The 41,095-nt window shown below is 35.4% G+C and carries 34 protein-coding genes and 4 pseudogenes; 7 read left to right on the top strand and 31 right to left on the bottom strand.

Annotation, left to right across the window (positions count from 1 at the left end):
- From AC2CGN_RS22325 to AC2CGN_RS22315, 3 genes and pseudogenes are all read right to left on the bottom strand, one after another.
- Positions 1-206, bottom strand: a pseudogene (locus AC2CGN_RS22325) (hypothetical protein); the annotation flags it as partial.
- Between the two features lie 88 nt (positions 207-294).
- Complete coding sequence (locus AC2CGN_RS22320; protein ID WP_484516314.1) at positions 295-1,452, bottom strand: iron-containing alcohol dehydrogenase; 1,158 nt, start codon at positions 1,450-1,452, stop codon at positions 295-297.
- Positions 1,439-2,890 carry an alanine/glycine:cation symporter family protein gene (locus tag AC2CGN_RS22315; protein WP_484516307.1) on the bottom strand — a complete coding sequence of 484 codons (1,452 nt, stop codon included), beginning with the start codon at positions 2,888-2,890 and terminating at the stop codon, positions 1,439-1,441. The genes AC2CGN_RS22320 and AC2CGN_RS22315 overlap by 14 nt, the downstream gene beginning before the upstream one ends.
- Before the next feature lie 135 nt (positions 2,891-3,025).
- Here AC2CGN_RS22315 and AC2CGN_RS22310 point away from each other — a divergent pair, with 135 nt between their 5' ends.
- The gene (locus AC2CGN_RS22310) at positions 3,026-3,919 is read left to right on the top strand and encodes a LysR family transcriptional regulator (RefSeq protein ID WP_484516305.1); all 894 of its coding nucleotides are present in this window, start codon (positions 3,026-3,028) and stop codon (positions 3,917-3,919) included.
- A 408-nt stretch (positions 3,920-4,327) separates the two neighbouring features.
- Here AC2CGN_RS22310 and AC2CGN_RS22305 read toward each other — a convergent pair whose 3' ends face one another.
- From AC2CGN_RS22305 to AC2CGN_RS22295, 3 genes are all read right to left on the bottom strand, one after another.
- Complete coding sequence (locus AC2CGN_RS22305) at positions 4,328-4,819, bottom strand: DinB family protein (protein ID WP_429981826.1); 492 nt, start codon at positions 4,817-4,819, stop codon at positions 4,328-4,330.
- An 86-nt stretch (positions 4,820-4,905) separates the two neighbouring features.
- Complete coding sequence (locus AC2CGN_RS22300; RefSeq protein ID WP_484516312.1) at positions 4,906-5,889, bottom strand: ornithine cyclodeaminase family protein; 984 nt, start codon at positions 5,887-5,889, stop codon at positions 4,906-4,908.
- 30 nt (positions 5,890-5,919) lie between these two features.
- Entirely contained in the window at positions 5,920-7,260 is a 1,341-nt protein-coding gene (locus AC2CGN_RS22295) for an MFS transporter (RefSeq protein ID WP_484516303.1), read from the bottom strand.
- 165 nt (positions 7,261-7,425) lie between these two features.
- Here AC2CGN_RS22295 and AC2CGN_RS22290 point away from each other — a divergent pair, with 165 nt between their 5' ends.
- From AC2CGN_RS22290 to AC2CGN_RS22280, 3 genes and pseudogenes are all read left to right on the top strand, one after another.
- The gene (locus tag AC2CGN_RS22290) at positions 7,426-7,932 is read left to right on the top strand and encodes a helix-turn-helix domain-containing protein (RefSeq protein WP_484516301.1); all 507 of its coding nucleotides are present in this window, start codon (positions 7,426-7,428) and stop codon (positions 7,930-7,932) included.
- A 247-nt stretch (positions 7,933-8,179) separates the two neighbouring features.
- Positions 8,180-8,434 (top strand): annotated as a pseudogene (locus AC2CGN_RS22285) (transposase); the annotation flags it as partial.
- Between the two features lie 432 nt (positions 8,435-8,866).
- A complete protein-coding gene (locus AC2CGN_RS22280; RefSeq protein WP_286923496.1) occupies positions 8,867-9,202 on the top strand; it encodes a 2Fe-2S iron-sulfur cluster-binding protein in 336 nt (111 codons plus the stop codon).
- Between the two features lie 60 nt (positions 9,203-9,262).
- Here the strand turns inward: AC2CGN_RS22280 and AC2CGN_RS22275 are convergent.
- The 7 genes and pseudogenes from AC2CGN_RS22275 to AC2CGN_RS22245 all read right to left on the bottom strand — a co-directional run.
- A pseudogene (locus AC2CGN_RS22275) lies at positions 9,263-9,469 on the bottom strand (isochorismate family cysteine hydrolase YcaC); the annotation flags it as partial.
- Positions 9,470-9,637: 168 nt separating this feature from the next.
- A complete protein-coding gene (gene gdh, locus AC2CGN_RS22270) occupies positions 9,638-10,423 on the bottom strand; it encodes a glucose 1-dehydrogenase (protein ID WP_429981822.1) in 786 nt (261 codons plus the stop codon).
- Positions 10,424-10,438: 15 nt separating this feature from the next.
- Positions 10,439-11,296 (bottom strand): RhaT/GlcU family sugar-proton symporter, encoded by an 858-nt coding sequence (locus tag AC2CGN_RS22265; protein ID WP_429981821.1) that lies wholly within the window; start codon positions 11,294-11,296, stop codon positions 10,439-10,441.
- A gap of 454 nt (positions 11,297-11,750) precedes the next feature.
- A complete protein-coding gene (locus tag AC2CGN_RS22260; RefSeq protein WP_484516299.1) occupies positions 11,751-13,184 on the bottom strand; it encodes an anti-sigma factor in 1,434 nt (477 codons plus the stop codon).
- Positions 13,150-13,707: an RNA polymerase sigma factor gene (locus tag AC2CGN_RS22255; RefSeq protein ID WP_484516297.1), complete on the bottom strand. Its 558-nt coding sequence runs from the start codon at positions 13,705-13,707 to the stop codon at positions 13,150-13,152. Before AC2CGN_RS22255 ends, AC2CGN_RS22260 begins: the two co-directional genes overlap by 35 nt.
- Positions 13,708-14,115: 408 nt before the next feature.
- A complete protein-coding gene (locus tag AC2CGN_RS22250; RefSeq protein ID WP_484516295.1) occupies positions 14,116-15,447 on the bottom strand; it encodes an alpha/beta hydrolase family protein in 1,332 nt (443 codons plus the stop codon).
- Positions 15,448-16,093: 646 nt separating this feature from the next.
- The gene (locus AC2CGN_RS22245; RefSeq protein ID WP_484516293.1) at positions 16,094-19,288 is read right to left on the bottom strand and encodes a bifunctional cytochrome P450/NADPH--P450 reductase; all 3,195 of its coding nucleotides are present in this window, start codon (positions 19,286-19,288) and stop codon (positions 16,094-16,096) included.
- Positions 19,289-19,585: 297 nt separating this feature from the next.
- Here AC2CGN_RS22245 and AC2CGN_RS22240 point away from each other — a divergent pair, with 297 nt between their 5' ends.
- A complete protein-coding gene (locus AC2CGN_RS22240) occupies positions 19,586-20,740 on the top strand; it encodes a DUF418 domain-containing protein (RefSeq protein ID WP_286923505.1) in 1,155 nt (384 codons plus the stop codon).
- Positions 20,741-20,867: 127 nt separating this feature from the next.
- Here AC2CGN_RS22240 and AC2CGN_RS22235 read toward each other — a convergent pair whose 3' ends face one another.
- From AC2CGN_RS22235 to AC2CGN_RS22190, 10 genes are all read right to left on the bottom strand, one after another.
- Positions 20,868-21,467, bottom strand: coding sequence for a nitroreductase family protein (locus AC2CGN_RS22235; protein WP_484516291.1), 600 nt, complete (start codon positions 21,465-21,467; stop codon positions 20,868-20,870).
- Between the two features lie 337 nt (positions 21,468-21,804).
- A complete protein-coding gene (locus AC2CGN_RS22230; protein ID WP_429983975.1) occupies positions 21,805-22,449 on the bottom strand; it encodes an N-acetylmuramoyl-L-alanine amidase family protein in 645 nt (214 codons plus the stop codon).
- 155 nt (positions 22,450-22,604) lie between these two features.
- Positions 22,605-24,386: a sensor histidine kinase gene (locus AC2CGN_RS22225; protein ID WP_484516289.1), complete on the bottom strand. Its 1,782-nt coding sequence runs from the start codon at positions 24,384-24,386 to the stop codon at positions 22,605-22,607.
- Complete coding sequence (locus AC2CGN_RS22220) at positions 24,383-25,069, bottom strand: response regulator transcription factor (protein WP_429981812.1); 687 nt, start codon at positions 25,067-25,069, stop codon at positions 24,383-24,385. The genes AC2CGN_RS22225 and AC2CGN_RS22220 overlap by 4 nt, the downstream gene beginning before the upstream one ends.
- 288 nt (positions 25,070-25,357) lie before the next feature.
- Positions 25,358-26,152 (bottom strand): SDR family NAD(P)-dependent oxidoreductase, encoded by a 795-nt coding sequence (locus tag AC2CGN_RS22215; protein ID WP_429985351.1) that lies wholly within the window; start codon positions 26,150-26,152, stop codon positions 25,358-25,360.
- 329 nt (positions 26,153-26,481) lie between these two features.
- Positions 26,482-27,048, bottom strand: coding sequence for a DUF4256 domain-containing protein (locus AC2CGN_RS22210; RefSeq protein WP_429981810.1), 567 nt, complete (start codon positions 27,046-27,048; stop codon positions 26,482-26,484).
- A gap of 446 nt (positions 27,049-27,494) precedes the next feature.
- Positions 27,495-28,310, bottom strand: coding sequence for an arsenite methyltransferase (locus AC2CGN_RS22205; protein ID WP_429981809.1), 816 nt, complete (start codon positions 28,308-28,310; stop codon positions 27,495-27,497).
- A gap of 13 nt (positions 28,311-28,323) precedes the next feature.
- Positions 28,324-29,373 (bottom strand): ACR3 family arsenite efflux transporter, encoded by a 1,050-nt coding sequence (gene arsB, locus AC2CGN_RS22200; RefSeq protein ID WP_429987326.1) that lies wholly within the window; start codon positions 29,371-29,373, stop codon positions 28,324-28,326.
- Positions 29,374-29,691 (bottom strand): ArsR/SmtB family transcription factor, encoded by a 318-nt coding sequence (locus AC2CGN_RS22195; protein ID WP_484516285.1) that lies wholly within the window; start codon positions 29,689-29,691, stop codon positions 29,374-29,376.
- Positions 29,692-30,247: 556 nt separating this feature from the next.
- A complete protein-coding gene (locus tag AC2CGN_RS22190) occupies positions 30,248-31,666 on the bottom strand; it encodes an aminotransferase-like domain-containing protein (RefSeq protein WP_484516284.1) in 1,419 nt (472 codons plus the stop codon).
- Between the two features lie 113 nt (positions 31,667-31,779).
- Here AC2CGN_RS22190 and AC2CGN_RS22185 point away from each other — a divergent pair, with 113 nt between their 5' ends.
- On the top strand, positions 31,780-32,703 hold the full coding sequence (locus AC2CGN_RS22185; RefSeq protein ID WP_429990201.1) for a DMT family transporter: 924 nt from the start codon (positions 31,780-31,782) through the stop codon (positions 32,701-32,703).
- A 256-nt stretch (positions 32,704-32,959) separates the two neighbouring features.
- Here the strand turns inward: AC2CGN_RS22185 and AC2CGN_RS22180 are convergent.
- Positions 32,960-33,387: pseudogene (locus AC2CGN_RS22180) on the bottom strand (DUF2935 domain-containing protein).
- Positions 33,388-33,839: 452 nt separating this feature from the next.
- Here AC2CGN_RS22180 and AC2CGN_RS22175 point away from each other — a divergent pair.
- Positions 33,840-34,754, top strand: a complete 915-nt coding sequence (locus AC2CGN_RS22175; protein ID WP_286924401.1) for a C40 family peptidase — start codon at positions 33,840-33,842, stop codon at positions 34,752-34,754.
- Positions 34,755-34,936: 182 nt separating this feature from the next.
- Here the strand turns inward: AC2CGN_RS22175 and AC2CGN_RS22170 are convergent, their stop codons facing one another.
- From AC2CGN_RS22170 to AC2CGN_RS22140, 7 genes are all read right to left on the bottom strand, one after another.
- On the bottom strand, positions 34,937-35,644 hold the full coding sequence (locus AC2CGN_RS22170) for a DNA alkylation repair protein (RefSeq protein ID WP_484516281.1): 708 nt from the start codon (positions 35,642-35,644) through the stop codon (positions 34,937-34,939).
- 70 nt (positions 35,645-35,714) lie between these two features.
- Positions 35,715-35,930: a hypothetical protein gene (locus tag AC2CGN_RS22165; RefSeq protein ID WP_484516280.1), complete on the bottom strand. Its 216-nt coding sequence runs from the start codon at positions 35,928-35,930 to the stop codon at positions 35,715-35,717.
- Between the two features lie 183 nt (positions 35,931-36,113).
- On the bottom strand, positions 36,114-36,326 hold the full coding sequence (locus AC2CGN_RS22160; RefSeq protein ID WP_484516278.1) for a hypothetical protein: 213 nt from the start codon (positions 36,324-36,326) through the stop codon (positions 36,114-36,116).
- 106 nt (positions 36,327-36,432) lie between these two features.
- Complete coding sequence (locus AC2CGN_RS22155; protein ID WP_484516309.1) at positions 36,433-36,822, bottom strand: GNAT family N-acetyltransferase; 390 nt, start codon at positions 36,820-36,822, stop codon at positions 36,433-36,435.
- A 95-nt stretch (positions 36,823-36,917) separates the two neighbouring features.
- Positions 36,918-38,441 (bottom strand): DHA2 family efflux MFS transporter permease subunit, encoded by a 1,524-nt coding sequence (locus AC2CGN_RS22150; RefSeq protein ID WP_484516276.1) that lies wholly within the window; start codon positions 38,439-38,441, stop codon positions 36,918-36,920.
- Between the two features lie 358 nt (positions 38,442-38,799).
- Positions 38,800-39,837, bottom strand: coding sequence for an ATP-binding cassette domain-containing protein (locus tag AC2CGN_RS22145; protein WP_484516274.1), 1,038 nt, complete (start codon positions 39,835-39,837; stop codon positions 38,800-38,802).
- A gap of 311 nt (positions 39,838-40,148) precedes the next feature.
- A complete protein-coding gene (locus AC2CGN_RS22140) occupies positions 40,149-40,310 on the bottom strand; it encodes a hypothetical protein (protein WP_484516272.1) in 162 nt (53 codons plus the stop codon).
- Between the last annotated feature and the right edge of the window lie 785 nt (positions 40,311-41,095).

The following is a 41,095-nucleotide window of genomic DNA, read 5'->3' as shown; positions in this document are numbered from 1 at the left end:
CCAATCACTTCTGTTTTCTTTGCAGGGTTATATGAAACGATTTTATCTTCTGTTGTAATGCGTTCGCCACCGATAATTAGTGGATAGTCTTGGCCTAAGTAGCCTTCAACTTTATTTAAAGCCTCTACATAAGCATTTTAGTTTCCCTCTTGTGAAAAATCTGTGAATGGTTCGTGTTTGTACTTTCTATTAGTAAAGTTATTCATAGTCACATTGTTCTCCTCTTCTTTTGTATTTATTTAGTGGCAAGTGATTAATTTATCTAACCCTTAAGAAAATGTGCTCATATTTCCTCTAAAAGGCTGCTTTTAAGATTTCTAAGTAGTCATCCTTCGTAATAGTACGTACATTACTTGGAGTAGAGTTGTTTTGTTCAGCTAGTTCTGCCATCTTATCGAAATCTGCCTCTTTCACATAAGATAATTCTTTTAAAGTTGGAATTCCAAGTCTTTTTGTAAAGTCATATAAATGATTGACTAATTTATTGATGGCTTCCTCATCGGTATCGTTCTTTTCTGCGAAATTCATGATTCTCGCTAATCTGGCATGCAACGGTTTATTTTCAGAAGAATTGAATTGAATAACATATGGTAAAAATACAGCATTAGCGATACCGTGTGGAGTGTCATAAAGACTTCCTAAAGCTTCCGCCAAACAATGTACTGCTGCAACATCAGCTGATCCAAAGCACAAACCAGCCAGTAAACTGCCTTCCTGCATCTTGTATCTCGCATCTAAATCTTCTCCATTATCGTATGCTTTAGGAAGGTATTCTACAATGGTTGCCATTGCACTTGCTCCCATAGCTTGGGAAATTGGATTAGTTACTTTACATGTAAAGCCTTCAATGGCATGTACCAACGCATCGACTCCTGTTGCAGCTGTTATACCCTTTGGAACTGTAGTCGTAAGGACAGGATCTAATATTGCAACTGTTGGTCTAAGTAATGCATGCTTTAAAGTGATTTTTTTATGCGATGAAGCTAGAGTAATTACTGATGAACGAGTAACTTCTGAACCTGTTCCAGCTGTTGTTGGGATACAAATCACTGGTGCAACATTTGTATACGCTTTCTTTCCTTCGACATAGTCTTCAGGTGTTCCTCCATTTGGTCCTAGTAATGAAATCGCTTTTGCTGTATCCATAGGACTTCCTCCCCCAACAGCAATCAAGCATTCTACTTGTTCTTTTCTAAATATCTCTGCGCCAATTAAACATTCATTATCTCGTGGATTTTGAGACACTTGATCAAATATGATAACGCTATACCCTGATTCTGTAAGATGTTTTTCAATTGGAGCGATTAATCCTGCCTTAATTACTCCTTGATCGCTGACAATCATAATTTTTGAATGTGGTTCAATGATATCCGTTAAAATATTGCTTATTTCTTTTGATTTACCAGCACCCATTATCATTTTTGTATTGCAATAATATTCAAAGTTCATTATTTTTCTCTCCTTCTTTATGTTTTGTTGATATAGAAGATTGTTTGTCTGATTCCCAGCACTCAATGCCTTTCAATCCTTGGATGCTAGAAGCATAAAATATAGGATTTATTCCTAATTTGCGTTGCTGCATATAATCATTTAAAGCAGCAAATGAAAATTTACCCAAAAACGCAATAGCGATCAGATTTATAACAGCCATAATGGCCATGGATAAGTCAGCTAAATTCCAAACAATTTGAAGATGGGCTAAAGCACCAAACATAATCATGATTAACACCGCAATTCGATAAATTAACAATGCTAATGAACTATTATGTATAAAGCTGAGATTTGCTTCACCATAGTAATATCCACCTACAATGGAACTAAAGGCAAAAGTAAATATTGCAAAAGCTAGAAAAATACTTGCCCATGAGCCAAAATGTTGTGTCATAGCTGCTTGTGTAATTTCAATACCAGATAGTTCACCTGTTGTCTCAACATTTGAAAGCATGATAATAAATGCTGTACAGCTACAAACAATTAAAGTATCAAAAAATACACCTAACAATTGAACAAATCCTTGTTTAACAGGGTGAGAAACATTAGCGGTTGCAGCTGCATTTGGAGCACTTCCCATACCTGCTTCATTCGAAAATAGACCTCGCTTTACCCCGTTCATAATGGCTACCCCAATTCCACCACCAGCAATTTGTTCTAAGCCAAAGGCACTTTTGAAGATATTTACAAAAGCGGCAGGAACGTCAGAAATATTGGTACCAATAATATAAAGTGCTAGACTGATATAAAATATCGACATGATAGGTACAATAATTTGCGTAAAATTAGCAATTCTCTTCACACCACCAAATATAATCAAAGCAGTAAGGATTGTTATAAATACGCCCATTAAAGCGGGACTTAAACCAAAAGAGTAATGAAAAGCACTTGTAATTGTATTCGTTTGTACGGCATTAAAGATTAGTCCAAAACTAAGAATAATCATAAATGCAAAAATCACACTTGGCCATTTAAGTCCGGATTGCTTTTGAATATAATAGCCTGGCCCTCCTTTAAAGCCCTCATCAGTTTTAACTTTATAAATTTGAGCTAATGTACTTTCTACAAATGCAGATGCACCACCTAACACAGCTGCAAACCACATCCAAAAAATTGCACCCGGCCCACCGACTGTTATGGCGATGGCTACCCCTGCCATATTCCCAGTGCCAATTCTTGTTGCTGCCCCTATGAAAAAAGCCTGCATTGAGGAAATTTCATTACTTCCATCTTTTGCTTTAGGTGCTTTTTCAAAAATGGAACGAACAATCTCTTTTAAATAGAGTATTTGCATAAATTTCATTTTCACAGTAAAGTAAATCCCCAAGCCTATTAGCATTACCACTAAAATATATGTCCACAAGAAATTATTTACTGTATTTATTATGTTTTCAATCAAAGCCCTTCCCCCTCTGAATATTTCAAATTATTTGTCTTTCGGGCGCCTGCATAAATCATATAAAAAATGTTATAATCAATCTATAGAGATTTTTTGATTACATCAATCGGCTGAGCCGATTTAGGGGGTTGGAAATTGGAAATTAAACAATTAATTATGTTTCAAACAGCATCAAAATTATTAAATTTCACAAAAACAGCTCAAATTCTTGGGTATGCCCAATCTAGTATCACTGCGAATATAATAGCTTTAGAAGAAGAACTGGGAACGCCTCTCTTCGAAAGACTTGGAAAAAGAGTCATTTTAACAGAAGCTGGGGTATTTCTTCAGGACTATGCAGACAAAATTTTAGGATTAACAGAAGAAGCCTTAGATGTGGTTGGTGGAATTAATGAACCAAGTGGTATCTTGAGAATATGCGCCTCAGAAACACAATGTACTTACCGACTACCTAATATCTTAAATGACTTCCAAACAAAGTATCCTAAGGTTGAACTGATCTTTCGCCCTGGAATATCTGAAAAGGATTTTTTAAATTTATTAATGGAAGGTCAAATTGATGTCGCGTTACTATCTATGAATCCTGTAACATCTTCACATTTAATAGTGAAAGAATTAAAAGAAGAACCAATGGCTATTGTTTGTTGTCCAACCAACCCACTTAGTGAGAAACAAGAGGTAAAACCAATTGATTTAGATAACCAAAGATTATTGTTAACAGTAGAATGTGACTACCGTTGTGCTTTCGAAAATTCTTTGATTCAGGTAGGTGCAAAGCCACGAAGTAAATTGGAGTTAGCTGATGTTGAGGCAATAAAGAAATGTGTAATAGCGGGTTTGGGAATCGCCATACTACCGGAGATCTCTGTAAAAAGGGAAATAACAGAAGGTAGTATTCGAAAAGTAAACTGGGGAGGACCAGATTTTACTACCAAAATACAATTATTTTGGCATAAAAATAAATGGATGTCCCCTGCTTTAAAAGCCTTTGTTGATTTAACAGAGAATTATATATTAACAAATGAGTAATCTGTCCTTTAAAAAAATCAGAAATGCTGAGTGAAAATCATATCCTCCAGTGGGAAGATAGATAAAAAAGAGTGTCCCAAACACTTCTTTTTAATAAATTTTCAGTAAAGAATACTTCTCTAAGCCATCATTATTGTTGCTGTGGAACAAATTTATCTTGTCTCCACACAAGGTGGATAGGCGAAAAAATAATATTTTATTATTTTATCGCTATAAATATCTATCTTTATAAAATGTTAATTTTTGTAAATTTTTCTGAAATTTCCTATATGTATCTTAAGAAAAAACTGTCTCACATTTATTGTGTCACCACTAAAGATTAATGAGGCTAGGTTACATATTATTGTTTTTAGCTATAAAAAATGGGAACAACCGATTTGGATGTTCCCATTTTTTATATAAGATTCTTTAAAAGCTACGCTTCTTTGGCCAAGCTCCTTGCATTTTACTTAGGAATACAATTTGCCCAATATGATAGGCGTCATGCATTACTAAGCTCTTCAGTTCAATCACTAATGATCGTTCCTCAGGGAGTTCTTTGTACAATTCTTCATATTCTGGTTTTGCCAGTATTTTTTCTAGTTCCCGATGGACATACAAATATTCCTGTTTGGTTTCCTCCCAATTTTGCCATGTCACAGTCGGTAATTGAAACGTAGCGTCATTATTTTCTGCCTGTGGTTCATTTGCTATATCACCAAGAATTCTCATGAGAAATCTCTTTTTATAGAAAAGTAGATGACAAACTATTTCCCAAATGGAATTCGTTGCCCCCTCAGATGGCTTCCAAATGGCCTGTTCTAAAGTAATATCCTCTAGCACTTTTTCAAGTGGTGGGAACCAGTCTTCTTCATCTAAGCAGCTTGTCCATTGTCGTAATAGCAGTGTTTTGGCAACCATTTTCAATTCCTCCTATTTGAACCTGTCTCCTTTGTAGATAAAACAGGCCTGTATTCCATCTGCTAATGATCGTTTTGTTATTAGTATTATACATCAATTTCTATACCAATTCCTAGTTCCTTTGCCTTTTGATATACTCCTTTTGCGACTGCTAAATCATAGTAAGCTGCACCTACCGATTTAAAAATGGTGATCTCCTGTTCGTCCTCTCTACCATTCTTAGTCTTTGTGACTAGTTTACCAAGTTCACAATATATCTCGTCGAATGACCAGATCCCTTTTTTGGCTGCATGAATAAATTCACCAGCTTCATTTTTTACGCCATTATTATCATCTACTACGATTTTATTTGCCTTCAAAATAGTGGTTTCATCAATTTCTCGCATAGTTGGTAAATAAGAACCTATACCATTAATATGAGTTCCTGGCTTTAAATATTCTCCATCTAAAACGGCACTAGTTGATCTTGTAGCACAGCAAATAATATCTGCTTGCTTGACTGCCTCAGACACTTCATCTATGACTTCAAAAGGGATTTTCACCCCATATTCTTTTAATTTATCACCAAAACGGTGTGCTTTAGAGGTTGTTTTATTAACGAGTAGAATTTTTGTGATACTTCTTACAGCTAGTACGCCTAGTACTTGCTCAAAAGCCATCCCACCTGTACCAATTACTGTTAGAATTGTCGCATCTTTTTTTGATAAATAATCGGTAGCAATCCCACTTAAAGCCCCAGTTCTAAGTCTAGTTAGATAAGAGGCATTCATCATTGCCACATGTGAACCATTCTCTGCATCTGTAAGTAACAGTACTCCTTGTGTTGTTTGCATTCCTTTTGGAGAATTTTTAGGGAAAATGGTCACCACTTTTACAGCAGCAACTTCACTCACTAAATCTGCACTTGGCATATAGAGTGCAGATGCATCATGGTCTGGAAAATCTATGACAGTACGATGCACATCGACTATCTTATTTTCTTCTTTTGCTTTTAATACTTTCCTAACATCCTCTATCGCATTTTTCATATTGTAGCTTTTCATAATCTGTTCTTCGTTTACTATTAACATCATCAATATCCTCCATTAAATCATCTGTCATCACGACTTCATAGTCCCAATTGGGATTTTTTTCGTTTCACTTAATTTCGAGACTTTATGAATTTCACTGTCTAAATTCTCTTGACTACGATCTTTAACAGCCCAAATGGCGATTAATGAAACGATTGCTGTAAAAATAATATATAACGCAATCGGTACATAGGAATTATCAAATTGAACTAATAAAGCGGTTACTACTAAAGGAGCCGTTCCTCCTGCTACAGCTGCACCAATTTGGTAACCAAGTGTAATCCCTGTGTAACGAATTTTTGCATCAAAAATTTCTGAAAACATTGTCCCTAGTACGGCCGTAATTGGCGACCAAATAATGCCTAGACCGATGATCGTAGCTACTACAAGTAATATCGCGGATTGTTGCTGTAACATCCAGAAATAAGGAAATGCAAAGAGTATCATACCAACAGTTCCTATAATATATAACTTTTTGCGACCATATTTATCAGACAAGCTCCCCATTATAGGAATTAAAATGGTCGTAATAATTGTGGCAATCATGACGGCATTTAGAGTGACAGTTCTTGAAAAACCTAAATTTGATGTTGCATAGGATACAACAAATGTTCCAAAAATATAGAAAGGTGCTGTTTCAACAACCTTAGCTCCAATGGCAATTAATACTTCACGCCAATAGTTTTTTAAAGTTTCTAAAATAGGTAGTTTAGGAATTTCTCCTGATTCTTGCACCTTTTTAAATGAGGGCGTCTCATCAATCCCTTTACGAATCCATAAACCAAATAAAACTAAAAATGCACTTATTAAAAATGGTATACGCCATCCCCATGACATAAAGGCCCCTTCAGGAAGTAATGTCATTATAGACAATGCAACAGTTCCTAACACCATACCAATCGTTACACCCATTTGCGGTATAGCCCCATATAATCCTCTCTTTTCCTTTGGTGCATATTCGACAGCAAGTAAAAGAGCTCCTCCCCATTCTCCACCAATACCTAAACCTTGTACTAATCGTAAAGTAATCAACAATATGGGAGCCCAGATGCCAATAGCTTGATATGTAGGAAGTAATCCCATTCCAAAGGTAGCAATCCCCATCAAACTCAGCGTTAATACGAGTGTTTTTTTACGGCCAATCTTATCTCCAATATGGCTGAAAATGACTCCACCAAACGGTCTAATAAAGAATGATAAAGCAAAGGATGCGTAAGCAAGTAACAAACCTACTGTCGGATCATCATTGACAAAAAACACTTGGTTAAAAACGAGTGCGGCAACTGTGCCATACAAAAAGTAATCAAACCATTCAATGGAACTCCCTACCAAACTAGCAATCCAAATCTTTCTCATTTGTTTTCCATCCATCTATTTTCCCCCTTTGTTCAAAATTGAAGTGGCACTTCAATTTCTTCTTGTTATTACTTTACAATTACCCGAATTCTCTGTCAATAATGGGGGTTATTTTTTTATTATGACTTTCTATTAAAACGTGTATAGAATAAAGTATAATCAATAAAGGGGTTTGATATCATGACATCAGATTTTCTAGGGGAGACATTGAAAAGAATACGCAAAGAAAGACAATATACATTAAAAATGCTTGCCTCTCAAACAGGAGTTTCTATTAGCTTCTTATCGCAGGTGGAAAGAGGAAAATCTAATGTTACATTAGAATCCTTGAAGAAAATTTCAGATGCTTTAGGTGTAAATCCAAGTATTTTTTTCCCTACTAACAATGAAGATTTAAATGAAATACGTTCCCAATTCCATTATTTAGACTTATCAGATGGGCATATAGATGCTTCCTATCTCCCCATGCTTGTGACATTAAAAGCTGGAGAAAATGAAGGGAACGCTCTTTCCCATGACGGTCATGAATTTATCTATGTTGTAGAAGGTGAACTGACAGTTATTATTGAGGAACAAAAATTTGTTTTACAAGAAAACGAATCCAAAATGTTCGATGCCCGAAAAACGCATTACTGGTACAACTACCAAAAAAAACCTGTCAAGTTTCTACTTGTTTCTGCACAATAAAAAAGACTTATTAAAATGAAGAGCCATGCTCATGTAATGTGTAGCATAGCGCTCATTGTGTTGAAAAACAAAATCGTCTATAGACAAAATGTGAACATTCCGATAAAATCCTCTCATTAATGAAATAAGTGAAGTGAGTGGATTTTTTATGTACGTTACATACTCCAGAAGAGAGATTGAAGAGAATTGAAAGTTCTATGAGATAATGTACGCCCCTTCGCATCTTTAGTGAAATTTTGTATCGAAACAGTTGGAAGTTTTCTATCCATACAGCATTGGCCGTCCAACAAAAGATCCGATCATGTTGATGAAAATCTTATTGATTCAGTATTTAGAAGGCTTTCGTTCAGTTCGCTTTACATGTAAGCAAGTGAAGCAACACGCAATGTATCGCTGGTTTTTAGGCATTTCTCCTACAGAAAAAATTCCAGATCACTCAACAATTTCAAAGTTTCTTTCGCAACGTCTACAGGGTGTGGCGTTTTGGGAGAAGTTTTTTTAACATTGTCTTCTTTTCATTCACCATGAAGGATTTATTGCGAATGAAACATGGGTGGCAGATGAAACGGAATTAAAAGCGAATGCCAATAAACGGGTGCGTGATCCCCTTACTAAGTAGGCTGATTGCGGAAAACCAGGTCCTAGCTCCATGCCCCTAGCAATCCAATAGAAAGAATGTTTTTCCCAGGGTTTGGTTTTGATGGCTATCCCCCATTTGGGTCCCCTCCCTATGGCTACCCATCTTATGGTTATCCGCCATTTGGCTATCCACCCTTTGGATACCCACCAAACAGTCCTCGCTAGGTAAAATCTTTAAGCTTTTAGACAATGAATGATTTTTCTGTATGAGAATAGCCGGAACAATACAAACTGATAATAACACTAACTTCGTTACCCCCATCCATTAGGAAATTTATGAAGGGAGTATTATTAGATGCCACTTATCAACGTATTTGGAGGAAAAACATTTGAAGTAGAGGAAGGAAAAAAATTAGTTTTAGCACTTGAAGATAATGGTATAGAAATATTTCATCTATGTGGTGGAAAAGCAAAATGTACTACTTGTAGAGTAGAGGTTTTAGCTGGGGAATATAAGGATATTTCGAAAATAGAAAAAACCGCCTTTGCTATTAAAAATATTGATGAGAATTTATTTGAGGACTGCTTACGACTATCTTGTCAAATCCGTGTCATAGGAGACATTACCGTTCGGCCCATTTTAACTTCTGAAAATACACAGGGCGCTAGAGGCCCAAGACCAGCAGATTAACCTTACTAAGACGCGGAGTTAAAATGAAATCCGCGTTTTTTTAATTCCTTTATGTTATTTTTACTGCTTATTAAAATCTTTTTGAGCACCTTCATAGCTTGCCGTAACGTTTTGATAGCCAGGAAGTTGGCTTGCAAATAATGCGCCGAAGCCTGCAATGTCGTTTCGCTAATCACGTTGTAATTCACTAGCAATACTAAACCAGTTCATCAACTGTACGCCACTATGAGCCATACGCATTAAAGTCTTTGCAACTTGTTTACTGAAAGGCCAATTCCCCATCTACTAATTCTTCGTTCGTAATGGGCGGTTTTTTCTTATAGATTAAAAAAAGGCATTGGAGAGGTTAAATTCCAATGCCAATTTTTATTTGTGTTATTAATGATATACTGCTCTGATAAGGAAACTAATTATCTTGTCGTTGTAGATATTTACTTACCCACGACCTGCTTGGAAAGAAGGGTATAATGTCATTCCACCATCAGCAAATAGGGTAATCCCTGTTACATAACTAGCTTGTGATGAAGCAAGCCATACTGCTACTGCAGCAATTTCTTCTGGTTTTCCGATATACCCCATCGGAACCATGCTTTCTACATCTGCCCGTTTTGCTGGATCTGCAAATTTTTCAGCATTTATAGGCGTGTTGATCGCTCCAGGTCCGATGTTATTGACACGAATTCCTTTTGGAGCATATTCTAACGCTAAAGTTTCAGTCATTAATTTTATGCCCCCTTTACTAGCCGCATAATGCACGAACAAAGGCCAAGGAATTTGCTCATGAACACTGGACATATTGATAACAGAACCTTTAATATTATTCTCCACGAAGTATTTAATCGCTTCTCTACTTCCTAAAAATGCCCCTGTTAAATTCGTATTAATTACTTTATTCCAATCATCGAGTGGCATTTCATGTGAGGGTACAGGATTTTCTATACCAGCATTATTAATCATCACATCGAGGGTTCCAAACTTATTTACAGCAGTCTGGACGAGGTTGATGACATCCCCTTCAACTGACACATCTCCTTCTACGGCAATGGCTTCCCCACCTGCTTTTTTCACTTCTTCAACAACCGCATTTGCCTCTTTCTCATTTGAACGAAAATTAACGATAACCTTTGCTTTCTCCTCGCCAAAGCGTAATGCCATTGCTTTTCCTAATCCTGTTGAAGCACCTGTAATAACAATAACTTTTCCTTCTAAATCTGGATACATATAAAATCTTCCTCCTTATGCTTTCGCCATCCCTAGCATAATTCCAGCAGCGACTATAAAGATAATCCCAATGAAAATTGCTATAAGTTGTCGTTTGGTTTTTTTCTCACCTATAATAAAAATTCCGCCTAAAGTTGAAATCACGATCCCCATTTGGGAAAGGGAAAAACTTGTGGCAACTCCTACACGTGGCTGAGAGATAAATAAAAACATATTCCCTGCAGCCCAAACTAAACCTGGAATAATATTACGAATCGCATATTTATTGAATGGTTTGTGTTTAAATGTTAATAAAATACCACCTATGACCATTCCGATTGCTTGCGGTAATAGAGCGGACCATCCATTTACATCAAATAAGCGGATAACCACCACATAGACTAAATAACCAAAAGTAGAAACGAGTAAAATTAAAATTCCTTTTCTTAAATTTTTTCCTTGCTCTTCTTTTTTTTCCGCTGGATTTGGCAGCGATGTGAGAACGATACCAATCAAAATACTGATCAATGCAAGGATACCTAAGATTACGGATATTGTAGTCGACCATTCATGAAAGACAATGACTCCAAATAATGTTGTTGCGACCAATTGTAGACCTGTTGAAATGGGCATTGTTTTAGAAACGCCCATTAAATCGATGCTTTTTAATTGATTTGCTTGCCCTAATGCCCAAAAAAGGCCTGATACAATTCCGACACCCAAAACTACAGGTGTCAACACAGGTTTAACAACAAAATAAACGCCTATAGAGAAGAGAAGTGCTCCAATTGTTGTTCCAAGCACTTGACTATAGGGACCACCACCAAGCTTGACATTAAAGAGCACAATACTTCCCCAAAAAAGAGCTGGTAAAATCGCTAGGAAGATATCCATCTTTTGCTCCCCTATCTATAGTAAATTTTTTCTCTGTAACCGAGTGGAAACACTGAAAATAATAGCATCAACACATTCTGTTACTTTACGAACATCTTTCGTTGCTTCAACATGTAATTCCACTCGCGCTTTTAATAATAGCTGCTAATTTACACTTTCCAATAATTTCACTTTATTAGATGAATTTTTTAGATATAAATCTCATCACCCATCAAATAGTAGAAGAAATATTAGACAAGTGTATTACTTTTACTAATTCTTCTCTCATATATCAGAAGAGCAACATAATTAATATGGAACGAAACAAAACTTTTATACCATTGATATAAGAAACTTCTTAAATTAAAAAAGAATCCATTTGAACATTTGTTCAAAATGAATTCCTCTTACTTTTGTTTAAAAATTTCCTTCAGAAAAACTGCACATAATAGACTGCTTATTTCTATCATTTTTCCTATTTACGAATATCAATCCACCAACGATCTTTTGCATTCATGTTTTCAGATCCATTAAAACTACTGTAATCTCCGAAAACATCAAGGAAGATAGAATCTAGCTTATCCTCGTCTACAAAATAACCTAAGTTCATGTTAATTGTTTGTCCGGGTTGGATATTTCCTATATTGTAAAAAGCTTTTCCCTTTCCATGAGGTGCTAGATAATCAACCTCACCCGTCATAATACTTTTTTCGTCAATTCCATCTTCTCCAGCATAGTGCCATGCATTATTTTTATTTTTAAGCACTTGTATAGTTGGACGCATATAGATTTCTTCTGTTGCCTCTTTACCAATGTTTTTCACTGTTGTAGTTAGGTAGACAAATTTAGGAGCCACTAATTTTGACTCTACTAATTCATAAATTGAATCTTTACCATTACCTACTTTATATATATCCCGTCTATACGGTAACAATATCTTTTTCTGATCTAAAGCTTTATACCTACTTAAGCTTCTTAGGCCAACTCCATTAAAGTTATTTTGTTTAAAATCTGTGATTGAATCAAAGATTTCAACTTTTTCGATAACAAATTCAAGATTGTCTAATCTACTTATTTGATCTATGGTTACTGGAACCTTTTCTCCTACACTAAATAGTTGTGTGCTGTCTTTTTTCAAAGGAATAACGCTAAATTCGATTGGTTCATCCTCTTCACTATAAAGAGGATTATCGAAATCTGCTATAAATGATGCCATTTCTTTTGACGTGGGCTCAAGTGAAATGTTCTCCATGACCTTTATCATAAGTTCTTCACTTACATCATTGCCAATTTCAGCGTCTATCATAATCCCCTCTTCTTCAAATAAAAGATAGACCTTTCTATCAAATACTAAACTTTTGTTTCCGGTATCTTTTTTGACAATCACTGCTTTCTTACCATTTATCTCTTTTTCTTCATAGCTTTGTGAGTACAGAGTGTGGAAATTGGTATTTTTACCAACTCTCCAAAGATAGAATGAAAACCCGCCCATTTCGTAGTTATCTTTAAATGAATATTTCATAGGAGCATTTTTGTTTTCTACCATATTTTCCGGTAAATAATTTACTTTTAGTTTATACCAACTGTCCTTCTTTTTTGAGGTATGATCTGACACTGAGACATTTACTTCGTAATTTTGTTTTTGAACAATCATATCGTAGACTTTTACTGCACCAAAAGCAGTTGTTGGTATACCAAACATTAAGCAGGCAGCGGCGATTAAAATGCGATTCTTTTTACGTTTTCGCAGTGACTGTTTATTTTTCAACTTAATTTCCTCCATAAACAATTTCTTTTTGTGCATGTAGGTATCTGAAAATTTATGTTGTTCATTTTGATGATCAAAATCGTCTAAAGCGATTTTCTCAGCAATGTCATACATATTTTTGGAGTTCTTTGAATTCGTCATTTTCTATACCTCCTATCATATTCTGGACTCGTTTTCGAGCTCGTTCAAATTGCTTGCGGGCATTGACTTCAGTGATCCCCATTATCTTTGAAATTTCCTGATAAGTTAAGTTATAGAAGACTTTGTACTTAAAAATCTGTTTGTAAGAGTCATTTAACTCTGTTAGCAATGTATCAATTTGTACCTCACATATTGAACGCTGCTCCCACTCATCAATATTTTCATCTGCTACTTCTGGCGACTCTCTTTGATATTCATCTAAAAACATTACATGTCGTTTATTTTTCCGATAGCCATCAATTGATTTGTTTTTCGCAATTCTCAATATGTAACGTTTGAGCTCTTCAGTGTTTAAGCTGTAGATTTTCTCTAGATTCTGATAGAGAGTAATAAACGTCTCTTGAACTATATCTTCAGCTTGCTGAATATTATTTAAAATGGAATAAGCTACATAATAAATTTTTTGTTCATACAACTCGTATAGTTCTACCATTTTTTCATAATCCTTATTTCTAGCTTTCATGTAATCCCTCCTCTCACTCTATTTAACGATTGGATGACATACTTTGTGACACTTTCTCCTATTAGAAAGCCAAGTTGTATCCGACAAGAGCTTAATCATTCATAGCTATAGATATGAATGTGGAAAGCCGTTGGTAGATTGATAAAAAAAACAGTATAATTTATATCTCCAAAATATTAGTTCAATTATGCTGGAGCATAACTGCCTATTGTTGCAGGTTTTAATAAATAATGCAAAATAAACAGAAAACCCGAACTATACGAAACACTAAATTAGAGTTTCACGGAATAGTTCGGGTTTATTAAAATTCTTTTGTCTTACAAAGTCTATCAAATCCTTATCCTTCATTTTGAACAAGAACTTCTGAATCACTTTACATGTTAAGAAATACGATTGTTTGATTCTTGATTATTTATTTTTAGTCAATTGAATTTTTGGATAACGATCAGCTATTTTTTTCATCGAAGCTGCTGCATCATCTTTCACGTATTGATTGAAGAATTCAAGACTAACCTCATTAATGATTTGATGAACATCTTGCGCATCTTCTCCTTTTGATTGTAAAAGTTTTGAGAATAAAGAAGTATCCGTAAAGCTGGCATGGTTTGTGTTTGGAATGGTCAATGAATAGCCTCCACCCTTTAAAGCAAGCGTTTGACGTCTATCAAACTCTTTAAAGAGGGTTGTTGCTAGATCATTTTTCTCTGAATTCTTTGCCTCCGTCATATATTTCTCCATTTCATCGGCATTCATCATTAAAAAAGGTTTGTCTACCCCTTGCTTTGGTGCATCGTCTCCAAATAAACCTCCATCCATATTAATACTAGCTTTTACTCGATCATCATGCAGCAACATTTGCATAGCAGTAGCTCCACCATAAGAGTGACCAAACATGCCGATTTTCTTCATATCCATAGAATGATATAATTCTTCGTTCTTTGTTTGGTTAAACTTTTCAAGCTGGTCTAGTACGAAGGTTACATCATCTGTCCATACTGCTATATGTTTATCGAGAGCAGGGATACCGTCATCTAATTGAGGTGAATTTAGAACTGTGCGTCCATCAGGAAATACAGTAGCTGCAGCATCATATGTATGATCTATCCCGACAACGATATAGCCATGGCTCACTAATTCTTCTACTTGAAAGGTATTTTGATATCGATATAAATTCATCCCATGTGAAAACAGTAATACTGGCCAACCAGATTCATTCTTGACTAATTGCGCATCTTGATAGGAATGTGTTTGAATTTTATTCAAATGCTGTAGAGCAAACTGTGGTAAAGGTAAAGCTGTTTGTAGACCAGCCGCTAGCTCTTTCGAATGAGTAGTATAAGGAGCTGTTAACTCATTCTTGTTAACTTCAGCAGGATACCAAATTTGAATCATTAATTCCCTATGATCATCCGGTTCCTTTGTGTATTCTTCAAGCCTTTTTTCATCAACAAGATGGAGGCTGGTTGTTCCGATTTTATATGGTCCTGTCGGCTCTGGAAACGAAAACATTGGGGCAATGATAGGTAATTCAAATACTACATATAACCAAAGGATATAGAAGAATCCCTTTACTACTCGTGTTAGCCAAGATGTAGAGATGTTATTTTTCCAAAAAAAGAGAAATTGAATGCATGGCAGTAAGAGCAGTAAATATGCAGGTAGTATTTGCCATCTATAGCCCTCTATAAGCATGTGAAGTCCAGTTATCATCCCAGCACAAATTAATAAGATAATATTCAATCTATCCCTAGATTTACTAAAAAATAGGAACCTCCCCAGGAGAATGGAGTTTATGCTGATTACAAGTAAATCGAAAAAATTCATAATGTTTCCCCTTTTCCCTATGACATTGATTAAGTATTGTTAGTAGTCTAGCACTTTAACCTTAAAATCCCCTGTTAATTACCTTACTATTTTATTAATTTACAACGCATTCACCTATAGCTGAAAATTTAGAAGCTAGCAAATGATGTTACAAGAAACATACATTGTACATTTACAAGCCTTTCGTTATGCAAGTGCAATATTTCTTTTAGGCATTTCCTCATATTAAAGCAACAGCTGTCGCTGCGTTAGCACTACGCTATCGCACAAAAAGCATCTGTTGACCCAAAGCCACCTGTGGATGTCACGGAATCGAAAAGGAGTTAATAAAGGATACTAGCCTATAATCATTGCATTCATGCGATAACGGCTAACTGACCTGCATCACGAAGGTCTAAGGGCAAAGTCGAATCCTTATCAATAATGCCTCGGCATAATTGATAAGGAATTTTTCATGCGGTTTGCAACTAATCCTTGCCATCATAATCAAAATCCCGTATTCATTAGAAAATACGGGATTTTGATAAATCAGTTTATTAAAGTAACATCTAGTTAGAAACATTTAGATACCAGCCCAAACATCTTTTCCATATCTCCCCTCAAGCTGTAAAAGATCCAACCAATTTCTTGCCTCTTGGTCACTGACCCCGTGAATATCTTGATATACGTGACAAAGAGTATTTTCAACATCTGGAGTCATTCGACTGCCATCACCACATATATAAAGGTGGGCACCGTTCTCTAATAACGAAATTAACTGAGCTCCATCTTGTTGCATTAAATGCTGTACATATGTTTTGGGGTGACCTTCCAAGCGGGAAAAAGCTGTATGCAAAGATAGTAAGCCGTCTTTTTCTTCTTTTTCTAATTCTGTACGATAGAGATAATCCATTTCTGGATGACGACAACCGAAATATAGATGAGCTTCCCCTAAGTGAACACCTTTTTGCTGTTGGACACGTCGGGCTTGTAAAAATCCACGGAATGGTGCAATGCCAGTGCCTGGTCCAACCATGATAATGGGTGTTTCTGGATTCTCAGGTAACTGAAAATTTGCTTGTGGCGTTCGAATAAAGCAGGTAATTTCATCATCATTGTGACGCTGAGCTAAATAATTAGAAGCGACTCCTTTATATTCCCCTTGACCACTCCATGCAGGTCCACTAACAACACCGACTGTAATACTTAGACGATCTGGTGTAACAAGAGGAGAGCTTGAAATAGAATAGTAACGCGGTTTAAGTGCCGGAAGAAGTTCTAAAAAACGTTCAAAACGGATTTCACATGCTTCATATTTTTCGAGAAGATCCAACATTGAAATGCGTTTCTTTAGTATTTGTTCATGATAAACTCCCTCTTCCAATAATGCTTCCAATTCATATTTATGGGGAGGGCAAGCCGTAGATGTCGCCAATTCGCGTATTTGTGCTCGAGTTGCGGCTTCCTGAACTTCTACACTATAGCTAAGAAGGTCAAATAAACGAACAGGACGGTCCAAAGGAAGGTGAGTTACACTACGTCCACTTGCACTCAGCACCACTTGTTCTTTCCCGTTTAAGCCAAAGCGTTTTAAAATTCGGCTGACATTCTCCTTGCTGTTTCCTGGCAGTACTCCAAGATGGTCTCCTTCTTGATAAGTAACCCCTTCTGGTAAGGCTATCTCGATATGCCGAGTACTTCGATCACTGCCAGTTGCTTGGAGCTCATGATTTTCTACTACAGATGCGTGAACTGCTTCATATGTCCGGGCCAGTGGAGACCCTCCCAGACTACTGACAAACTGCAAACTTAAAGTACTACGCTCTTTCTCCACATTTTTATTGAGCTCCAATCCAAAGGTTTTCATTGCATCAGACCACATGCTTCGTTTCCATTGATCGAGCTGTTCCTCAAAATCACCACTTACATCTCCTTCTCCGCGTTTAGAGAATCTTGTTCCTCCTTTTTGGGCCATTTGCTCATCAATAAATCTTGGTACCTGCTGATAGGTACTAGCCCAGTTATGATCTCCACAACCGAAAACGGCATATTGAACGTCGTTTAATTCATCCGGTTTTAGTTCCTCCAGCCACTGAACAAACTGACCTGCATTACTTGGCGGTTTTCCGTTATAAGAGGAAGTCACAATCAGAACGGCACCTTCTTTTGGCATGCTTCCAATTCGATCATTAAGCGCAGCTACTTCCGTTTGAACACCATGTAAACTAGCTGTGTCCGCAAGTTCTCTGGCAACACCTTCTGCTACCCCTGTATCAGAGCCGTAAAGAACCAGCAGAGGAAGATTATTGATCCCAATAAGTGATGGTATATTCTGAACATTTTGTTCAATTTTATCATCCTTTCGTGTCTCCTCTTTGGGTGGAGGAACGGCAGGATGGATGGCATCTTGATTTCGGGATTGAATCTTAATCTTAAAATCATTTGGCTTTAGCGTTAATGTTTGCTTAACATCCAACTGATAGTTTTGATAATCAATCAATTCAAAATGTTGGAGAAGCATGCCTAGTACAAGAGTTGCCTCGTGGAGAGCAAACTGCATACCGATACATGCCCGCTGACCATTTCCAAATGGCTTATAAGCATGATGTGGAACTTTATCCGGATCCTCGAATCGTTCAGGCTGGAACTCTTCCGTATTTTCTCCCCATGCGTCTTTATCCCGATGCAGCTGTGGAATAAGAACGGAAATACGATCTTCTTTCTTAATTAGGTATTTCCCGCCAATCACCGTATCTTCTTTTGGATAAAGGCTAAATGCTGGAGCGGTAGGCCATAGACGTAGCGATTCATTTAAAATCATCCGTATATATTTAAGTTGCAGAACCTGTTGATATGTCGGAGTGTGACCTGTTAATACCTGATCTACTTCTTCATAGGCTTTTCTCAATTTGTCCGGATTTTTCAATAAGAAATAAATCGCAAAGGATAATAATCCACTTGTTGTCTCATGCCCGGCTATTAAAAAGGTAATGATTTGGAAACGAATATTTTCATCATCCAGTTTTTCGCCTGTTTCTGGATCCTTCACATTTAACATACGAGAAAGTAAATCATTTTCTTCCTGGCTTTCTTTTGCTTTACGTTCAGCAATAATATTATCCACTAAAGAAAACATAGTTTGGATGTCATACTGAAATTGACGTTTCGTTCGCAACATGAGTTTGTCCTCTATATCTAGTCGCTGTAATTGATGCATCGCTTCATCTAGAGCACGAGTCATACTAGTGATAAAAGGATGTGGGGTCTCACGATAATAACTATTAAATCGGTAATTAAAGCCACATAAACCAATCGTGTCTAATGTTAGACGGGTCATATCCTCTGGGACATTCACCACTTCATTCGGATTAAGTCTTGCCCATTTTTGAACAAGCTGTACAGCAATATCAACCATCATGTGATGGTAATCCTTCATGGCTCGTTGACTGAAGGTAGGCATCAGTATATTATGAGCTTTTTTCCAGTTCGGCTCGTAAGTCCAGCTTGTAAATAAACCGTCTCCAGCAAAGGATCGAACCTTTGCTAAAGCACCCTCTGCACTTTTATCGAAGCGTGACTGATCACAAACCTCTTCTACTAGTTCATGTCCAGAAATGACAATGATGCTGTCTCTTAAAGTTTGAAGCCGAAAAATGGGACCATACTCTCCCGCTAGTTTGATAAACGATAGGGTCGGTTTATCTTTATCGATTAATGGGATATTCCCCAGCGGTCCATATGTTTTCGGTTGAGGAATAGTAGACGCTTTTTTTTCCATTAAAAACACACCCTTTCAAAAAAGTATGAAACACAATTTCATACAGAAAGTAAACACCACTATAGTGCACCTAAAGTCCATTATACCCTTCAAGATGAGGGTTATTCGGTGAGCCTAAAAAGAGTCCAACCTTAATGTGTCCCAAATGATTAAGAAAAAATAAGAGGAGAAAAAAGTTTTTAATAATCACTTTTTAATCCTTTTATTTGTTTAAGCTTTTTTTAAGGTATCGATTATTTTGCTATAAGGTTATTCCAATATACTTACAATATAGTTAATGAATAGTGAGGTTTTCTAATGGAAATAAAACGAGTTTCTTTTATTGATTGTATGCGAGGATTTAGTTTATTTGGGATATTGCTCGCGAATTTACTGATTTTTCAATTTGGAATGCAAGGAAAGGAAAATCTAAAGGGCTTATCGCTGCTCGATCAAGGTGCATATTATTTCTTGAAGGTTGTTGTTGAAAGCTCATTTATGCCAATCTTTACATTACTTTTCGGCTTTTCACTGATGAAGCTAGTGGAATCTGCACGCCGAAAAGGGAGAAAAAGTAGATGGGTCATTCTTCGTCGAAGCATCGGGCTTATTGTATTAGGATGGTTACACCACTTATTCATTTGGGAGGGTGATATTTTACTATTTTATGGTTTAATGATTCCTATATTAGTTCTTTTTATCAATCGAAAAGCCAAAACTGCATTTATTTGGGCAGGGATATTGTTTGTTATTACTATCGCACTGTCATATGGTCAAAGTGAGGTTTCAAAGAAAGAACAGCAAGAGAAGGATACGTATGCTGCAAAAGAAAGTCATATGTATGCGAATGGTACTTATGCAGAAATATTTGATTTCCGTCTCAATCCAGAGCCATCAGAAACGGAAAAGCCTGCAGAAATCGCTCTTATGATATTGATGGCACCAATTCTTCTTTTACCATTATTTTTAGTAGGCATGGGTCTTGCCAAGGTACGTGCATTTGAGAATATAGAGCAGGAGAAAAAATGGTATATGTTAGGAGCACTTCTTGTACCAATTGGGCTGTTATGCAAGTCTTTAAGTTTAATGGAAAACAATTTTTCTGTAATGCTTTCGATGGGCGGTGCTCAGTTATTATCGTTAGGCTATGTATGTTTAGCTGCCTTACTGTATAAATTTTGGCATACCTCTATTATTTCTCAGGCCTTTGAATGTGTCGGTAAGCTATCATTAACAAATTATTTAATGCAATCGATTATTTGTACGACTGTCTTTTATGGCTATGGTTTAGGGCTGTTTGGAAAAATTGGCGTCTTTAATGGCATATTGTTCGGGCTTATTGTCTATAGTTTCCAATGTGTTATGAGCTTTTTATACTTGAAAAAATGGAAGCGCGGTCCATTCGAACAAATTTTACGTATGTGGACGAATTGGTCATTAAGGGGCCGTTTAAAGCAAAAAGAACAAGTTTAAAATGAATTAAACAGGGGTTGGGACATAACAAAAACAGTGAGAAATCAATTTTATAAATGTTGATTTCTCGCGGTTTTTTGAAGAGTTTAAAACCAATTCCGCTAAGTACAGGCTTCGTATACATTAATTACTTGTAGAATTTTATTCGATTTTCAAGTGGTTGGAATTCTTTTTCGCCTGGTGTTACCGTCGGATTGCCAAATGGCATTTGAGCAATTAGCTTCCAATTATCAGGGATATTCCATTCTTTTTTCACTTCATTGTCAATTAATGGATTATAATGTTGTAATGAAGCTCCTAATCCCTCTGCTTCCAATGCTGCCCATACAACTAGCTGGTGCATACCTGATGCTTGATTTGACCAAATTGGAAAGTTCTCAGCATATGCAGCAAATTGCTCTTGAAGCGATTTAACTACAGCTTCATCTTCTAAGAATAAAACTGTCCCATAACCTGCTTTAAAGGAATCCATTTTTTGTTGAGTACCTGAAAAATCACTATCTCCAACTACTTTTCTTAATGTTTCAGTTGTGATGTCCCACAATTTATTATGTGCCTCACCTGATAATACAACAATACGTGCAGTTTGAGAGTTGAATGCTGATGGAGTATATTTCACAGCGAATTCTATAATTTCTTTAATTCTTTCATCCGATATTTTTACCTCTTTATTAATTCCGTAGTAAGTACGTCTTTCTTTAAGTGTAGTGTAGAAATCTTTTGTCATAATTTTCTTCCTCCCAATTTACTAAATTTCTTTTTACACACATTGCATCTGTCACTTAGGGATTTTTACTTACCAAATCATTTAGAATCTTCAAATGGCTGTTTTATTTTTTAAAACCTCGCCTACACCTGTAAGTCAAGGCCATCAATAGCACTGCTATTTTTTAATTCTTTTGGCAAATTTCCCTATTTATACTATTTTAAGTATTATGCTCCAGGTACATATTTAGTGTTCAAAAAATATGGTATCCAAACAGACAATAGAGTATACAAATGTCGGTGGATTTAATAGGTGCAGGCTAAGCACTTGAGAAGTATGATTTATGAAATTGATTCAACTAATTAAAATACTCAATAATGCCATCTACAATTCCCTGTTGTGTTTTTGCTTGAAATTTTGCTGAATTCATTCTTTTTTCGTCATCTTCGTTAGATGTAAATCCTAATTCAATCAATATAGCTGGTGAGGAATTTTCTTTTAGTACATAGAAATCACTTCCTTGTATACCTCGATTTCGAGTAGTTATTTTTTGATTAAAAATCGATTTTTGAACAATTTCAGCTAATTTCTTATCATGTTTTTTATTCGCTCCATAATGTGTTGTTATTCCTTTCACATTAGTATCCTCAAAAGCATCGTGGTGAATGCTAATAAATAAATCAGCGTAATAATCGCTAGCTACCTTAACACGGGCTCGTAATTCTTCCTTTTGATTCGTTTCAGAAAGTAAACTGGTATCATTCTCACGTGTTAAGATAACTTTTGCATTTGTCCTATTTTCTATCTCTTTTTTCAAATTTTGAGCTACTTTTAAATTAAGATCTTTTTCAATTGTACCTAGTACCTCCCCTGTCGCCCCTCGATCTCTTCCACCATGCCCCGGATCAATTACAATTATTTTATCGCTCAAATGGTAACCATCTTTTGGAACATTTTTTTTCGCTTTCATATGTAGCAAACAAAATCCAGTAATTATTAACATAATACATCCGAGCAAAATAATTATTTTTTTCATACAAAAAACTCCTTATCAGTTTCAATACATTGTCTAAAGAAATAGTAATGAAGACTAATAAAGATTAAATGCAGATTAGATCGATTTTGTTTAAAATATAAAAAACGTGTAGAAATGAAACTCTACACGTTTTTATTTAAATAGAAATAAAATAATACGCCATTTTTAGTATTCGATACACCATATGGCATACCATGTAACTCTAAAATATTTTTGGAAATAGCTAGCCCCAATCCCGTACCACTATTGGTGCGTTTACGAGAGGTGTCTCCCCTGTAAAAACGATCCCATATTTTCTCTAAATGTTCTGGAGCAATATGTGTGCCTTTGTTCTCTATACATATTTTTACACGATCTTCTTCTTCCATCGTTGAAATGATAATATTTTCGTTTTCAGGCGTATATCGAATAGCATTGCTAATAAAGTTCGTAATCACCTGTTCAATTCTATTTTGATTTGCAGCTACTTTAATTTTGGAAAGAGATTTACGAACGTGTAGTTGCCTTTTTGAAATATCTAAAGCTAGTTGATCGGTTATATACTCTATTACCTCATCAATAAAGAAAACATCCATTTCCAACTTATACGTTCCAGACTCAAATTTTGCTAGCTCTAGCATATCAATAATTAGCATATCCATTCGATCTATTTCCTTTGCCATTGCTTGAAAGTAATGTTCCTTTTTATTACTAGCAACACCATCTTCTAAAATAGAAATACAGCTTTTCATTATACTTAAAGGTGTCTTTAATTCATGTGAAACACCGGCAATAAATTCTTTACGTGTATTTTCTAATTGTTTTTCTTTCTCTATATCTTGCTGTAATTGGACTATATATGAATGTAAAGTTGTCGAAAGTGTATTAATATTTTTTGATAGATCACCGATTTCATCTTTAGTAGTAACGGGAATCATTTCAGAAAAATCCAAATCCGCGATTTTTTTTGTTGTATGATTTATTTGTAACAAAGGTTTAGCGATTTTTTTAGAGTAATAGAACGATACTAAGACAATTAGAAGCAATACAAAAATAATTAAGTATACATAGTAATCTTTTATCATCTGAACAGCCTCATCAACCGGTTGTAGGGAGGTCAAAGCAAAAATATAATTTGTTTCCCCCATTGAATCTTTTGTCGGTTTAATGATGACTTTATAGGTAACACCATTTTCCTTATAATCCATTATTTCTGTGGAATCTAAATAATGTTGCTTGTCATTCGTTATTAAATCCACCTGAAATTGTTTTATTCTATTAATTAACACACGATTGGCATAAATAAAGTTTGCCCCTACAGTTTTCTGTGGTAATTGTAAGTTCGTGATATTTCCAACCAAGTAAATTTGTGAATCTGAAGTTGGAGAAGTTTGTTTTCCGTAGATTTTCTCTGAAAGTTGCCGATTCTCTAAAACAATATCCCCATTTTCAACTGTTAATATAGTAGGAAGTAATGTATCTCCTTGTTTTACGCCATCAATAAAGATCCGACTTCCTTGCTCTAGCAGGAACGTTATTCTATCCATATCCTCAAAATCGATAAAACTATACAAGGGGATATGGATTAAACGATTCGAAAATTCTTTATGCTGAGAAGAATCTAATTGTACTTCTAATGAAAAATCATTTGCGGTTTTAATATTTCCAGAACTATCTAACGTTGTAACCCATGATGAATTATCTAGATAAAAATTCTCCTCCATCTTTCGGGTTGTTTGCGTATTATATTCAGCTTTTTTAGATAATTTTTCATAGGTTTCAATACTTTTTTGAACATCATCAACTTTTCTACTAGCATAATATTCCTTAAAAAAAAGGGTTTGACCAATAAAAATAGTAACTAAAATTAGTGTACATAATGCTGTTGTCAGCACAAATAATTTTAATACGATTCCTTTTTTCATAAATTCCCCTCAAATTTATAACCACTTCGGACAACTGTTACAATACAAGTAGCTTTGTGTCCTAGTTTATGACGTAAATTACGGATATGACTATTGACGGTTCGATCGTCACCTGCAAATTCATACCCCCAAATCTTAATAATTAATTGTTCTCTCGTCAAAATAATTCCTTGATTTTGCATTAAATACGTTAAAATTTCAAATTCGGTATATGTCAGGTTGATAATTTCTCCGTCAACAGTTACTGTTCGTGAGGGAATATGTACATGAATGCCATTACTAGATAAAATATCTTCTGTTGATACTTTACCAGCAGAACTATAACGACTCTCTATTAATCGCTTCACTCTTGCTAATAAAATGGGTGGACTATAAGGTTTTGTCACATAGTCATCTGCCCCCAGCTCAAAACCAAGTAATGTATCATCTTCATCGGCACGTGCCGTTAACATAATGATAGGTACATTGGATGTTTTCCGAACCCTTCGACAAATTGACCATCCATCTAATTCTGGTAACATGATATCTAATATCATTAAATGAACTTCGTGATTTTCAAAAATAGTTAAAGCTTCTTTTCCATCTGCTGCTTCTAATACTCCAAAACCTTCATTTAATAAATAATCTTTAACTATTTCACGTAAAATATCCTCGTCTTCTACAAGTAAAATCGTCTTCTGCATAACTTCTCCAAATTTTCTATAATAATTTTTTGTGTTTAAACTTGTCTGTAAACACATTGTATCAGAATGAAATAGATATCATATCAAAAATAAATAATTTTAACTCTTTCTAAATTCATATCCTTTTAACACGGGTATACTTCCTCTTTCACGGCATTACTTTTTTCTGTATTCCTTCAAAATTACTGGTAATATACGGAAAATAAAAAAAGGCAAAGGAATAGGTTCCAATGCCATTTTGCTTGATTAATTTGAGATTTCTAGGAGGATAGAAGAATTTAAACTATCCTAAAATACACTACGTACTAATCCCCCATCGATTCTCAACGCAGAACCATTAATAGCGGAAGAAAGTGGGCTACTTAAAAATGTCACAAAATGCGCAATTTCTTCTGGGCGAATGAGTCTCTGAATTATAGAGGTTGGCCGATTTTCCTTCATAAAGCGCACCTCAGCTTCTTCCAACGTCAAATCTTCATTAGGATATAGGGTATTTAGCATAGTTTCCACGCCCTCTGTAAAAGTAGAACCTGGCATAATTGAGTTGACGGTTACCTTTGTTTCTTTAGTCAGCTCAGCTAAACTACGAGAAAGTGAGAGCTGCATTGTCTTCGTTGCGCTATAATGAGCCATTTCTTGTGATGGCATAATAGCTGCCTCACTCGCAATAAAGATAACCCTTCCTTCCTTTTTTTGAATCATTTGATTGAGATACCAGCGAGTAAGCCGAACACCACTCATAATATTGACCTCAAACATCTTAAACCAATCCTCATCAGAGATATCAAAATATTCTTTTGGCTCAAAAATCCCTAGGTTATTTATTAGAATATCTACTTTTGAGAATTTGTCTATAGCCATTTGACAACCCTCTTCGGTTCCTAAATCAGAGACTAATGATTGAAGGTTAGCTTGAGGATACTGTACTTGAATTTCTTTTATTGTTTGATGAACCTTTTCTTCATGGCGTCCATTAATAATGACAGTAACACCTTCTGCTACTAATGATTTTGCAATGGCTTTCCCAATTCCTGCAGTAGATCCCGTAACTAGCGCTGTTTTCCCTTTCAAATTTAGAAACATATTAAACCCCTCTCAATTACCTTTATAAGATTGCTTTATGGTTAAAGTATGGGTTTCTTCCCTTCTTTTAAACAAAAAACAATTTAAGAAGGAGCGGGTATACAACACCCTCCTCATTAAAATGAGATGACATGTACAAATATGGAAATACAAATAACTTGTTTTTTGGGAAACCTTAGGTAAAAAATTCTACAATGGAATATTGAAAAAGTTGGGATTGACTAGAATTAGTAGGGCATTCAATATCGCACCTAGAAATGCTTAAGCACATAATTATTCATAGTACTGATCTGACCAGCATATCCTCTCCAATATTGGAGTACCTTATGTTAGACCCTTAGCGAGCCACGGAAGCCCCTAGCCGCATAGTAGGAATCTGCTCCATTATGGTACACAAAAACAGTGTCGTAACGATAGTCACAAAAGAGGGCCCCACCGAGTTTTCTAATATTTACAGGTGTTTGGACCCAGCTTGATGTTTTCAAATCGAAATTTTCAAGTTTCTGCAACTCGCGGTATTGCTCTTCCGTTAAAAGTTCAATGCCCATTGCAGTTGCCATATCAATAGCATTATTTTCTGGTTTGTGTTTTTTTCTTGACTCCAACGCTTCACGATCATAACAAATACTTCTGCGACCTTTAGGACTTTCTGCTGAACAATCATAAAAAATGTATTCGTCCGTCTTATTATCATGGCCAACTACATCTGGTTCACCGCCAGTTACTTCCATTTCATTAAGTGACCACAGTTTTTCAGTATTTGCTTCGAGCCTAGCTTGTACTTTAGCCCAGTCAAGATCTTTATGGCGATTCATATTTTTCTCAAAACGTGCTTTCAAAGTGCTAAGTAGTTCCTCCCGTTGTTCTAGTGATAATTCCATATTACTCTTAGTCATATTATTTCCCCTTTATTGTTTTTAATAAGTTCTTAATTAAACATTAATACCAGTGGCTAAAACTCTAAATGTCAAAATATCCGTGTACATTTTGCTAGTCTAAGTATGTACACTTTCGCTGATTAACTTACCTTCTATACAAGTTCGTAAATAATCACAACTTGACACGGAGTCTTTCCTCTCATGATTCGATAGCCTAGAATCTAGCTATACCAAGGGCTTCTAACCGGCTTAAGGCTATCTTGCCCACCACTTCTTATAATTACTTCTCTTAATTTTACATTATTTTTTTTGAGATTTATTGTTTTTTCTAAAAACAATAAATTTCTATAATAAAGGAATATGAGAAACTAAAAATCGTTATGGACTTAGGAATCTTAGCTTCGCCCTTGACTCCTATAAAATTTACTTGGATTATAATTAATTCATTTTTTAAATATTCATTATCAATAGTTCCCCTTTTTAACAGCTTGAATAATAGCTGAGACAATGTAATTTTCTAAATCATGATGGGGTTCCCATTCACGGATAAATTCTTTCGACTCATCTTTTGGTATGATTGAGATATTTATAAAGCCTGCATCTTTTAAAAGTGCTTTGTATTCTTCAATCGAAATGGCACCAGAAACGCAACCAGAATATAGATTCATATCTAATAAATAACTCTCTGGTAAGGCTGTCGTTAACACAACATCTGAAATTGCTAAACGACCAGCTTTTTTTAAAATACGATAGGCTTCTTTAAATACCTGTCGTTTGTTTGGCGATAGATTAATCACACAATTTGAAATGATAATATCAGCAGTATCATCCGCAACCGGCATATGTTCTATTTCACCTAAACGAAATTCTACTTGTTCATATCCAGGTTTTTCTGCATTACGACGTGCCTTAGTTATCATTTCAGGTGTCATATCAATGCCAATTACCCGTCCTTTTTTCCCTACCTTTGGTGCAGCCAAGAAGCAATCGAAGCCACCACCTGAGCCTAAATCGACAACAATTTCTCCAGGCTTCAAGTTCGCAATAGTTTGTGGGTTGCCACAGCTAAGCCCCATATTAGCTCCGTTGGGGATAGAAGCTAGTTCCTCTTTTGTATAGCCCATTTTCTGAGAGATCTCTTCAATGGAAACATTTTGATTATCTTTTGGATTACAGCAGCTAGGAGCTAACGTACTGCATCCCTGTGTATTTTCTAATTTCAAAGCAACTTTCGCATAGCTTTCACGTACATTTGTACGAATATCATCTTCTCTTCTCATTTAAAATCCTCCCTTAATGGTTAAAATATTTTTTCTGCCAGCGTAACGCAACCCATACAAGTCCTATTAGTACTGGTACTTCAACGAGTGGTCCGATTACAGCAGCAAAGGCCACTCCACTATGAAGCCCAAAAATACCTACAGCTACAGCAATGGCTAATTCAAAATTGTTACTAGCTGCTGTAAATGAAAGGGCTGCGGTGACCGGATAAGATGCCCCTGCTTTGTGTGAAGAGAAGAATGAAACAACAAACATGACTACAAAGTAAATAAATAATGGAATCGCAATTCGCACTACATCGAGTGGTAGTTCCACTAATTTCTCACCCTTTAAAGCAAACATCATGACAATCGTGAAAAGAAGAGCTATTAAAGTAAGTGGTGAAAGTTTGGGTAGAAACTTTTCCTCATACCACTGTTTCCCTTTACTCTTTAAACTTATCCATCGTGTTAGGAAACCAGCAGCAAATGGTATGCCTAAATAGATAAGGACGCTTTTAGTAATCTCCAACATTGAAATAGATACATTGAAATTATCTAAACCAAACCAACCAGGTAATATATTTAAGAAAAAGAAAGCAAAAACTGAATATGTCATGATTTGAAAAATGGAGTTAAAAGCAACTAAACCAGCAACATATTCACGGTCTCCACGTGCCAGATCATTCCATACTATCACCATTGCAATACATCGAGCTAAGCCAATCATAATGAGTCCAGCCATGTACTCTGGATAATCACGTAAGAAGATGATTGCTAAAAAGAACATTAAGAATGGTCCAAGCAACCAGTTTTGAAATAGTGATAGTAAAAGCACCTTCCAATCCTTAAACACCCGCCACATTTCCTCATATTTCACTTTCGCTAATGGTGGATACATCATGACAATTAGCCCTAAAGCAATTGGTATGGACGTTGTGCCAATAGACATGAACTCTAGTACTTCACCAATACTGGGCATTGTGACACTAATTAAAACACCTACCCCCATTGCTACAAATATCCAAAGAGTAAGATAACGATCTAGAAAAGATAGCTGTTTAGTTAAGGATTCATTATTCATTTATTCCTCTCCTTCATGGCAACAGTCTGAGACCCAATTACACCTATTTAAAGGCTGAATTTGTTCTAAAATACCCTGCATAAGAGGCGTTTGATCTTCCACCAATCGATAATGCTTCCAAGTCCCTACTTTTCGTTCAATGATAATGTCTGCCTCCTTTAATTTTCGTAAATGCTGACTAACTGCTGGTTGTGAAATCCCTAGAACATCCACAAAATCACATACACATACCTCCCCGTTTTTCATACATGCAAGTAATTTAATGCGATTAAAGTCAGCTGCTGCCTTTAATTGTTTTTCAATGTGTGTATTGTCCATGTTTTTGCCTCCTTTTATATAACCATTTACTTATATATAACTTAGAAAAATAGAAAACCATCACCAAGTATTGTTCATTAAATTTGTATATAACTATATACTTATATTATGGGTTGGAAATCAAAATTACAATAGGAAATTATTTATTTTAATGATACATACATAATATCTACATTATGTCAGACTCCCTACCAGTCAGCACATCAGATTAAATACTTCATTGATAGCTATTCAAAATCATCTAACAAAAGTTTTACGGTATGATTTATCCCCTACTCTTGAGCAAGAATTATGAAGAAACTCCAACAAACGGTTCAGTTCAAGAAGATCCCATTTAGTTCCAGTTACTTTTTCAAAAAGGATACGTTGGAAGATATGTGCCCTTCAGCCAACTTTATGATAGTAATATGCCAACTCACCTTTCCGATTCAAAGGGAGTTTCTTTGTTTTTACATTTTTTTAAAGAGGTTAATTTTATGAACCCAACTTTCGCACAGCAAAATAGGAAGACAGGCCTTGATATAGTTATGCAAACCTTTAATCAAAGCCTCTCCCCTCACATAGAAAGAGATTGTGCTACTGCCACAAACCCTTTTACCCCTTCACGTAGCTGTATTTCATTTACGTATGAATAGCTTAAACGTATCCAGGATGATAGTTGTTTTAATGGATCACAAACTTGACCTGGCACAAAGGATATAGATTGCTCAATACTTTTGCTTAATAATAATTCAGTTGGAAGTGTATCTGGAAGCTGCACCCATAAATTAAGACCACCTTTTGGACTGATCCATTTCCAATCTGTTACTGCTAGCTCTTCCTCCATAATTTCCTTTCGGATCTGAAGGGCAATCCGTATTTTCTCTAGGTGCTGCTGCAATCTTAGTGATGAAAAGTAATGGAGAAAAATTTTTTGATTGAGAAGCGGTGAGCCATTATCAGCTAATGATTTTACTGTTAGTAGTGCATTCATTAAGGATGAGGGACAGATAACAGCCGCGATTCTCAAACCAGGTGAGATATATTTACAGAAGCTTCGGATATAAATGACGGTCCCAGCTGCATCATAAGTGTAAATTGGTGGTGGCGGGGCATGATCAAAATAGATGTCGTGATAGGCATCGTCCTCAATGATTAAAAAACGATATTGTTCAGCTAATTCTACTAATTTTTTGCGCTGCTCGATGGAAACAGTATAACCAGTCGGGTTATGGAATGTTGGGTTAAGATAAAATAGCAGTGGTTTATATTGTTTAATATAGTATTCAACTTGCTCTAAATCGTACCCGTCTGGATGGATATCAACCGTTACAATCTGTGCTCCCTGCGCTCTAAAAATATCAATTGCAGCACTGTAGCTTGGACGTTCAAATAAAACGACGTCTCCTGGCTTAATAAAAGTTTGCGCGATTAAGTGTATCGCTTGCTGTGAGCCTGAGGTGATTAACAGATTATCTGCATGGATGTGAGTTTTATATTGATTGATAAAATATTGAGCAAGTGTTTCACGTAACTCCAAATCACCTTGCACCGTAGAGTAGGTTGCAAGTACTTTTGGATAAAGGTCAAACACGTTCTTCACATATTCTGAAAAATAATGATTCGGCAAAAGATTGGGATCAATTAATGCCTGAGAAAACTGATAGGAAACAGGAGTTTGATGGATTTCAGATAAATGATTTTTTTGTACATAGGCAGAAACAATTGGATTGTCTAGGTTTAGGTACTCAAGATTTTTCTTCCCATTTGATTGTACAAAATAGCCTGCTTTATCTTTTACATAAACTTTGTCATGCTGTTTCAGTAATTGATATGCCTTTAAGATGGTTAATCGATGAACATTCATTTCACATGCTAATTGCCGTACGGAGGGAATCTTTTCATGCTCTTTCCATTCTTTTCGTTCTATTCTGTGAAGTACATAATCGTATACTTTCTTAAAAAGATAGTCCTCATTTCTAATTGCTTTCCTCACATCGATTCCTCCTTTTCAAAACGATTGTACCACGTCCCAAGCTAATCTGTTCTATCTTTTTCAATCTGTTCTATCCTCTGTCTTTTATGATAGAAAAAGAGGAGGAGTTTTATATGGTTATTATTAATTATTTCTTTATGTGTTTGATTTTTGGAACGACATTTTTAGCGATAAAAATTGGTGTTGATGCAGGCGTGCCTCCATTTTTATCAGCTGGACTTCGTTTTTTCATTGCTGGTTTGCTGCTATTTAGTTTTATGGTGTGGAGAAAGAAAACAACAATAAGGTTATTATTTCGGAAAGAGATGTTTTTTACAGGAGTAGGTTTAACCTTCGGGACGTTTGCCACATTATACTGGGCAGAACAGTATGTAACATCAGGGATTGCAGCGGTCTTATCTGCTACAGGTCCAATGATGATCATCATTATTCAGACATTCATCTTGAAGCAAAAAGGAAATCGGAATTCATTCATTGGTTGTATCGTGGGAGTCATTGGTGTCACGCTCTTGATCTTACCTAGCTTTTCAATTGAGATTAGCCCCTTCTGGATGATTGGTTGTTTCGCTATTATACTGGGTGAAGCTTTTTATGCATCTGGAACGATTTATACGAAGCATGTCATTCGAAAATTTGAAGCGACATCACCGATAGCTTTAAATGCAGCCCAAATGATGCATGGTGGGATTCTATTAATCATTTTGTCATTTTTTACCGAGAACATTCAGCTTGATTATCTTTTAAGTCCAGCTTCCATTGGCTCTTTTCTTTATTTAACGATTGTTGGTTCAATGATCGGCCATAGTATTTATTATTGGCTCGTCTCACGGACAAATCCTGTTTTTCCTTCTACATGGCTGTATATTTCACCTTTAATTGCTGTTATGCTAGGGGTTGCATTCTATCATGAATATATTTCTTGGCTAACTGGTATAGGAACTTTGACGATTATTGTAGGAACGGTTTTAGTCAATTACGAAACATTACGGAAGCTACATTGGAGGAAGGGTACTATTCTTCAGGATGTCAAAAATTAACCTGCTAGATTTTCATAAACTTTAATCAAATTATCGTATCCTAAAGATACATTTAGGAAATCTTGAATCTACTGTCAAATGACATAGATATAACAAAAGGGAATGTATTTACCCCCATCCACAACAGGATGGGGGTATTCGTTTTGGAGGTATTTATCGATATTGCGGATAGTGTTAATTTCGCTGGTATCCCTTGATTTAACTATTTAATAGTATATCTTGTTGAATGACCATAGCCATATTAATTGGATTATTTTTACATTTGTTGATATAAAATTGTTTGAGCAATCCCAATAAAATACTCTGATTCAACAATTATATGATTTAAAACAACTTTAGCTGTTGAATTGGTGCTAATCGGCTTACTTTCATCTATAAGGGAACGACAGAAATTAATAAATTGTTCACTCTGTTGAAGGCAAAAAGAAGTAAGCTGAAAAATATTCTGGAAAAGAGTTTGAGAAACCTGCCCCTGAGAACGATTAACGGTCTCAATATATCTAACTACTTGCTGATGTGTCTGGGCAAATGCTTTTTCCCACTCCTTTAATGCCTCGACATATTCTTGCTCTAGATCTTTTACAAGTTCTCTGATAACAACAGTATGTTCTTCTTCTTGGTGTTTCCAAAATTCGGCTTCATCAAGAACACGTAATGGCATCTGATTTCATAATAAAACTGCATGAATAGTCCTCCATTCTACTAATCTTTTATATGTATACACAATAGAGGCAGAAATAGAACTTTGGAATGGATTTTCCCCCCATGAATGAGACTTCCCAATATACAGATTAAAGCTCAAACCCCTTTTTAATTTCTTCTACATCTCTTTTTGAGTAGGCTTCTCCCCCATGACCACTTCTCAAAAATAATTGTAAAGATATATACGAAACTTATAGATTCAAAGTTGGAGAAAATATAAAAATAAGACATATATCCCTGCATATCTAATTATTTCATATATTATTAGTAAGTTTACCCATGTTTATTGCAGATATTTTACACAGATAAAATTAAGGTTTCAATTTTACTGAGAATAAATAATTAGTAATATTAATGAAAAATCACGCTTATATTTTTCATGCTATTCTTACTCTAGTCAAAGGCGAAAGCTATTTGAAAGGAGTAAGTTTAAATTGAAGAAAAAATGGTTACTACCAATTTTTGCATCCTTTGCACTCTTCACAGGAATGGGTATAAATGATGCTAAAGCAGCGACAATAACAGATTTATCAAATACAGCAAAATCATATATTGGCATCCCGTATAAATATGGAGGTACAGATATTAAGACAGGCGTTGATTGCTCGGCATATACACAATTAGTTTTTGCTAAGTTAGGAATTTCATTAGAGCGTACTTCAAAAGCTCAGTATCAACAAGGTTCTTCTATATCTAAAGACCATTTACAGACGGGTGATCTTGTATTTTTTAATACATCAGGAGACGGTGTTTCACATGTTGGAATATACATAGGTGATAGCAATTTTATTTCTGCTACTACTAGCTCTGGGGTTAAAATAGATAAAATTAATGACCCATACTACTGGGGATCTCGTTACATAGGGGCAAAACGTATTGCAAACTTCTCTGAAAATGAAATTGGCGAAGTTAAAAACGCAGAAATAGATTTTAGCATTTATGCGTCACGTGGAGAGGTTGCTCTTCGACTTGCTGAGATATTACATTTAGATACAAGTGATACAAACTCAAGTTTCCCTGATGTTAAACCATCATCTAAATATGCAGGTGCTGCTGGGGCATTAAAGAAAATTGGTGTCTTTACTGGTGATGAAAATGGAAAATTCAATCCAGGCTCATCTATTACACGCGGTCAATTGTCAAAAGTTTTAGTGGAAGCATTTAAATTAAAACAACAAGGAAATGCACAGGAATTCGCAGATGTTCTCAGTACACATTGGGCATCTAATTATGTAGCCATTCTCTCCTCAAATAAAATTACGGTAGGTAAGGGAGACGGGACATTTGGAGTAAACGATAATGTAACATTGGTTCAATTAGATACCTTTATCGAGCGACTAACTAAATAACTTTTTAAAATGGCGACTCCTGTATGATGGAGACGCCATTTTCTTTAGTACTCGATTCAGGAAAATTTCTTTTAAAGGTTTTATCTCTTTATGATATATAAGTTGATCTATTAAATGGTAAATTTAGGTTATTTAATATTCAACGAATCCCACTAAGAGTGAAAAAATGGAGATTTCATTATTCAACATCTTACATATTTACGTTTGAAACCTAACCTCCCTTTTTCTACTTCTTTCTGGATACTTTCGTATGCGTGTAAAATAGTGCTCTTTTTCTTGTCTCGTTTGAGCTCGACTGGCCCTACTTCTTTCGCAATTTCGAGTGCCATACCATGTAGTGGCACATATGAAATCCCAACAGTGTATAGAAAATTATTCATAGCTGATTTCGTTCGCTCCGGAGCTTGGTGAATCGTATTTTTTACCATTTCAAGCATGTTGGCAATTTTACTTTCTGAAAATTCAACATCAGCTCGATTTCCTAAAAGCCAACAGTAGCAGCTCCAACCAGCCGACATTTTTAACTCTTCCCCACTAGTAATCCATTGATCTGCAACTTCTTGTGCAATATCTGCTTCCGCTAAAGTAACGGCTACCACGTAATCCGATAGCATATAAAAATATGCAGCATCTATCCAACGATTATAATCTGTCAGAGTCATAGCATTTGAATCTGCAATAATACCCGCGAGGTACATGGCATCGTAGTTGCCTGTCGCATAAAGTTCTTCTGCTAATGCTTGATCAATTTTTATTTCCTTTGCAATCGGCTTCATAGCGCCTGTTGCTACGCCAAAAAGTGGTTCATGTGCCCCATTGGACATGTATATTTTTTTAGTTCGTTCCTTACCTAGGGCTTCAAGCTCCTGCATAATCATTGCTACATTCATCTTTTAGCACTTCCTTTTTTATGATTATCCTTAGCGCCTTATTCTTATTTTAATAAGGGTGAGGATAAACTTATTCCTTGTCCCCAATATTCCTTGCCAATCCAATAGCTAACTTCTGGATGACCAAACTGCTCAAAACAAGGAATATACCAACTACCTTATTTTTGACAATAATCGTTTGCTTAATAATATCCTTATCATTAAGTATTTTGTTCCAGTGTGTAGAGAAGCCAAGCCAGTCATTAGGATCTTTACTCGCAAATTCAGCCATATCAACCCAAAACATATTTCGAATCCTTCACCTTTGTCTTTTTCTATTTTAACGAACATGCATTCTGATTTCAATGGATTTGTAAAATACTAAATTTGTTTTCTTATCAAACCCTATAAATTTACTGCATAATGGCTAGATTGACTAATCGCATTGAACCATTGGTTACTTGGCATTTCGATCTCAGTAGAATAATAATTACACCATATTGATATTTACTGTTTCATCTTTTTTAGATGGAACGAATAGTGTTAAAACAAATGCGATAATCGCTAAGATGGTCATGAAATAATAGGCATCACTTGAACCTAAAATGGAGGCGATTGTTCGAATAGCTTCAACCGTAGCATTTGGTGTTTCTACTAGCAATGTTTTCGCATTTGTATGTGGTGGCTCAAAGATGGGATTCATTTATGTATAATCATTCATCTACTCAAAAAAACGTTCATCATTTTTAGATGAACGTTTTTTACGTATGTCTTACGTTATACTATTGGTATTAAAGAACTCGAATACATTATTTGGAGGAAATCCATTCATATTGTATATCAGGTAAATTCTCTTCATTTTTATGTCCTTTACCTATGACTTTAAAACCATGTTTTTCATAAAATCGTTGAGCATTTTCATTTACCTCAAATGTATATAAGGTTAATCTACCGCATGATTGTGTCTTTACTTTATCTAATAATATTTGACCTATACCGATTCCTTGATAATCTATATGAATATACAGTTGGTTTATTTCCCTTCTATTATAAACAATTACGCCGACTACCTTTTCATCCATTAACGCTAAATCTATTTGAAACTGTTCAGGTAATAGATGATTTAAAAAGTAAACGTGATTTTCAAAACTGTGAATTTCTTTTTGTCCAATAGCCTGTTCCTTACTATTTTGCCACATAGCTACCGTTTGTTCAGCGTATTTAGGTTTATACGGAGTAATGCGGACTTTGTATTGGTTTACTACAATCTCCCCTTTGTGGATTGACAAATTATCTATTCCCCCCGAACATCCCTCTGAATCTCCATATCTATCACTTGATTAGGTTTGACTCTTTTAATAAAGAAAGCGAGAATAAGAGCAATCACCGTAATCAATGTTGAAATAAAGAAGGTGAAATTAATACCATGTAGCATGGCTTCATTCATAATTTGTTGTTGTACTTCAGCTGTAGCCTGTGCGGATGATTGAGCAGCATTGGCACTCATATTGTTCATTGCTTTAGCAGCTAATTCCTCTGCTTTTACAGTAGTTATATTGTTCATAACGGTAATTAATACTGCAGAACCTATAGCACCAGATACCTGCTGCAATGTATTGTTCATCGCTGTTCCATGTGGATTATTATGGGCTGGTAACTGATTTAAACCGTTTGTCATTACTGGCATCATAACCATTGACATCCCAAACATACGTAAAGTGTAGAGCACTACAAGAGTAGAATAAGCAGTATGCAAACCGATTTTGCTAAAGTAATAAGTTGTGACAATGGTAATGATCAATCCAATGACAGCCAAAGTTCTTGCACCGTATTTATCAAAGAGTTTACCTGTAATTGGCGACATAATCCCCATGACAATAGCGCCAGGAAGCATTAACAGGCCAGAATCCATTGGTGAAATCCCACGAATAGTTTGCACATAAATCGGCATTAAGATCATGGCTGAGAACATTGCAACCGAAATTACGATTGAAATGGTTGTGGATAAGGCGAACATCGGATATTTGAAAATACGAAACTCAAGCATAGGCTCATCCATTCGTAGCTGACGAAGGATAAAGGTAATTAAAGCAAGTGTACCAATAATAATCGTACCGTAGACAAGTACATTATCCCACCCTTTTTCCCCTGCAGAGCTAAAGCCATAAAGCAAGCCACCAAACCCGATACTGGATAAAATAAGAGATAGTACATCCAGCTTAATAGCACGTTGTGGTGTAACATTCTTTAATTTAAAGGCTGCAAAAATTAAGGTTAAAATGGCAATTGGCAATACCAAATCAAATAACATTCTCCAGCTATAATGCTCGATTAACCATCCAGAAAGTGTTGGTCCAATCGCAGGAGCTGTAATCATTACCAGCCCAAACATCCCCATTGCTGCCCCTCGTTTTTCGACTGGAAATGCAGTTAACATAACATTCATTAATAATGGCATCATAATTGCAGATCCGGCAGCTTGAATCATACGAGCCCCTAATAATACGCCAAATGCGGGTGCAATACTAGCTAAAAATGTTCCCAAAGTAAACAAGGCCATTGCAATTATAAATAACCTTTTATCCGTGAAGCGTTGAATAAAGAACGCACTTGCGGGTATTAAAATCCCGTTAATTAGCATATAGCCTGTTGAAAGCCATTGTACCGCAGTGGCATTGACCTCAAATTCTTCCATAATAGCTGGAAGAGCAATATTTAGTAGTGTTTCATTCAAAATGGCAACAAATGCCCCAATAAATAAAATGGCGATCATGCCGTATGGCGGTTTTGTCTGAACAGATATTGTTTTCTCTGACATGTAGTATCAGTCCTACTTTCTTTCTCTTTTTCATTTACAAACTCTCATCTTAATGAAGCTTCTTAAAAGTCTTATTTCTTCGTCAATGAGTTTAGTAGTTTTTTCCTCCAATCCATTGTAGTGCCCCTTCTGATTTCATAGCTACCACCCCTTTAAAAACCAATCATAAAATTGTTGACGAAAGTATAGAATGTATTGTATAATTAAAATAGGGATAATGCGCGTTCCGTAAATTATACAATGTCTAGCCATATAAATTTATCATAAGACATCATTTATTTCAATGTTTTCTACATAATTTTTTTGCAAAAAAAGTCGATTCCTTCACTACAGGAATTCGACTTTTTCTTTGCTTATCCTATTTTTTCGTTAAACCTTCACTAGTTAATTCATAAATGGTTGATGCTACTTCTTTTAAATAACGCCGATCATGTGAAACACTAATAATGGCTCCACCATATTGCGCTAATGCCTGACACAAAACAGGCGTTGTCAAAGGACTAAAATTTCTCGTTGGTTCATCTAATATCAATATTTCGCAACCATCCATGATCATTTTTACTAACAGTAGCTTTGCTTTTTGACCCCCACTCAGATGCCCTATTGTCTGCTGCATTTCAACGCTAGTAAATTTCATACTGCCTAAATGTGTGAAGGCTTTTGTCATGGCTTCTTTTTCACCAGTTGTCACTAGAAAACGAATAGGTGATAGAGTTGGGTCCAATAGATCCTCATAGTTTTGTGGCATGTATCCTATTTTTAATGAAGAATGTTCCTTTATCTGATCCATAATAATTTTTAATAATGTTGATTTTCCTACTCCATTTTCCCCAATAATCGCCACTTTTTCTGCTCCAGTAATGGATAACTTTATATTTTGGGAAAGTTGTTTATTTGCTATATCAAGTGTTTCTAATGATAGCTCTAGAATTTTTTTATGGCGATGTACATGTATAGTCGAATCAAAGTGAAATTCACTAGCCTCTTCTACTCCTGGTATCTCTAAAAAATCCTCTGTAGCTTTGTCCATACGTTTTTTTTGATTTTTTAATGACTTTATTTTCTTTTGTAATCTGGGGTCTGAGCGTGACACATTCTGATGCTCAGCCTTATTCCATACATCATGCCACTTATTCACTTGTTTTTTATAATCAGATACTTGTTTTTTAGCGATCTGTTCTTGCTTTTGCAAATTGTTTTCTCGATGAAAAAGGTACGATTCATAAGGCTCTTTTGTAAAGGTATATTTAGGTGTTTGCTTGCGATTGGTAAGCTCAATGTGAATAATTGCGTTTTCCGTATTACTGATAAATGTTTCATCATGTGATACAAAAATAACAGGTATCGATGTTTGCTGAATAAATCTTTCTAGCCATTCGATTGTGCCTATATCCAAATCATTTGTCGGTTCATCTAATAAAAGAACATCAGGATTTAAGGAGAGTAGCTTTAAAAAACGATACTTAAATCGCTCCCCGATAAATCACCTATCCTTTTATCTGAAGCAAATGAGTCAATCCTAAAATCATCCATCGCCTTCAACAATTCTTTAGTCCAATTATTTTCTGAAAATAACTCAGTGATGGTTAACTTTTTTTCTTGAGCTGATAGTTCCTGTGATAGATAACCCAGTGAATAATCATTTTTAAGAACTTTTCCTTCATAAGTGCAATAATCAGCAATTAATTGGTCATTATAAATACATTTTTATAGTGTACTTTTACCATTGCCCTCTTCCCCTATTATGACAATCTTATCTCCTTTTTGGGTACTCAGTTGAAGATGATCTATTAACGTTCGATTATCTTTTATCGTTTTGATGGTAAGGTTGTGTATTTCTATCATGTAAATTCCCCTTTCCTTTTTCATGATGTTACTGTTTAATGTTAGTTGTTCATATGCATCACCCCAAATTTGATAAATACAAAAAAAGATGCCTCTGTTTATAAACAGAAGCATCTTGCGCAACGAAAAAGTTTTCACCCTATGTGTAAAAAATCATAGGGCGGTAGATTTAAAATTATGATAGGTGAAAATTAGCTTCTTGTTTATTTATTATGAGATTAGCTTTTTTAATAAATAAACAATTGCTCAAATTTTTCACCCTCCGTTCGTTCAAATTTAATATTTTCAATTTAACACAAAATTCTATTTATTGTCAATTGTATTTTCGTAACTTCAAAATTGTTATTCAAAATAAGGATTCAAAAAATTCCCCTTTAGTATTCTTGTCTAGCTGGTTTTTGCATGTAAATGCTTTCATCCGGTTCTATTGTTTGATAGCTACATTGTAACGGAATTGTATCATTGCCAAAAACGGGACATATAAACTACCGTTATTGTCACCATTGATCTTTGTAGGTAGTTGTTGATGTCAACAGCCCTTGAACAACAAATCAAGCTTGTTCGTCCAACGTATAAATCCGTCCATGTTTTGATACCTTGTAAATAATTCAACATCTTCCACTGTAAACTTAATTTTTTTACCTATTTGTAAATCCATCCCCTTGCAAAACACTAGTATAATCAAAGCTTATCAACTTAATACGTAGCTATTAAATTGTGTACAAAACCAGCCACCTAGTGCCGATTGAAAATCGAAACTAGGTGGCTCGATAGTGTTTTTGACTAAGGTTTAATAGTGTATATAAGGA

The organism is Lysinibacillus sp. DFXJR4 (assembly GCF_057196045.1).
This window is presented reverse-complemented; position numbering and strand designations above follow the sequence as displayed.

Bases quoted from the DNA above. Each gene is read 5' to 3' on its own strand.
- AC2CGN_RS22290 (WP_484516301.1), top strand. From the start codon at position 7,426: ATGACATCAGATTTTCTAGGGGAGACATTGAAAAGAATACGCAAAGAA.
- AC2CGN_RS22220 (WP_429981812.1), bottom strand. From the start codon at position 25,069: ATGCAGAAGACGATTTTACTTGTAGAAGACGAGGATATTTTACGTGAA.
- AC2CGN_RS22295 (WP_484516303.1), bottom strand. From the start codon at position 7,260: ATGGATGGAAAACAAATGAGAAAGATTTGGATTGCTAGTTTGGTAGGG.
- AC2CGN_RS22140 (WP_484516272.1), bottom strand. From the start codon at position 40,310: ATGAAAAAGGAAAGGGGAATTTACATGATAGAAATACACAACCTTACC.
- arsB (WP_429987326.1), bottom strand. From the start codon at position 29,373: ATGAATAATGAATCCTTAACTAAACAGCTATCTTTTCTAGATCGTTAT.
- AC2CGN_RS22240 (WP_286923505.1), top strand. From the start codon at position 19,586: ATGGAAATAAAACGAGTTTCTTTTATTGATTGTATGCGAGGATTTAGT.
- AC2CGN_RS22280 (WP_286923496.1), top strand. From the start codon at position 8,867: ATGCCACTTATCAACGTATTTGGAGGAAAAACATTTGAAGTAGAGGAA.
- AC2CGN_RS22245 (WP_484516293.1), bottom strand. From the start codon at position 19,288: ATGGAAAAAAAAGCGTCTACTATTCCTCAACCGAAAACATATGGACCG.
- AC2CGN_RS22300 (WP_484516312.1), bottom strand. From the start codon at position 5,889: ATGTTAATAGTAAACGAAGAACAGATTATGAAAAGCTACAATATGAAA.
- gdh (WP_429981822.1), bottom strand. From the start codon at position 10,423: ATGTATCCAGATTTAGAAGGAAAAGTTATTGTTATTACAGGTGCTTCA.
- AC2CGN_RS22170 (WP_484516281.1), bottom strand. From the start codon at position 35,644: ATGAATGTAGCAATGATTATGCAGGAGCTTGAAGCCCTAGGTAAGGAA.
- AC2CGN_RS22185 (WP_429990201.1), top strand. From the start codon at position 31,780: ATGGTTATTATTAATTATTTCTTTATGTGTTTGATTTTTGGAACGACA.
- AC2CGN_RS22155 (WP_484516309.1), bottom strand. From the start codon at position 36,822: ATGTGGCAAAATAGTAAGGAACAGGCTATTGGACAAAAAGAAATTCAC.
- AC2CGN_RS22255 (WP_484516297.1), bottom strand. From the start codon at position 13,707: ATGAAAGCTAGAAATAAGGATTATGAAAAAATGGTAGAACTATACGAG.
- AC2CGN_RS22205 (WP_429981809.1), bottom strand. From the start codon at position 28,310: ATGAGAAGAGAAGATGATATTCGTACAAATGTACGTGAAAGCTATGCG.
- AC2CGN_RS22160 (WP_484516278.1), bottom strand. From the start codon at position 36,326: ATGAATCCCATCTTTGAGCCACCACATACAAATGCGAAAACATTGCTA.
- AC2CGN_RS22265 (WP_429981821.1), bottom strand. From the start codon at position 11,296: ATGGATATCTTCCTAGCGATTTTACCAGCTCTTTTTTGGGGAAGTATT.
- AC2CGN_RS22305 (WP_429981826.1), bottom strand. From the start codon at position 4,819: ATGGTTGCCAAAACACTGCTATTACGACAATGGACAAGCTGCTTAGAT.
- AC2CGN_RS22225 (WP_484516289.1), bottom strand. From the start codon at position 24,386: ATGAAAAAAGGAATCGTATTAAAATTATTTGTGCTGACAACAGCATTA.
- AC2CGN_RS22235 (WP_484516291.1), bottom strand. From the start codon at position 21,467: ATGACAAAAGATTTCTACACTACACTTAAAGAAAGACGTACTTACTAC.
- AC2CGN_RS22210 (WP_429981810.1), bottom strand. From the start codon at position 27,048: ATGACTAAGAGTAATATGGAATTATCACTAGAACAACGGGAGGAACTA.
- AC2CGN_RS22260 (WP_484516299.1), bottom strand. From the start codon at position 13,184: ATGACGAATTCAAAGAACTCCAAAAATATGTATGACATTGCTGAGAAA.
- AC2CGN_RS22150 (WP_484516276.1), bottom strand. From the start codon at position 38,441: ATGTCAGAGAAAACAATATCTGTTCAGACAAAACCGCCATACGGCATG.
- AC2CGN_RS22230 (WP_429983975.1), bottom strand. From the start codon at position 22,449: ATGTTAATAATTACTGGATTTTGTTTGCTACATATGAAAGCGAAAAAA.
- AC2CGN_RS22165 (WP_484516280.1), bottom strand. From the start codon at position 35,930: ATGTTTTGGGTTGATATGGCTGAATTTGCGAGTAAAGATCCTAATGAC.
- AC2CGN_RS22215 (WP_429985351.1), bottom strand. From the start codon at position 26,152: ATGTTTCTAAATTTGAAAGGGAAAACAGCGCTAGTTACGGGATCTACT.
- AC2CGN_RS22195 (WP_484516285.1), bottom strand. From the start codon at position 29,691: ATGGACAATACACACATTGAAAAACAATTAAAGGCAGCAGCTGACTTT.